The sequence below is a fragment of the Leptolyngbya iicbica LK genome, from assembly GCF_004212215.1.
GTDB lineage: Bacteria > Cyanobacteriota > Cyanobacteriia > Phormidesmidales > Phormidesmidaceae > Halomicronema > Halomicronema iicbica.
On the sequence record NZ_QVFV01000005.1, the window covers coordinates 288,357 to 346,027 of the forward strand.

Annotated in this window: 45 protein-coding genes (2 of these 45 cut by a window edge); 28 read left to right on the forward strand and 17 right to left on the reverse strand. The window is 55.0% G+C overall.

The genetic code is table 11. The annotated features are described in order from the left end of the window. Positions 1-3,385, reverse strand: partial view of a CAAX amino protease gene (locus tag DYY88_RS18445; RefSeq protein WP_039728906.1) — the 5' portion only. 311 nt of this gene lie to the left of the window's left edge; the window shows 3,385 of its 3,696 coding nt (coding positions 1-3,385); its start codon is at positions 3,383-3,385; its stop codon lies off the left edge, out of view. A 360-nt stretch (positions 3,386-3,745) separates the two neighbouring features. Between DYY88_RS18445 and DYY88_RS18450 the strand changes: the two genes are divergently transcribed. Then, positions 3,746-4,174, forward strand: a complete 429-nt coding sequence (locus tag DYY88_RS18450) for a DUF2267 domain-containing protein (RefSeq protein WP_039728905.1) — start codon at positions 3,746-3,748, stop codon at positions 4,172-4,174. 166 nt (positions 4,175-4,340) lie between these two features. Here DYY88_RS18450 and DYY88_RS18455 read toward each other — a convergent pair whose 3' ends face one another. Then, a complete protein-coding gene (locus DYY88_RS18455; RefSeq protein ID WP_039728903.1) occupies positions 4,341-4,541 on the reverse strand; it encodes a hypothetical protein in 201 nt (66 codons plus the stop codon). Positions 4,542-4,877: 336 nt separating this feature from the next. On the opposite strand from DYY88_RS18455, the gene DYY88_RS18460 reads away from it, so the two are divergent. The 6 genes from DYY88_RS18460 (at position 4,878) to DYY88_RS18485 (ending at position 11,212) form a co-directional block, all read left to right on the forward strand. After that, entirely contained in the window at positions 4,878-5,288 is a 411-nt protein-coding gene (locus DYY88_RS18460; protein ID WP_236146389.1) for a sll1863 family stress response protein, read from the forward strand. A gap of 121 nt (positions 5,289-5,409) precedes the next feature. Then, a complete protein-coding gene (locus DYY88_RS18465) occupies positions 5,410-6,147 on the forward strand; it encodes a DUF3153 domain-containing protein (RefSeq protein ID WP_039728901.1) in 738 nt (245 codons plus the stop codon). 232 nt (positions 6,148-6,379) lie between these two features. Continuing rightward, entirely contained in the window at positions 6,380-6,814 is a 435-nt protein-coding gene (gloA, locus tag DYY88_RS18470; RefSeq protein WP_039728899.1) for a lactoylglutathione lyase, read from the forward strand. Between the two features lie 402 nt (positions 6,815-7,216). Next, positions 7,217-9,895: an ATP-dependent chaperone ClpB gene (clpB, locus tag DYY88_RS18475; protein ID WP_039728898.1), complete on the forward strand. Its 2,679-nt coding sequence runs from the start codon at positions 7,217-7,219 to the stop codon at positions 9,893-9,895. A gap of 158 nt (positions 9,896-10,053) precedes the next feature. Then, positions 10,054-10,767 (forward strand): DUF433 domain-containing protein, encoded by a 714-nt coding sequence (locus DYY88_RS18480; protein ID WP_039728897.1) that lies wholly within the window; start codon positions 10,054-10,056, stop codon positions 10,765-10,767. After that, positions 10,748-11,212, forward strand: a complete 465-nt coding sequence (locus tag DYY88_RS18485; protein WP_039728896.1) for a PIN-like domain-containing protein — start codon at positions 10,748-10,750, stop codon at positions 11,210-11,212. The genes DYY88_RS18480 and DYY88_RS18485 overlap by 20 nt, the downstream gene beginning before the upstream one ends. A 175-nt stretch (positions 11,213-11,387) precedes the next feature. Here the strand turns inward: DYY88_RS18485 and DYY88_RS24940 are convergent, their stop codons facing one another. Next, positions 11,388-13,484 carry an NACHT domain-containing protein gene (locus DYY88_RS24940; RefSeq protein ID WP_052288637.1) on the reverse strand — a complete coding sequence of 699 codons (2,097 nt, stop codon included), beginning with the start codon at positions 13,482-13,484 and terminating at the stop codon, positions 11,388-11,390. A gap of 220 nt (positions 13,485-13,704) precedes the next feature. Next, positions 13,705-14,955 carry an IS4 family transposase gene (locus DYY88_RS18495; RefSeq protein ID WP_052288151.1) on the reverse strand — a complete coding sequence of 417 codons (1,251 nt, stop codon included), beginning with the start codon at positions 14,953-14,955 and terminating at the stop codon, positions 13,705-13,707. A gap of 373 nt (positions 14,956-15,328) precedes the next feature. On the opposite strand from DYY88_RS18495, the gene DYY88_RS18500 reads away from it, so the two are divergent. The 4 genes from DYY88_RS18500 to DYY88_RS18515 all read left to right on the forward strand — a co-directional run bounded on the left by DYY88_RS18500 (position 15,329) and on the right by DYY88_RS18515 (position 19,634). Next, complete coding sequence (locus DYY88_RS18500; protein WP_039728894.1) at positions 15,329-16,168, forward strand: endonuclease/exonuclease/phosphatase family protein; 840 nt, start codon at positions 15,329-15,331, stop codon at positions 16,166-16,168. Positions 16,169-16,213: 45 nt separating this feature from the next. Then, positions 16,214-17,644 carry a cardiolipin synthase gene (gene cls / locus DYY88_RS18505; RefSeq protein ID WP_039728892.1) on the forward strand — a complete coding sequence of 477 codons (1,431 nt, stop codon included), beginning with the start codon at positions 16,214-16,216 and terminating at the stop codon, positions 17,642-17,644. Positions 17,645-17,671: 27 nt separating this feature from the next. Next, on the forward strand, positions 17,672-18,367 hold the full coding sequence (locus DYY88_RS18510) for an HAD hydrolase-like protein (protein ID WP_201279077.1): 696 nt from the start codon (positions 17,672-17,674) through the stop codon (positions 18,365-18,367). A 580-nt stretch (positions 18,368-18,947) separates the two neighbouring features. After that, positions 18,948-19,634 (forward strand): hypothetical protein, encoded by a 687-nt coding sequence (locus DYY88_RS18515; RefSeq protein WP_039728890.1) that lies wholly within the window; start codon positions 18,948-18,950, stop codon positions 19,632-19,634. A gap of 301 nt (positions 19,635-19,935) precedes the next feature. Here DYY88_RS18515 and DYY88_RS18520 read toward each other — a convergent pair whose 3' ends face one another. The 6 genes from DYY88_RS18520 to DYY88_RS18545 all read right to left on the reverse strand — a co-directional run bounded on the left by DYY88_RS18520 (position 19,936) and on the right by DYY88_RS18545 (position 26,378). Continuing rightward, positions 19,936-20,433, reverse strand: a complete 498-nt coding sequence (locus DYY88_RS18520; protein ID WP_130199512.1) for a hypothetical protein — start codon at positions 20,431-20,433, stop codon at positions 19,936-19,938. 593 nt (positions 20,434-21,026) lie between these two features. Further along, positions 21,027-22,409 carry a YfaZ family protein gene (locus DYY88_RS18525; RefSeq protein WP_130199513.1) on the reverse strand — a complete coding sequence of 461 codons (1,383 nt, stop codon included), beginning with the start codon at positions 22,407-22,409 and terminating at the stop codon, positions 21,027-21,029. 106 nt (positions 22,410-22,515) lie between these two features. After that, complete coding sequence (locus DYY88_RS18530; protein WP_039728886.1) at positions 22,516-23,010, reverse strand: hypothetical protein; 495 nt, start codon at positions 23,008-23,010, stop codon at positions 22,516-22,518. 209 nt (positions 23,011-23,219) lie between these two features. Then, on the reverse strand, positions 23,220-23,651 hold the full coding sequence (locus DYY88_RS18535) for a hypothetical protein (protein ID WP_152624703.1): 432 nt from the start codon (positions 23,649-23,651) through the stop codon (positions 23,220-23,222). Positions 23,652-23,914: 263 nt separating this feature from the next. Further along, complete coding sequence (locus DYY88_RS18540) at positions 23,915-24,907, reverse strand: helix-turn-helix domain-containing protein (protein WP_052288635.1); 993 nt, start codon at positions 24,905-24,907, stop codon at positions 23,915-23,917. 259 nt (positions 24,908-25,166) lie between these two features. After that, a complete protein-coding gene (locus DYY88_RS18545) occupies positions 25,167-26,378 on the reverse strand; it encodes a DUF3747 domain-containing protein (RefSeq protein WP_160299607.1) in 1,212 nt (403 codons plus the stop codon). A gap of 405 nt (positions 26,379-26,783) precedes the next feature. Here DYY88_RS18545 and DYY88_RS18550 point away from each other — a divergent pair, with 405 nt between their 5' ends. From DYY88_RS18550 to DYY88_RS18565, 4 genes are all read left to right on the forward strand, one after another. After that, positions 26,784-28,466, forward strand: a complete 1,683-nt coding sequence (locus tag DYY88_RS18550; RefSeq protein WP_044151725.1) for an arylsulfatase — start codon at positions 26,784-26,786, stop codon at positions 28,464-28,466. A gap of 190 nt (positions 28,467-28,656) precedes the next feature. Next, on the forward strand, positions 28,657-29,286 hold the full coding sequence (locus DYY88_RS18555; RefSeq protein ID WP_201279076.1) for an LURP-one-related/scramblase family protein: 630 nt from the start codon (positions 28,657-28,659) through the stop codon (positions 29,284-29,286). Between the two features lie 69 nt (positions 29,287-29,355). Further along, complete coding sequence (locus DYY88_RS18560) at positions 29,356-30,156, forward strand: hypothetical protein (RefSeq protein WP_052288633.1); 801 nt, start codon at positions 29,356-29,358, stop codon at positions 30,154-30,156. A gap of 123 nt (positions 30,157-30,279) precedes the next feature. Then, complete coding sequence (locus DYY88_RS18565) at positions 30,280-32,649, forward strand: arylsulfatase (RefSeq protein ID WP_084607163.1); 2,370 nt, start codon at positions 30,280-30,282, stop codon at positions 32,647-32,649. Between the two features lie 9 nt (positions 32,650-32,658). Here DYY88_RS18565 and DYY88_RS18570 read toward each other — a convergent pair whose 3' ends face one another. The 3 genes from DYY88_RS18570 to DYY88_RS18580 form a co-directional block, all read right to left on the reverse strand. Continuing rightward, positions 32,659-33,006 (reverse strand): type II toxin-antitoxin system PemK/MazF family toxin, encoded by a 348-nt coding sequence (locus tag DYY88_RS18570; protein WP_039728885.1) that lies wholly within the window; start codon positions 33,004-33,006, stop codon positions 32,659-32,661. After that, positions 33,003-33,239, reverse strand: coding sequence for a hypothetical protein (locus tag DYY88_RS18575; protein WP_039728883.1), 237 nt, complete (start codon positions 33,237-33,239; stop codon positions 33,003-33,005). The genes DYY88_RS18570 and DYY88_RS18575 overlap by 4 nt, the downstream gene beginning before the upstream one ends. Before the next feature lie 87 nt (positions 33,240-33,326). Next, a complete protein-coding gene (locus DYY88_RS18580) occupies positions 33,327-33,959 on the reverse strand; it encodes a Uma2 family endonuclease (protein WP_039728881.1) in 633 nt (210 codons plus the stop codon). Between the two features lie 69 nt (positions 33,960-34,028). Between DYY88_RS18580 and DYY88_RS18585 the strand changes: the two genes are divergently transcribed. The 5 genes from DYY88_RS18585 (at position 34,029) to DYY88_RS18605 (ending at position 41,255) form a co-directional block, all read left to right on the forward strand. After that, positions 34,029-36,392 carry an arylsulfatase gene (locus tag DYY88_RS18585; protein ID WP_039728880.1) on the forward strand — a complete coding sequence of 788 codons (2,364 nt, stop codon included), beginning with the start codon at positions 34,029-34,031 and terminating at the stop codon, positions 36,390-36,392. Positions 36,393-36,793: 401 nt separating this feature from the next. Then, positions 36,794-38,713 carry a bifunctional metallophosphatase/5'-nucleotidase gene (locus tag DYY88_RS18590; protein WP_084607162.1) on the forward strand — a complete coding sequence of 640 codons (1,920 nt, stop codon included), beginning with the start codon at positions 36,794-36,796 and terminating at the stop codon, positions 38,711-38,713. 44 nt (positions 38,714-38,757) lie between these two features. Continuing rightward, positions 38,758-39,336, forward strand: a complete 579-nt coding sequence (locus DYY88_RS18595) for a YqhA family protein (protein ID WP_201279075.1) — start codon at positions 38,758-38,760, stop codon at positions 39,334-39,336. After that, positions 39,333-40,793, forward strand: coding sequence for an MFS transporter (locus tag DYY88_RS18600; RefSeq protein ID WP_039728879.1), 1,461 nt, complete (start codon positions 39,333-39,335; stop codon positions 40,791-40,793). The genes DYY88_RS18595 and DYY88_RS18600 overlap by 4 nt, the downstream gene beginning before the upstream one ends. A 75-nt stretch (positions 40,794-40,868) precedes the next feature. Continuing rightward, entirely contained in the window at positions 40,869-41,255 is a 387-nt protein-coding gene (locus tag DYY88_RS18605; protein WP_201279074.1) for a YidH family protein, read from the forward strand. A 76-nt stretch (positions 41,256-41,331) separates the two neighbouring features. On the opposite strand, the gene DYY88_RS18610 is transcribed toward DYY88_RS18605, so the two are convergent. Then, entirely contained in the window at positions 41,332-41,736 is a 405-nt protein-coding gene (locus DYY88_RS18610) for a YidH family protein (protein WP_044151396.1), read from the reverse strand. 98 nt (positions 41,737-41,834) lie between these two features. Between DYY88_RS18610 and DYY88_RS18615 the strand changes: the two genes are divergently transcribed. The 4 genes from DYY88_RS18615 to DYY88_RS18630 all read left to right on the forward strand — a co-directional run bounded on the left by DYY88_RS18615 (position 41,835) and on the right by DYY88_RS18630 (position 46,736). Next, positions 41,835-42,254 (forward strand): YidH family protein, encoded by a 420-nt coding sequence (locus DYY88_RS18615; protein ID WP_039730403.1) that lies wholly within the window; start codon positions 41,835-41,837, stop codon positions 42,252-42,254. A 107-nt stretch (positions 42,255-42,361) separates the two neighbouring features. After that, the gene (locus DYY88_RS18620) at positions 42,362-43,831 is read left to right on the forward strand and encodes a DUF202 domain-containing protein (RefSeq protein ID WP_052288632.1); all 1,470 of its coding nucleotides are present in this window, start codon (positions 42,362-42,364) and stop codon (positions 43,829-43,831) included. A gap of 181 nt (positions 43,832-44,012) precedes the next feature. Further along, a complete protein-coding gene (locus DYY88_RS18625; RefSeq protein ID WP_039728877.1) occupies positions 44,013-45,017 on the forward strand; it encodes a formylglycine-generating enzyme family protein in 1,005 nt (334 codons plus the stop codon). A gap of 801 nt (positions 45,018-45,818) precedes the next feature. Continuing rightward, positions 45,819-46,736: a branched-chain amino acid transaminase gene (locus tag DYY88_RS18630; protein ID WP_039728874.1), complete on the forward strand. Its 918-nt coding sequence runs from the start codon at positions 45,819-45,821 to the stop codon at positions 46,734-46,736. Between the two features lie 10 nt (positions 46,737-46,746). Here DYY88_RS18630 and DYY88_RS18635 read toward each other — a convergent pair whose 3' ends face one another. Both DYY88_RS18635 and DYY88_RS18640 read right to left on the reverse strand, forming a co-directional pair. Beyond that, positions 46,747-47,283 carry a hypothetical protein gene (locus DYY88_RS18635; RefSeq protein ID WP_039728871.1) on the reverse strand — a complete coding sequence of 179 codons (537 nt, stop codon included), beginning with the start codon at positions 47,281-47,283 and terminating at the stop codon, positions 46,747-46,749. 582 nt (positions 47,284-47,865) lie between these two features. After that, positions 47,866-48,474, reverse strand: a complete 609-nt coding sequence (locus DYY88_RS18640) for an LppP/LprE family lipoprotein (protein WP_201279073.1) — start codon at positions 48,472-48,474, stop codon at positions 47,866-47,868. Between the two features lie 306 nt (positions 48,475-48,780). On the opposite strand from DYY88_RS18640, the gene DYY88_RS18645 reads away from it, so the two are divergent. Beyond that, positions 48,781-50,184 carry an IctB family putative bicarbonate transporter gene (locus tag DYY88_RS18645; protein WP_039728866.1) on the forward strand — a complete coding sequence of 468 codons (1,404 nt, stop codon included), beginning with the start codon at positions 48,781-48,783 and terminating at the stop codon, positions 50,182-50,184. 460 nt (positions 50,185-50,644) lie between these two features. Next, positions 50,645-52,444, forward strand: a complete 1,800-nt coding sequence (locus DYY88_RS18650) for a serine/threonine-protein kinase (protein WP_052288631.1) — start codon at positions 50,645-50,647, stop codon at positions 52,442-52,444. Between the two features lie 50 nt (positions 52,445-52,494). Here the strand turns inward: DYY88_RS18650 and glgP are convergent, their stop codons facing one another. Then, positions 52,495-55,131 (reverse strand): alpha-glucan family phosphorylase, encoded by a 2,637-nt coding sequence (glgP, locus tag DYY88_RS18655; protein ID WP_044151395.1) that lies wholly within the window; start codon positions 55,129-55,131, stop codon positions 52,495-52,497. A 509-nt stretch (positions 55,132-55,640) separates the two neighbouring features. Here glgP and DYY88_RS18660 point away from each other — a divergent pair. Both DYY88_RS18660 and pstC read left to right on the forward strand, forming a co-directional pair. Beyond that, the gene (locus tag DYY88_RS18660; protein WP_039728864.1) at positions 55,641-56,660 is read left to right on the forward strand and encodes a PstS family phosphate ABC transporter substrate-binding protein; all 1,020 of its coding nucleotides are present in this window, start codon (positions 55,641-55,643) and stop codon (positions 56,658-56,660) included. Between the two features lie 193 nt (positions 56,661-56,853). Beyond that, positions 56,854-57,671: the 5' portion of a phosphate ABC transporter permease subunit PstC gene (gene pstC / locus DYY88_RS18665; protein ID WP_072041360.1), read on the forward strand. It continues 127 nt past the right edge of the window; 818 of the gene's 945 nt are visible here — the first part of the coding sequence; it begins with the start codon at positions 56,854-56,856; its stop codon lies beyond the right edge, outside the window.

Below are 57,671 nucleotides of genomic sequence, written 5' to 3' on the forward strand. Positions count from 1 at the left end.
GGTGGCTTTGCTCCCAACGACGTCGTTGGGCTTCGTTGTCGCCCATGACTTCCACAATCTGCTGAATGGCGGCAAACAGAGCTTGGTTGGAATCTTGGGAACAGTTATTGGCGGGGCCAACGTAGGTGGCCCCCGTACCGTCACCGATGCGATAGCGGGCCGTCATGGAAACTAAAAACCTCTCCATGCGTTGTAGGGGCGATCGCACTTCATCGGCCACGCCGTAACCTTCGGTAAAGCAGGACAGCTTGAGGACGATGTCACAGGTGGGGCGATTGCCCAGCCAGCCCAGTTGGCGATGGCCCAGGTAGCGCGACCAGTGCAGGGTGCCTGCCACGAGCCCGTCAGTGTTTTGGGTGTAGACCTGGTAATAGCGAATATCGAACCGCAGTTCATCGGCCAATGGGTCGCGGATGACCTCAGCGACGCCAAAGGCAAAGTGACCAAAGAAAATCGGGGTGGCGGCGGCGGGTTCTTTTTTCGCGCCGCCGATGCCGCCATAGGTATGCAGCACCAGGGCGCGATCGCCCTCTCGCCAATCGTCAATCGCTGACTGGATAGCCGCCGAGGAGCCGTTGTCTCGCGGGGTGCCCAACACGGAGGAAATCTGCCCTTTTTTCGCCGCGACGTGAGCCCACGTTTCTTGCCGAATGTGTCGATAGGTGGCTTTGCTGCCGAAGATGACGCGATCGGGTTGCAAGCGCATGAGGGCTCGTGGCATCCACGCCTGCACGACAAATTGCCCCGCTGCATCCTGCGTGCCGTAGACGTACCACCCCTGTTCATTGCAGGGCGATCGTTCGATTTGGCGGGTGGTGGAAGGGTAACTGCCGTAGTCTTTGGCGATCAGCACAGCGGGGTTGCTCATCACGGTTTCAGGGCCATCAAAGCGGCGCGTGGCCCGGTTAAAATGGCGCACTCGATAATGGTCGGCGCCCACGGGCGCGATGAACTGCACCAGGGCGTAATAGCGACCGCTGACTTCGACGGGTTGCTCGGGTGTGTAGAGAGCTATCTGCCCGGCGGAGTCAGGGCGCACGGCGATCGCTGCCAGCATGACGGTAATATCGTCGATCGGATGGCCCGCCGCGAGGGATTCTAGCGGATCGACCTGTCGCCAGCGATTGATGCGATCAGGCAACACCAGGCCGCCAAATTTGCTGTTGTATTCCGCATCGGCGCTAAAGTTCACATCCCGCGTGACGGCTTTGACAAAGTCCTGCACGTCGGGCTGGGCCACATCCCATCGTAGGGGCAAGGTTTGACCCACTAAATGGGCATATTCCGGCGGCGCATGGTGCAGTTCGATGAGGGTGCCTTTGACCTGCGATCGCGCCTCTTTTTTCGGCAAAATTAAGCGCCCTAGCCACGGGCCAATCGGTTGGAATAATGCTGGATCGAGGGACTGGGCAAGGGGAAAGTAGCCAAGCTGACACAAGGGCGATTCCATATACAGGGTGTAGTTGCTCGGTTTGGCCGGGGCGATCGCCTGCTCACTCGCCAATTCGCCTTTCAGGATGGTGTTGATGGTGTCAATTGTTTGCTGGAGTGAGCTGCGGCCATCGGCCAGCATCACCTTGGGGTCGAGAATGCCGCCAGGGACGTTATGCCCCACAGGCCCCATGGAAATCAGCGTAACCTTGCCCAGCCGTTTGGCCCGATTCCAAAACGAGAGCCAAAAGACCTGCCACCGACCGGGAAACATGATGGCTCCTAGCGGTTCCACCACGTCTTTGTCGCCCTTGAGGTGATGGCAATGCTCCAGCTTTAAAAAATTGTTGTTGGCACTCATCACACCACCGAGGGAAATGACGTCAATGGGAGCGGCGATCGCCCGCTTGAGAAAGGGCGCACTGGCGCAAGACATTTGGCCGCCGCCGCTATAGCCGATAAAGGTGACCGGAGTGCCGCTGCCCAGTTGATAGCCATTTTTCAGCAGACCGCTGAAGACAATTTGCGCGATGCCCTGGTTATACAACGGGCCGTAGCGCTTATCGGCGGAGACTCCGACAATCAAGATATTGCGGATATTCACAATTAGGCCGAGGATGCTGGCGGGGTTGGCGAACCGCAACTTGTCCGCATAGCGCCAAAAAAAGGATAAGGTGCGATCTTCATCCAGCGGCCGATTCATCACCGAATAGGGCATGATGCCGCGCACCAGCGCCACATCCTCAGGTAGTTGCGGGGCTAACGCATCTAAAAAGGTTTCGACATCGGGTAAATATTCAAAACTGGAAATGCCAATGCCGTCTAAATAGACCACATAGCGCTGAATCTGCTGGGCATCTGCTATAGGTCGCGCCAAATCTCCCGTATTCTCAGTGGTATTGACCTCGTCGTCAAACCAACCCGCCCACCAGCCGAGGGTTTCTAACGGGGCCAATAGTCCCGCCACAATTACGGCGACTACGCCAATCCACGTGAGTTGCAGCACAAATCGGAGCAGGGTCGGCAGTTGCCCAAACCAGCCAAACCACCAGACCCGAATCGGTTTTAAGAGCGCCAAAACCACCAGGGTCAGAATCAACATCAGCGCCACCCCGAGGATGGTGCGCAAGAGTTGTCGATGGCTGCGTTCGGCCCCTTTGGTCACGGTGGGTTGCGCTGTGGCCGTCGTGACAACTTCGCCCAGTCCGGCTGGCTTGGGCAATACTGACGCCGCTGAATCACTTAGAGATACGGGTACCGCCGCTTGCAGTTCTTGTTTGACGGTGTTGAGACGCGATGTGACTTCGGTTTTGAGTTCATTGGTCGAGCTGTCCACGCGATCGCGAAAATGCTCCATCAGCTCGTCACGATCCGTTTTCAGATCAACCCCCGCCACCGTATCCGCTAGCCAGCGTGCCCAGGCGGCGATGGGACGGCCAATCGTTTGCTCAATAATTTGCAGCAGCACCCAGCCAAAGCCAACGTAGCCAAACGATTCGGGCAGATTTAACCCCGTGACGGCGCCAAATCCCACGACCATCGCCAACAGGTTCCAAACTGAGAGCAGGTTGAGAATGGGTTGCCCGGCGTAGGGTAAGGCTCCTAAAAAGCTGAACAGCAAGGGCGCATAAGCCGCCCCCAGCACAATCACCAACGTGCTAAAGGACAACGACACCGACCAGGGCAGCAGCGTGATCAACCAGGTGGAGCCGACCAGCGCCAAAAAACCGCCCACAAATAACACCGCACTGATCAGCAAACTGAGGAAAAATCGCAGCGGCTTGACCTGGTTAAAAAAGAGAATGGCGCACTGACCAATGCTGCGCGATAACCCGGCAAACAAGACGATGAGCAAGGCTAACTGCACGCCCTGCGGTAATGACGCAGCTATCCGAAAGGCTTCGCTATTGAGGGCAAACACATAGCCGATGACATACCAAAAGCGATCGATCATAGACGAGTCCTTTGGCAACGCTGGCGATCGCCATATTCGCCCCTAGTTGCCCCATACGCTGGAATCCGATAAAGCAAAAATAGCGTGTTGCGGTGAAAAACCGATTCGCCTTAGCGCTTTTTTTGATAAGTCGTATCAGGAAGATTGGTCAGCTCTGACCTTGGGCCTCAACGGGATCGGATAGGGGGACGGTAGGCCGCCAGCATTCCACCGACGAAATCGCACCATTTCGGGGCTTTACCCAATTCCGTAGCGGCAATTACAAAAGTTAGGCAACCTGCAGGTAACGACGTGATAGCATCGCCACAAGCCCTAGAGGCTGATCTAATCGTCTGTGAGTAAACGGAGGTTTTAAGCGTCATGGCCGAAAGTTTTAGTGCAAACCAGCGGGCCTTTTACGAAAAAGTCATGCAGCGAGCCAGCCTGCCCGATATTTATGACGCCAAGGATCTCACCACGGTGGTCTTTCGGACGATGCGCGACTTGATGACCACCGACACCGACCAAGCGACTGAAGCGGCCTTTAAAGATGCCGACATGGCCGAAATTTGGCGGGACGATAACCCCATCGTGTCGTTTTTAAGTCGGTTTCGTCCGCCGTTAGAAATTGATTCGGAATTGTTTCTCCGGCGCATCAAGCAAGAAGGGGGAGTCCCCAAAAATGTCACCCCTGAAGCGGTGGTGATTGCGGTCTTTTCAACCGCGCGAGAATCTATTTCGGAGGAGCAGGCTGCGGCCATTGGCAAAACTTTGCCCGATGGCCTACGGGTGATGTGGGAGCAGATTTAGACTCCCCCGTTGAATTGAATGGCTGAGGCGATCGCGTTACTCTGTTGAGGCATAGGAATTTAAGTAAGTGTGGACAGCCGTCTCGGCTGTTCCAGGAAAACTTGGATACTATTTAATCTTCATTCCTTAGAGAAAAGGGAGCGATCGCTTTTCATTTTCAGCAGAATTAACCATCCGGAAATTGCCAGCAAGAAATCGTCTCCACATCGGTGCTACCACAACTGCACTTCACCGCATGGGCCGATGCCACCCACTCGCGATCGCACTTGCGGCAATGACAAAACACGTTATTATCATCCGCCTGCCGTAGCCCAAACTGCCATTGACGCAACTCTTCAGGGCTGAAATGCGAAGATGATTGCTGCATTTGCCATCCTCAAAATGCCTCCGTCAACATTTTATCCGGTGACTCAAATTCATGACGTATCGGCATCCTCATTCCAGAGCAGGGTTGAATTTCTAAGTTGGTTTAGAGGGATATAGATCTGTGAATTTACCAGCTAATTTGACCAGGGCAATCCCAGCGGATTTGATAAGTTTTGTATGGGAGCAAGAGGCTGCCTGACCACAAATCTTGACTTGTAAATTTTAGATAATGGCCTAAATCCATCTGAGGACAGATGGTGCAGTCAGCTGATTTCCACCGATTAGTGGACGTCCAGAATAGCTATTTATTTGACAATAAAGGTAGTAAATCTTTTGTTTGAATGACGACTTGCTTGCATTAGGTGAGTCAACCAGTAAAAAGATTCGCAATTACAGTAACGGAGCAAGCATATCTATGGCTACTCAAACCCCTGAACAACTTCCTAAATTGCCGAGTGCTGATCAGCGCGATGCCTATGAGGCAAAGGTGAATGCTGAGCTCGATAAGCTGAATGCTCGCATCGAAGAGTTCAAAGCTAAGGCCGATCAAGCTAAGGCTGATGCTGAGATCAACTATCACAGCACAGTAGAAGAGCTCACCAGCCGCCGCGATGCTTTGCTCGCAAAGTGGGAAGAAATGAACAATGCCGGTGAAGCTGCCTGGCAAGACCTACAAACCGGATTTGAAACCGCTTGGAACGAGCTGGCAAAATCCTTTGAAACAGCGGCTCAGCACTTCAACAAGTAGTATCTCATCTTCGGCAAACATAGCTTCGCGCCAGTTTTGCTCAAGGCTCAGTTTGCGGGACGTGCTTGACACGTTATCCCAAGCTGAGCCTTTGTTGTGTTGCTAGCCCGCATCGCCGATAATGCCTGTGACCATTGCGGGGCTGGATAGATTGATGATGCGCGGCTTCAAACTCCTTGGGCGGCTAGCCATATTTGGCTGCCTGTTGCTGCTGACAGGATGTCTGCAATACGACCTCAATATTCAGTTTGACAGTCAAACCCACGGCCAATTGGTGCAGCAACTCCACTGGCGCGGGGCTGAGGTGCTCACCAATCCTGACTGGTCGCAGCGATTGACTGAATTGCGCGATCGCACCGCCGCCGTTGATGGCACAATTCGATTTGTGGATGAACAAACCCTCACCATCACCATTCCCTTCAACAATGGTGCCGAGCTAGAGCAAAAATTCAACGACTTCTTCAACCCCGAAACGATTACCAGCGGATTATTCAACTTGCCTAGTGGCGAAGCCATCACTGCGCACTTGGCGTTGCGACAAAACAACTGGTTTGGGGTGATTTTCAACCATGTGGATATTCAATTTGACCTCACCAGCGTGCCTGACCTGACGGCGACGCGGCTGCCGCTATTGCAGCAACAGCAATTACTCATCGGCAACGTGATGTTGACGGCCCCTTGGGTGCGGCTCCCGACTGGCGAGCTGACCGCTGCCGAACAGTGGGCGCTAGTTCCCGGCCAAGTCAACACCCTCACCGCCGACTTTTGGGTACCTAGTTACATTGGCATCGGCGCGGCCGCGATCGCGCTCTTCGTGCTCATTGGCTACGGCCTCAAATACTGGCTCCGCCTTGGCTAAGGGAACGGTTTCCGGTGGGGCAAGGGGACGGGTCCCTGTCGGACTCACCGATGTGGTTCAGGTCAGTCGAGGGACCCGTCCCCTGATTGGCTGTCATTTCAATCAAGGGACTGCTTGCCAAAAAATAGACAGCCAGGAAGACTCTGCCACCCTCACACCCAACTACCCTGCCACTCCCCCAGCCATCTCCCTATACTTTTAAACAGCCGTTGAAATATAGAGAGGTGAACCTATGAGAATGCTGCATACGATGCTCCGCGTTGGCAATCTCGACGAATCGCTCAAGTTTTACTGCGACATTTTAGGCATGAAGCTCCTGCGGAAAAAAGACTATCCCGGCGGTGAATTCACCCTGGCCTTTGTCGGCTACGGCGACGAATCTGACCACACCGTGATCGAATTGACCTATAACTGGGGCACCGACAAATATGACCTGGGCGACGGGTACGGCCACATCGCCCTCGGCGTCGATGACATTTACGGCACCTGCGACGCTATCAAAGCTCAAGGCGGCAACGTGGTGCGCGAACCTGGCCCGATGAAGCACGGTTCCACCGTGATCGCGTTTGTGCAAGACCCTGATGGCTACAAAATTGAATTGATTCAACTGGGTACTCAGGGTGCCGCGCAAAAAGAAGCTCAACCCGCAGCCCAAGCAGTGGGGTAGCAGTGTGGCTGGGTAGCAGGGTGATTGGGGCAATTGTCGGGATTTCGGGTAGCCAGCCTGTTGCTCAAGGGCGGCGATCGCTCAGGAATGGGAATTGAATTAAGGAATTGGACTTAAATTAAGTGTGAACAGCCGTCTCGGCTGTTCAAGAGCAGGCAAGATGCCTGCGCGACAAGACTTGAATTTTATAAAGTCCTGATTCCTAAACATGGGAGCGCTTTAGTGGTTGGGGATAGCAGACTGCCAGTCGCCAACACCCAGCGACCCTCATACCCCGTTACCCTGCCACCCTCACCCCCAACTCCCCTCACACTCTTCGACCCTGCCCCCCTTTCAAAATGACTGATACACTGAAGTACTTAGGGATTTCTACCTATCTTTGCCCGCCATATTTAACCTGTTATGCAGCCCACCGATCCGGATAAATTTACGACCAAAGCTTGGGATGCGATCGTCGAAGCCCAAACGGTGGCTCGCCGCTACAACCATCAATATCTCGAAGCCGAACACGTCATCATTGCGCTGCTAGAGCAAAAAGATGGCTTGGGCAATACGGTATTGCAAAAGGCCAGCCTCGATCCGGAACTGCTGCTGAAAGAGTTGGACACCTTTGCCAAGCGGCAGGCACGGGTGCGGGTCTCTGCCGATAGCAATTTGTACCTGGGCAAAAGTCTCGATCGCATGCTCGATCAATCCGAAGCGGCGCGACTCGACATGAGCGACAAGTTCATCTCGGTGGAGCACCTGCTGTTGGGCTTTGCGGAGGATGAGCGTATTGGTCGCCGCCTGCTGCGCGGGTTTGAGGTCGGCACTGCTGAGTTGACCACCGCGATTAAAACCATTCGCGGCGGTCAAAAAGTGACCGATCAAGATCCTGAGAATCGGTATCAAGCGCTGGAGAAGTTTGGCCGTGACCTGACTGAGTTAGCGCGGGAGGGGCATCTCGATCCGGTGATTGGGCGAGATGAAGAAATTCGCCGGGTGATCCAAGTGCTGTCGCGCCGCACCAAAAATAATCCCGTGCTGATTGGTGAACCGGGGGTGGGGAAGACGGCGATCGCCGAAGGACTGGCCCAGCGCATTCTCAATGGTGACGTGCCGGAATCGCTGAAAAACCGCCAGCTCATCTCCCTCGACATCGGGGCGCTGATTGCCGGGGCCAAATATCGCGGCGAATTTGAAGATCGCCTGCGATCGGTGCTGCGGGAAGTGACCGAGTCCGATGGGCAAATTGTGCTGTTTATCGACGAACTGCACACCGTCGTCGGGGCCGGAGCCGGACAGGGCACGATGGATGCGGGCAATCTGCTGAAGCCGATGCTAGCGCGGGGCGAACTCCGCTGCATTGGCGCGACGACCCTGGATGAGTATCGCAAGCACATCGAAAAAGATGCGGCTTTGGAACGGCGGTTCCAACAAGTGTATGTGGAACAGCCCACCGCCGACGACACCATTTCTATCCTGCGGGGACTGAAGGAACGCTACGAAGTCCACCACGGGGTGAAAATTGCGGACTCCGCGCTGGTGGCCGCAGCGGTGATGTCCGATCGCTACATCAGCGATCGCTTTTTGCCGGATAAAGCGATCGACCTGGTGGATGAAGCCGCCGCCAAGCTCAAGATGGAAATCACCTCCAAGCCGGAAGAGTTGGAAGTGATCGATCGCCGCCTCATGCAGCTCCAAATGGAGCAACTGTCCCTGGAAAGCGAAGACGCCTCTTCCGGCGCGGCCTATCGCACTGCCCAGGAACGACTGGCCCGCATTAAAGAAGAAATCACCGACCTATCCGAGCGGCAAGCGCAATTCAGCGGTCAGTGGCAAACGGAAAAGCAAACCCTGGAAGCCATCAACGCCCTGAAGGAAGAAGAAGAACATCTGCGCCTCCAGGTGGATCAGGCCGAGCGCGCCTACGACCTGAACAAAGCGGCTCAGCTCAAGTACGGCAAGCTGGAAGCGGTGCAGCGGGAACTGGAGGCGAAGGAAGCCCACCTGCTGGAAATTCAGGCCCAGGGCAAAACGTTGCTGCGGGAACAAGTGCTGGAAGCGGACATTGCCGAAATTGTCGCCAAGTGGACGGGCATTCCCGTTAACCGTTTGATGGAGTCGGAGCGGCAAAAGCTACTGCGGCTCGAAGGCCACCTGCATGAGCGGGTGATCGGTCAAGAAGAAGCTGTGGCTGCCGTCGCCGCCGCCATTCGGCGGGCGCGGGCGGGCATGAATGACCCCGGTCGGCCCCTCGGCTCCTTCCTCTTTATGGGACCAACGGGCGTCGGCAAAACGGAACTGGCCCGCGCCCTCGCTGCCTTCATGTTCGACATGGAAGAGGCGCTGATCCGCATCGACATGTCGGAGTATATGGAAAAGCATGCCGTGGCGCGGCTCGTCGGGGCTCCTCCCGGCTATGTCGGCTACGAAGAGGGCGGTCAACTTTCCGAGGCCGTGCGGCGTCACCCCTATTCCGTCGTGTTGCTCGACGAAGTGGAAAAAGCGCACCCCGATGTGTTCAATATTTTGCTGCAAGTGCTGGATGATGGCCGCATCACCGATGCCCAGGGCCATCATGTCGATTTCAGCAACACCATTGTGATCATGACCAGCAACATCGGCAGCGATCACATTCTCGAAGTGGCGGGCGATGACAACCGCTATGACGAAATGCGAGAGCTGGTGCTGAAGGCGCTGCGCAGTCATTTCCGCCCGGAGTTCCTGAACCGGGTGGACGATCTGATCCTGTTCCATCCCCTCTTGCAAGAGCAACTGCGCTCCATCGTGTCGATTCAGGTGCGGCGCATCGAAAAGCGGTTGGTGGATCAAAAGCTGTCGCTGTCGCTGTCTAAACCCGCGATCGACCACATTGCCAAGGTCGGCTACGACCCGGTGTACGGGGCTCGTCCTCTGAAGCGGGCGATCCAAAAAGAGCTGGAAAATCCCATTGCTACCAAGATTTTGGAAGAAGCGTTCCCGGAAGGCAGCACGATTCAGGTGGCGCTCCAGAGCGGCAAGCTGGCCTTTAGTTGCAAGCAAGACAAGGCGGCGATCGCCCCCGAACCCGAAGACGAACCTCTGCCCGTGGAAGCCTGATTCAACTGAGGCCAGACTTCCACGGGCTTAATACCTTGCAAGGGCAAAGACGGCTTCATTTTCATAGAGGGGGCGTGAGTGCGTTGGGCAAATCGGTGGAGTTGTCAGAATAGATATGCAGTACACTCACAGCAAGTTTGCTGCTGTGATTTGACGACATGCCCACGGTCAAGCGTTTAGATACTCGCAACTTACCGGCCTATTCGTATAAGGATGCTGAGAAGTATCTGCATATTCCCCATGACACGTTGCGATCTTGGGTGAGGGGACGATATTACCAAACGAAGCAGGGTAAGCGATTCTCAGAACCTGTGATCGAGCTGCCCGATCCCGACAGCAGTGCTTTATCGTTCACAAATTTGATTGAGGCGCATGTGCTTCGAGCCATTCGTATTGTTCACAACGTAGAGCTCAAGCAGATCCGTATTGCTTTGAGTTACATCAGTGATGAACTGGACTATGCCCATCCTTTAACGAGACAGGACTTTTTGAGTACGGATGGCAAGTCGATTTATGTGAAACATTTGGGTCGCATGTTGGATGCCTCTAAGCAAGGTCAGATCGCGATTAGTGAAACCCTGGAAGTCTACTTAACGCGAATTGAAGTCGATGAGCAGGGCATTGCCAATAAGTTATTTCCGTTTCCCCATGCTCAAGGTCATAAGAATGACCCCAAAGTTGTGATGATTGACCCCAATATCTCATTTGGTCGTCCGGTCATTGTGGGAACGGGTATTCCCATTGAGGTTTTGGCCGATCGCTATAAAGCGGGTGAGTCGGTGGATTTGTTGGCGGAAGATTATCGGTGCGATCGCCACCTCATTCAGTCGGCCCTAGCCTTTGAGCTTGAGGATGACGACAACGCCGCCTAACGTACCAGAAACGCCCACATTTTTTACCGATGAATGTTTAGGTCGGTTGGTGCCGCATGCGTTGAAAGCTGCCGGGCTATCGGTGGAAATGTATGCCGATTGGTTTGATCCGGGGGTTCCTGATACTGAGTGGATTCCGTTTGCCCATGAGCGGGGGTGGGTGATTTTGACCAAAGACGCCATGATTGGCCGTCGTCCTAATGGGCAAGCGGCGATCGCTCAGGTTGAGGCTAGGGTTTTTATCTTTGCTTCTAGCGGGGTTGCTCACACATTCATCTCAGCCGCGTTTATCCAGGCTCATCCAAAAATGGTGGAGCTTGCCACCGCCACCGCCCCTCCGTTTATTGCCAAGGTGTATAAGTCGGGTGAGGTAAAGCTGTGGAAGGATAGTTCAGCCCTGAGGGATATTGTTAGCAAGTATGCCGATGACCAGGAAACGTCGTAGGCGATCTCTGCCCCCATCCCCGAAGACGAACCGACGCCCGTCGAAGCCTGATCTGCCGATTCGAGGAGAATCACCCTCATCAAGGCAGGGCGATCCGCCCCGACCCGCTTTAATCTCGACGAGCAGACCCCTGGCTTCTTCAAGAAGCCGGGGGGCTCGGTAACGGACAAGACGGCTAGGGGGCTGGGGGTGGCGACTGGGCAAAGTGCTCACGCAGCAGGTCATGGAAAAAGCGAAACTCGCCCCCGGTTTGCCGGGTCAGGCGCAGCTCGGAGGTGTATTTGAGGAAGTCGGCATAGTTGGGGGGAATGGTCCCACTGCGCCAGAGGACTAGGCGCAGAGCTAGATGCTGCATACAGGCTTGTCCACCACTTTCATTCAACGGCGTCCAGATCGCGGCGGCAATACCAGCACCTGTAATGCGACGAATTAGATCGGTATCGTTCAGCAGCATGGGCAAAACCGCGTTTAACCCAATCGCCAACGCCCCCGCAAAAACCGCGCCTAAGCCTGTCAGGATCAGTGCATTTTTAGCCGAAGCAAGAATGCCCTGGTTCGGCTCAGTGCGAACAGTAATGTCGCTTTTCAGCCCGCCAATCAGTCCGCCAATCAGCCCTCCAATCAGCCCGAAAATCAGCCCGAAAATCAGCCCGACAATCAGCCCGACAATCAGCCCGAAAATCAGCCCTCCAATCAGCCCGCCAATCAGCCCGACAATCAGCTGCTTAAAGCATTCCTGAAAAAATTTCTTTCGCGCGAAGCGCGCCAGGGAAAAATCTAAGATCTCAATCGGTTCAATTCGATCGAACCCTCCAATCAGCCCGACAATCAGCCCGAAAATCAGCCCTCCAATCAGCCCGACAATCAGCCCTCCAATCAGCCCGAAAATCAGCCCGACAATCAGCCCGAAAATCAGCCCGAAAATCAGCGAATAAGTCCATTTCTGAGCCGCAGTTTGCAGCCAGTCGCGGGGCTGCATCGTCTCAATCAAAAAGGCCGTTTGGCTTTGTGCTTTCAGTTGGTGGGCCAGCCGCCGCAGATACTGTTCTGTGTCGCGACGGCTATAGGGCAAGGGGCCGTGTTGGGCCTCATACCGGGCAAAGCGCTCATCAATATAGGCATCAAAGATGTCGGCCGGGTTTGTCGCCGGGCGGTTCGCCAGGGCCACTGCCATCACCGTCAACATCAGCGGCGTCCGGGCCAAATCTGTCAGGTCTGCCGAGGGTTTGATGGTGTCGGCCCACAGGCGGGGTTGGTTGACCGAGGACAGATAATCCTGAATTTGGGTATCGCTCAGGGGTTGCAGCTCCACCGCCCCATTCAGCCCCGTCAGCCTCACTTCCCCCTGACGAAATTCTTTCGTGCGGCAGCACACCACCGTCCGCCGATCCGGTTCACTGTCGGGTAACCAGGTGTTGAGCTGATGCACACATTTCGGCAGGCGCACGCCCCCCAACTCATCCAACCCATCCAGGAGTGGCAAAATCTGATGCGTGGCAATCCAGTGCTGAGCAATTTTGGGGGCGACGTTATATTCCTCCTTCAGTTGCGCCACCAGCCATTGGCCGATCGCTTGGCTATCCTGCGTCCAGTTCGACAATTCAAAGATGATCGGCACCGGAGCGCTATCATCCGTTTCCGCCCGCGCCACCAGTTCTTGCGCCAGTTCCAGCAGGGTCGTCGTCTTACCCGCCCCCGGCTCGCCCAAAATCAACAGCCGCCCCGCCACATCCTTGCGGTCAAACACCGCCATCATGGTTTCTGCGTCGGTCAGGGCTACCGGAGCCTGCTCTGGTCGGCGCAGCAGTCGCATGGGGTTCAGGCTTTGCAGTCGGGTTTGCCAGGTGGGGGAGTCGTCGGGTGGGGCAGCGGGGGCCGGAGCCGCGCGCTGATATCGGCCCACTTCACCGGGGCGATCTTCGTAGCTGAGGGCAATCAGTTGGTCGGTGCCCAGCACATCGGTCAGCCGCTTTTCGAGCTTGATGCGAAAGGCTTTCAGCAGCTTGGCACGATCGGCTTGAGTGTCAATATCGGCAGCCGTCGGGGCCGTACCGAGTTCGGTCAGTTGGCCCCGAATTTGCACCAAGTTGCCCAAAAAGGTCGATAGCGACTGCGACTGCTTTTCTAAAAAGAACAGAATCGCTCCGAGGATGACGCCCACCGTGATCACCTTGGCAACCAGCGGCGCTTCTTGCACGGTCAGCAACGTGTCTTGAATCTGCTGGGAAATGGGAATTTGAAGAAGGGGAGCGAGGCGCAGCAACGCAGGCATCAAATTACACTGATGGCAAATTTTGCTGCCATTGTACTCGCTGCGCTGGGGGCTGTCAGGGCAGTCGTAGATTGACAACCCCGGCTTCTTAAAGAAGGTATGTGTTTAGCGTTAGTTCGGCAACGGCTGATCCCCTCCACTGGAGGGGTGCCCGAAGGGCGGGGTGGGTCAAATATCGGCCATCGACTTCACCAACCCACCCCATCGCCCCTCCCAGGAGCTAATCTTGTAGGGGTTTAGAAACAGCTGCAGCGCCCTGTTTGACAAAGAAGAAACGTTCAATGGCAGTGGCCAATACGTTGACACCTGGCAAGGGCTGCTTCTTAGACGGGGCAAAGCCGACCAACCTGGTTAATGCCAGAGTTGCCTGACGCAGCGAGGCAACCGGTTTACCTGACAGTTGCTGCAACAACGTCAGTTCATCTGGCTCAAACAGTGTCTCAGCGGGTTGTTCTGGGTCCTGGCGCAAGGCATAGGTGAGCCCCAACAATTGCCAAGCGACCACAGAATAGAAGCTTAAGGCATTGGTCAAGGTATGGACATCGTCAAACTGTAGCTTCTCAACATCCAGTGCCCCTGACTTGAGGGTGAAATGCAGGCGCTCAATGCGCCAGCGCAAGGCATAGAAGCGAACAATGCGTTGCACCTCGTCGGCCTGTGTAATCGGTAAACTGGTGAGCAGAAACCAAGACAGGGAGTTGTCGGTCTCGAAGCAGTCCGCTTGAGATTTGACATCGCAACAAGCGACTTCAGTCGCCACCACTAGCGAGAGGGCTTGCGTCTTGTGGCGCGCTGAGCTCAGAGTCTGGTTGGGATGGATATGAACGATGGCGGCTTGCAGGTGTAGCGTCAGCTCGACCGTGCGGCGCTTACCGTCATACAGACGCTCAATTTGGACTGACTCATTCCCATAGTCGTCGAGGTGGGCGCAGACTGTCGGCAATGGGCAGACGACCCCAGCGGTGACGACTTCGACCCGACGCGGTTGAAACACCCGCACCAGCAAGTCGACATTCGACTCGCACTCTGCCTTAAAGAAGTCGAAGATGTCGCTCTCGCGGTCACCCGTGACCACCCAGCGTTTGTCGCTGCCCTGCGCTTGCTGGTTGACCGCAGCTAGACCGTTGAACCACTTCTGAGACTCTTTCTGCGACGTGGGCCAGTCCATCGCACCGCCTCGCGTCCAGTACTGTTGGTCGACGATACCCAGCGGCAGCCCGCCTTCATCCATAAGCAACACGTTATGCTGCATCAGCCCCCGTACCTGGCCCTGAATTACACCGAGTCCCGACATCTGCGCCTGCCCTGAGTAGTTGTAGTACGTCGTGTCTTGGGCCGCTATCAGATACTCGCTCTCACTGGCTTGCGCCCGCGCTCGCGTCGCTGCGACGTGACCTGACAACATCGTTGAACTGTTCATCTCGTCTTTCGCAAACAACCCGGCCACAGTTTGCCGGAAGCTATTGCCCATGCAGCTAGAAAAGGACAGGCTCGGTTGCTCACAGGCCAGTTCATAAGCTCTGTTTAGGCTTTTTTTACCTGCGGGCGGAAGGCACTCAATTGGCTAAATTCTGACATTTGGAGGCGCTGACACTCACTCAACTTTTAACGTCAACTTAGTCTATACAATCACCGCTAGCTTCTGCTAAACGAGGTGTCTGCGATTCTCTGATAGGCTCGTACAAAACCCCTACAGGATTAGCCCAGGAGGGGATGCAATCCCGGGCTAAAGCGGCACGCTAAACCAGCACTAAAGAAGCCGGGAGCTGATAGCGTCGCAGCGTGATCGATCGCGAATCGTGACCCAAGTGACACAATCATGGATGTGAGTATCCTCAGCGACTATGTCATCCTTCAGCGATTTGTGTTCTCAGTTATGGCCCTTTGATGCCGCCGCCCGGCTCAATCCCTTTAGTCCCTCTTTTGAGGCGGTGATCGAAGGACACCAGTTTTCGCGCACGGTGCTCGATCCGGCATCCATCGCCATTGCCAACTGGAACATCGCGAAAAATAACCACCTGGATGAATGGTTAACCGAGGCCGAAGCGATCGCTCAGCGCTACGACCCCGATCTATTTTTTCTGCAAGAGGTGCGCATTGCCTCGCCGGAGCAGGCCCCGGTGCCCTTTGCCGAGCACGGCTGGCACTTTGCGCCCAACTTGCGCGATGCCCGCACCCGTCATGCCTTCGGCGTGTTGACCGCCGCCAAAGTGCAGCATCTCGATCACCAACATCTGCACACCCAACATTACGAGCCGGTTTTCAATACGCCGAAGGTGGCCCTCATTACCGAATATCCGCTCATGACTCGCGGGCAAAGCCTGGTGACGGTGAATGTGCACGGCCTCAACTTTGTGGACAACGGCAAATTTCAGGCCCAGTTGCAACAATTGGCTGACCACATTCAGCACCATGCGGGGCCGATGATTGTGGCGGGCGACTTCAACACCTGGAATGGCGAACGGATGAGGTTGCTGCGATCGCGCATGACCAGTCTAGGCCTGACCCAGGTGCAGTTTGCCCGAGAACATGATCGTCGCCTCAAGCGCTTTCTCTGGTCCGACCCGCTAGACCATGTGTTTTATCGCGGGTTGGCGGTGCGGTCTGGCAGTGCCCGGGTCCTGCACACGCTAAAATCTTCAGACCATGTGCCCATGGTGGTGGAATTTTATGTGCTTGCCTAGCGATTAATCCCAGACGAATTTTGTCCCCACGATTTGCCGAGCCCCATGCAACTTACTGCCCTCATCAGCCTGTTGGTCCTTTTTGTGCAACTGCTGGGGGTGCTGAATGCGGCCCATGCGGTGATGAATGTGCGATCGTCCCAGAGTGCGATCGCCTGGAGCATTGCCCTGATTACCTTTCCGTGGGTAGCCATGCCGCTGTATTGGATTTTGGGGCGAACTCGATTTCGCGGTTATCCCGAAGCGATTCGTCGCGCCAGTGCCGAATATCAGGCCAAGCTCCCCTATATCCGGCAAAATCTGGAACCCTATATTCAGCCTTTGCCCCCGTCGGTCAAAAGCCTGAAACGCCTCATCAGCAACCTCGCCCGAGTCCCGTTCACTTCGCATAATCAGGCGCAATTACTGGTGAATGGTGAGGCCACCTTTGCGGCCCTGTTGGCAGCCATTGAGACCGCTCAGACCTACATTTTGTTTCAGTTCTACATCATCAAAGATGACGACATTGGTCGTGAGTTGATGGCGGCCCTCATCGCCAAGGCGCAGCAGGGCGTTCGGGTGTATCTCAGTTATGACGAAATCGGCTCCCATCAACTCAAACGCTCGACCCTGCAACGGCTCCGGCAAAGTGGCATCGAGGTCACCGCCTTTCGCAGTACCCGAGGCATCCGCAATCGCTTTCAACTCAACTTTCGCAACCACCGCAAAATCGTCGTGGTGGATGGTCGCATCGGCTTTGTTGGTGGCCTCAACGTGGGGGATGAATATTTGGGCCGCGATCGCCGCTTCGGCTATTGGCGCGATACCCATTTAAGCCTGCAAGGCCCCGCCGTCCAGTGTCTGCAAATTTCCTTTTTGCAAGATTGGTACTGGGCGACGCGCACCATTCCCGAGGTTAACTGGCAAGTGACCCCCGCGCCCGACGCCGCCGAATCGTTGCTGGTCTTGCCCTCTGGTCCTGCCGACCCGTTTCAAACCTGCACCTTGTTTTTTAACAGTGCGTTCCAGCTGGCTCAGCGCCGTTTGTGGATTGCCAGTCCCTACTTCGTGCCTGATGAGACGACCCTAGCCACGCTCAAAATGGCCGCCCTGCGCGGGGTGGATGTGCGGATCATGCTACCCGCCCATCCCGATCACCAAATCGTTTATCTCTGCTCCTTTTCCTACTACAAAGAACTGAAGCAAGCGGGCATTCAAATTTATCGCTTTCGCAAAGGCTTCATGCATCAAAAAGTCGTGCTCGTTGATGACCTCCTGGCTGGGGTCGGCACGACTAATCTCGACAATCGCTCCTTTCATCTGAATTTTGAGGTGATGGCATTTGCGCTCCAGGGGCCTTTGTTGGCAGAAGTCGAAGCCATGCTGTTGAACGATTTCGAAAATTCGGATCAGGTCGATCTGGGGGAATACGATCGCCGTTCCCTGGGTTTCCGGTTAGCGGTCCGCGCCGCCCGGCTTATGGCCCCTTTGCAATAGCCTGCACCGCATCATTAGCTGCCTAACATGCCCCTTTTTGAAGGCTTACCGCTGCCTATGCATCTGCTGTTTGACCTCGACGGTACCCTCACGAATCCCTACCAGGGCATCACTGCCTGCATTCTTGATGCCTTGCAGCAATTAGGGCAGCCGCTCCCGGATGAGCGCACCCTCACTGAGTGGATCGGCCCTCCCTTACAGGATTCCTTTGTCGCCGTGTTGGGGGATGAGGCCCTGGCGAGCGAGGCCGTCCGGCTCTATCGCGATCGCTTTGCCACGGTCGGGCTGTATGAAAACGAGGTGTACGAAGGCATTGCGGCAATGCTGTCAGAGGTGGCGCGATCGCCCCACATGGCTTGGGTTTGCACCTCCAAACCACGAGTCTTTGCCGAAAAAATTGTGGCGCACTTTCAGCTGGCACCCTTTTTTCACGGCGTCTATGGCAGTGAGTTGAATGGCGATCGCGCCCATAAAGCCGACCTGATTGCCCATTTATTGACCACTGAGGGCATTGCTGCCAAAGATGCGGTCATGATTGGCGATCGCCACCATGATATCAACGGGGCCAAACATAACGGCTTGCGGGCGATCGGGGTGACCTGGGGGTTTGGCACAGCCCACGAACTCACTCAGGCGGGGGCCGATGGCCTTTGTCATGCACCCGGTGAGCTGATGGGGCAATTCCAAAAACTTGCGAGTCTTAAATTCCCTGGCTCCAGGTGAGCTTTTATGTTGTGGGATGTCAACGCAAGGATGTCAATAACTGGGGCTTGGCACTGGTCGGTTGCGGCCTATTCTCGTTAGGGTTTTACCCATAATATGGGGAATCCCTCTACTGTCAGCCTAGATGCTTTTGGGGTGATTTCGGGTGGTCGTGATGGGAGCCTCCATCAGGCAGTGGCGTGCCCCTTGCTCTGCCAAAATCTGAGTTTTTTTACTGAATGTCAAAGGCTGAATATTTGCTGAATTTTTTAGGTGATAATAGGGCAATCATTCTCCGCTGTCATAAGGAAATTTCACTCGTTCGAAATCATACGAATCACTGCTGTCAACCTGATGGAGTAGATTAATTCCTTAGAGGATGTTTGAGAATTCATCCGAGGTATCAAATTAGGCTAAGCGTCGCACCATAATCCGAATCATAGCGAGGTAGATGAATGCCTCACTGGTNNNCTCAAGGGCTGATGGTTCGTATCTTCAGCTTATGGCGAGTGAGCTTTTTTACTGACTGAGCGATTTATCAAACATCCTCTTAGCTCTGACGGACAGACTCGCTAATTCATATATTTCTACAGGTAAATAAATGAATCAAGAAAAAACCGCTGCCTTTCGAGCCCGAGCGACAGCCCCTAAAGCTGCTGCAATCGCCGGAATTATCTTTTCCCTGATGCTGTTTACCAGCTTGGTCTTATTGTTGGATGTCTTCTCGAAAGGGACTGATATTAATGCTGCTCAATATGCAACGAGTAAGCGCGAGATCCAGTTTGCCTTAAATCTCGTTCCATTTGCCAGCATTGCCTTTCTATGGTTCGTGGGGGTGATCCGCGATCGCTTTGGTGATCAAGAAGACCAGTTTTTCAGCACGGTATTTCTGGGTAGTGGCCTATTATTTATCGCCATGCTGTTTGTGAGTTCTGCGGTCACAGGCAGCTTCTTTCTCCTGTCAGAAAATAGGGCTCAGGAGATCGTAGTTTTTGGGTATTACGACATTGAGCGGGTCGTTGCTCGTGAAATTTTAACCAACTATGGAGTCCGGATGGCCGGGGTCTTCATGATATCGACTTCATCGCTTTTTCTGCGTACTCGGGTGATTCCCCGCTGGTTTGCCTGGCTGGGTGTTAGCTTGGCCGCAATCATGATTTTAAGAATTGGGTACATCAACCGATTAGGGTGGATCTTTCTATCTTTTCCCCTCTGGGTACTTCTGGTCAGTATTTATATCCTGATTGACAACTATCGGAAGAAGAAAGAAATACAGGCACCACAATAATCAAAAACCTGCTTATCGGCAAAAATTAGGGCATAGATTCCCCTGAGATAACGACATCAGTTCTTCTTCAAAAAGAGCCAGTGTAGGCAGGCTTTCACATTGTGATTGATAGATAGCTTAATCAGCTCTGGCTAAGTAGGTGGGCACAATTAAACCGAAGACCCTCATCTCCTTCGTCCATTTTGGGAGAGGGACTGGGGAGAGGGCAAATGTTTGGCATTGTCAGCTTAATTCCGTTTAGCTACTTAAATGCCTGCCTGCACTGGCGATATTTTGAGGCTCTATCCTGTAGAGCTAACCGTTAATTGAGTTGTACCCGCGTCACTTGCTGGTCAATCTCGTTGTAGAAACAATCGGCAGTGCGACCCGTGCGAGTATTGCGCATGGAAAACATACGAACTCCGTTTTCTGGATCGACTGGTCCAGTGGCCACAATTGCAATATCGGCAGTGCTAACCACCATTTCTTCGGCTGTACGCTGAACACAAGCATCTTCTGGAGACAAAGAAGACGAGTTCCCAGTTAATTCCACGCGCGTCACTTGCTGATCAATCTCGTTGTAGAAACAATCGGCTGTATTGCCAGTGACTGTATTACGCATAGAAAGAACTCGGACTCCGCTTTCTGCATCGACTGGCCCAGTTTCTACGACGGCAATATCCTCGGTACTGACGACCATTTCTTCGGCTGTACGTTGAGTGCAAGCGGTTTCTGGCGAGGGAGGTGCCGAAGGCGTTGTGCAGGCCGTGGTTCCCACAATTACAGTCAGCAAACAGAGACTTTTAGAGATTGAGTTCATTTTTCCTCCACAAAAAAAGGGATTATTCGCATGTTTATCTTGCAAACATTGATTTAGCAAAAGAAAAGTATCAGTGTCCGATTTTCATGAAGACACTTGAGCTTTTAACTCCTTTAGATATCTATTATGCACGAAGAACTTACAGCAATAATGCCTGGAATTCCTAACTTATTGTGAAGCTGTTAAATTTGATTTGAAAAATTCTATTGAGGATTCAGGAAATTATTTCTCTTGTCAGAAAATTCAGCCGAAAAGCTATTTTAATTTTTCATTATGATATTCACCTTGCCGTTGCCTGAGAGGTTCTGAAAACTATGGTATCCGCATAGCTGGGTGTATATGGTATTAAACTTTCTCTATTTTTTTACTCAGATGATTCTCTACTAGTTTGCTCAACTCGGTGTTGGCTTGGCCGTAATTATGATTTCGAGAATTGGGGATATCAACCGATGGGGAGAGATCTTTCTACTTTTTCTGGGTGTTCCTGGTTTGTCTTTATATTCTGGTTGGTAACTTATCGTAAGAAAAAAGAATCCCAAACTGCTTAAAGCGTCAGGGATTCGAAAATCTCTATTTCCTGCTGAGAGGGTTCGTCAAAATCTGAACTTTACCCCCACATGAGGCCCGTGGGTAAACAGATCCAGTCCAGAACTGCTACTGCTGTATTCCAAGTAGGTAAATCGGTATAGTGCCGTCAGTGAAGTATTTCCTGAAAATAGCCAATCGACGCCACCATAGCCCGCGACCGAAAAGGTTAAATCGCCCAGGCTAAAGCCGGACATGCTGCCGCCTGCTAACGCGGCTAAATTTTCAGAGATGTTCCATCGGGCTCGGCCACCAATCAGCGGTTCAGCGATCGTCCGCGATTGATCCAGCTCCAAACGATTACCAAACTGGCCGGTCAGTTCCAAGCTGTTGTTGAAGGTGTAAATTCGCATGCCCGCAAAGGCGTCGAAGATAAAGGGACCCAGATCAAACTCCGTGTCGGCAGTTCGGAGGGCTGTGGGCAAATTGCCATCGCCAAATCGGTAAGCTCCCCCTAGGTCGAATTGAGAAAATGAGGTGCCGACCGCAGCGTCAACGGTGACCTGAGGCGGGAATCCCGCTGCTTGAAACTGGGGCGGCACTGGGATATCGTCCGTGCGACCAGTGCCCATATTGGTGTAAGCACCGTTAAAAAAGACGCCCCAAGGCCCTTTCCAGGCTTCAATCTCACCAAAGGCGGCGAAGTTCAGATCGTTCACAATGGTGTCGAAAATATCGCCGGGACCAGCATCAATGGTGGCACTGACGCCCCGCACGGTAATATCGCCATTAATCCCAAACGGGATGTAGACAAAGGGTTCGACGGTAAATCGCCAGGGATATGCTTCGGTGGTATCAGCGGTTTGAGCGATCGCCTCAGATTCCTCAAGCTCATGATTCGTGGACGGCGCGATCGCGGTTTCGGCCTCCACCTCAGACCTGGGCCTGTCAGTAGTTAATGCCCCCTCTAATGGGTCAGCCTCAGGGGAGCCCAACGTCAGTTCTGAATTGGTCGCCGCGACGGTTGGCGTCGGGCGTTGCTGAGCAGTGCCTGCCATACCTTCGAAGCTGGCATGGGGTTCAGCTGTTTCTACAGCCAAAGTCTGGGGATGGTGGGGACTCACGGCGGATACAACGTCCGCATCGAGGGTCGCTGGCTGCTCCGGTAATTCTCCCAATGCTGCGACGCCGAAGGCTGGACCCTCTTTGGGGTTGGGAGTATCAGGCTTGATGGGGGTTCTAGCCATCATGCCGAGTTGATGCTCCGTCGCGGCATTGGCGACTGACGCACTGGTTAAGCCCAGCATGAGGGGCAGTAGCCACAAGCTGAGGCGGACCGTTGAACGCACTGCGTGGCTAACGGTTGGGGGTGGGGACGCGATCGCGTCTACCTCCGAGCGGCGGCCACTAAAAAGACGTTGAATTTGATGACCGCTAGAGCAGGATTTCATCGGGGACTAACTCCATACGCGAGCAATATAGGAAGAATGGTGCAGCAAAACAGTTGACCCTTAGACGGGAAACCCAAACATCAAATCTTGGGCAGGCTAGCCCCCATTAAAACTGTTCTAGACCGAGAAACCGGGTGGAACTATTATCAGTCAGGGTGGTGCAATTGATGTAGTTGATTCGAGCCCCAAACACAACAATTCGACAAGAACCCGTAGTGTTTGTAATCACTCTTAAAGTCTCAGAAGAATCAAAGCTCCGCACTCGAGTATTCAAGGTAAAACTGCTGGCATTATTTGGTTCATCCGTCCGGCGCGATACGACCCCTCGATACTGAATACGCGCTGGAGACCGATTTTGTGTACCAGTAGCGCCTTGAAACTGGCTCATTTCTAGCCCAAAGTTTTCACCATCCAGGGTTAACGAGACTTCGGCATTTTGCCCTCTGGAAAAAACTGCCCCCTGAGCGACTCCCCGACCCTGAAAACGTTCACCACTCAGATTGGTCAGGTTGTTTTGAGCGAATGCCTGGGGGACATAAAATAAAGCGATCGCCGCGATACAGCTGATGAAGCCAATCAGTAATTTCTGCTGTTTGAGCATTGTGCCTCACAGAAAAGTTGAGAATTTTTGTCTGGCAAAGGCATGGGGATTCAATGAAGTGAGGACAGCCTTCACGGCTATCCCAAAGCAGAAAAGATGCCTGGCCGACAAAGCTTAGATTTTATGAAAACCTGATGCTTGTAGACCACTCCGACCATCCAATCAGGGGGGGCAAAGACCAGAGTTTGCTCGGGTCACAAAGCCGATCATTAACGGCAAGTTCCCCGTCCCCACTGCCCGTCGTAGCCGACAGATACTTGGTCACCGGGTTGCGCGGCCCTAGTCGATAAATGCACCAAGGTAACGCTAGCGGCCTCGTTGACGGAACCTCGCCAAATCGACTGACCACTGGCATTTTCGGTGTCATAACTCAAAAATGCTTCGGCTATTTGATTACCGCTAGAACGTCGCCGAAACTCGATGCGGGAGAACCCAGCCTCGCGGGTAAAAAAGACCGTGAAGTCAACGTCATTCACCCCAATTGAACCGGGACAAGTCATTTGCAAACTATCTTGATTCGGTTCCTGGGCAATTAAGCTAGCTGCAAACGTTTGCGGGGCTGAAACTGCGTGACTTGGGCTGAGGCCAAGGGGGCTAAAAATCAGGGCAAGGGGCAGACCCAAAAGAATGCGGTACATCATCTTCCTCAATCTTGAATGCGGGGTAAAACATCCTGAAGTGTGTAACTGGTGGAAGCTACAAAATCGAGTGATACCGGAGCGCGATCGCGCCCATCAATGACGATATTGGTAGTAAGAGTACATTACGCAAATGAACAATCGATGGCCCCGCATTTCGCACTCAGTCATTATTTCTCGGGTAGAGTGTCGCACCCCTTTATCGGTAAGCCATTGAAGCCACTATTCAAAAATTGCAAACTTTTATTCCGCCGGACAAAGGGTGCCTAGCGGTTGAGCGTCTGAGAGGGTGACTCACCAAATAGCTGTTTATAGTCTCTGGAAAAGTGGCCCATGCTGTAAAAGCCCCAGGTACTAGCGACCTCTTTGACCTGCAAGCTCTTGGGCTCGGCACTGAGCAAGATCCGTCGAATCTCGTGGAGCCGTAATACTTTGAGAAAGGCCATCGGCCCCATGCCAAACATGTCTTGAAAGCCATAGTGGAGCGATCGCTTGCTGGCATGGACCGCTTGACAAATGTCTGCCAAGGTCAGCGGGCGTTGCAAGTTCATGGCCATAAACTCTCGGGCGACCTTGACGATGTCCGCACGGGGGTACAGTCGCAGAGAGTCCTCGCTCTCCCTGGGTTTCAGCGCATTAATCAGCAGCGGCAGCAAATCTTGCTCAATCAGTTTGGCATCCAGGTATGCGTTCACCAGTTCTGGTTGCTGCTGACTGTGCCAAAAGAGCTGTCGCAGATAGCAGACCAGAGGGGCAAACCGGGTGCCCTCTGGCACCACGACATTGCGCTTCATAAACGCCTCGTCGAGATCATCGCGTCCTGCTTGGGCGACATAGTTTTCAAACAGCGACTTTGACACGCCGATGCATCCCAGGTTGACCCCATGGGGATCGCTGATGTGGTTGACTTCGCGATGCGCATCAAACCCAAAAATACAGTCAGTCGTGAGGGACGTGTCACAAGAATAGGCAGCCTGAGGGAAGGAGACCAGGGGAAAGGCAAATAACCAACGGCTCGTGGGTTTTGCCCCCATCACCTGCACAGCTTGCTGAGTTCGGAGTTGGTAAATTTGCAGATCCCTCTGCTCAAGGAATGTCAGCATTCCTTGAAAGGGGCCTCGAGTCAGCTGAGTACAACTGACTTCCCAACCTTTGAGGGTCTCGCCCATGCGGTCAATATCTTTGAAGGAGGCGTGTTTGACCAGGGCGATGCCATCAGATCTGGTTTTATCAGCACTTTCTGCCGGATTGTTACTCATAACATCATGTCTCTATGGCCATTTTGGGTGTTTGATGCATACCGATCTTGGCGGACTCACTTTGAGCCGGTGAAAGTGACTGAGGATTGCTCTATTAGCTTGTCCCAGCGATTGATGGCCTGAGGTTATTGCTGGTGGGCATCGCTTAGGAATGAGACTTTAATCCAGTGTGGGCAGCCGTCTCGGCTGTCCCAGAGCCAGACCAGATACCGGCCCGACAAGACTTGGAAGGTTATCTAAGCCTGATGCCTGAGTGCCCCTATGGCAGCGGTGTCGCCCCGCAATCAATCATGCGAAATGTCGCCGCCGTGGTGTAATCACGCAGCGCTGATGTATCGGGGCGGAACGCGTTACCCCGCTCATTGAGGGGCGTTGCCACATTGCAGTAAGCCGACATTTGGGCGATGGTCGCTTCATTCCAGTGGCCGCTAATGTCAGAAAAGTCGAAGACTTCACCCGTGGGGGTGAGTTCGGGGGCTCGCACCCCTTCCGTCCCCAGCTGCACTTTTTGCTCAGCGGCGCGGCGCAACATTGACATCAGTTCCGCTCGGGTGATGGTGTCAGCAGGCCGAAACTGTCCGTTTTGATCGCCCGTCACAATGCCCAGATTTTTCAGTGCATTAATCCTCGCGGCACTCCAGCGGTCTGCCGCCACGTCTGGGAAGGGGGCGGTAGAGACGGTCTCTGGCAACGTGAAGCCCACTGTTTGCAAGGCTTCGGCCACAATGACTACGGCTTCTTCGCGGGTCACTGGCCGGGTGGGTGCAAACGTGCCATCGGCTCCACCTGACACCAACCCCAGGTTGAAAGCAGCGGTGATTTCGGCGGCGTAGATATTCCTGGCAATGTCGGGGAACGGAAAATCAGTCTCAGGCAGGGGATCGGGAGTGGGGTTGGGGCCAACCGCGATGCTGTCGCTTTCTAACAAGGACGCGAGGGAGGCGTCGTTGGTGTAGTAAAAGTGGCTGAGACGACTGTCCTCAAACACTCGTTGCGTGATGCGCCAGCCGGGCTCCAACTGAATTTCTAAAAAGTCATTCGGGGTGATGCCGCCCGTACGCCCAATCACCAGCGATCGCCCGCGTAAGGGCCGACCCACGAGCAGTAATTCGCCCTCTCTTTCCACAATGTCTAAGGAATATTGATTGCGCAGATTTTCGCCATCCACGCGAATAGAAAACAGATTGGAAGAGAAACCGGCACTACAACCACTGTTCGTTTGCCAGAGCGGGTCAACAATGCCGGGATTGCTGCCACTCACGGTAAAACAGGTGGCCCCAGGCTGAGTCTCCCGCACCAGCCAGAGCTTGTAAGGAATCAGACTGCCAGAGGGAATCGCCACTGAAATCACCGTGTCTTGATCCAGTTCGGCGGTCGAAAAGTCTGTGGCCGTAGCCGCTGCCACCCCCACTGTGCTGATCGTGGCAGCGATCGCAAATGGCATCAAGTTCGGAATAAATTTTAGTTTCATCAGATGGACTCTATAAGTGTGTTGTGATGTCAGGCGAAACTCAATCATCAATAGTTCACTGCCCTGGCAAATGGCCATTAAATATTGATTAACGTTCACGGTCGAGAAAACGTACTGGATTGATCAGAATTTGCACAATTTGAATAGCGTCCGCCAATGTCCCAATAGACATAGCTTTGCGCATCGGCTGTGCCCGTTTACAACCGCGCGGCAAGTGGCGAGCCTCTCAAAACTGTCTGCACTTGGCCTTATGCTTTGGGACAAACAGTCAATGTCAAAGCGTTTGACCGTTTTAGATATTTGATTGGGGACAAAACAATGTTTAAAACATTTACCCAACAAATCGAACGGCTGCACCAAACCCGTACAATCTGGCTGAATCTATTGACAACGGAGATTTTTTCCATGAGCAATCCGAGATTCTGGGGCTGCCCCAGCGTGATTGCCCATCCCCTGTTGCGCCAGTTGATGCGCCGCTGTGTGGCGGTCTTGCTGGTGGTTGGGATGGCTTTGTCCCCCATGAATTGGCTGGGACAATCGCGCAACACGGCTCTGGCCGCGACCTATTCGTCCTACGGTCAAGCCCAAGCGGCTGCCGCCACCACTTCTGAGAAGCCCAATATCGTCGTGATTTGGGGCGACGATGTCGGCCAAAGTGATGTGAGTGCCTATACCAAGGGGTTAATGGGTTTCCGGACTCCCAACATCGATCGCGTGGCCGATGAAGGGATGATCTTCACCGACTACTACGCGGAACAGAGCTGTACCGCAGGCCGTTCTGCTTTCATTACCGGGCAGAGCGTGTTTCGCACGGGTCTGAGCAAAGTCGGCTTGCCGGGCGCCGATCTAGGGTTGCGGGCAGAAGATCCCACCATTGCCGAACTGTTGAAAGAGCAGGGCTACGCCACGGCGCAGTTTGGAAAAAACCACTTGGGCGACAAGGACGAGTTTTTGCCGACTAACCACGGCTTCGACGAGTTTTACGGCAACCTCTATCACCTGAATGCGGAAGAGGAACCGGAACTCCCCGACTATCCTGACCCGGATGAGTTTCCCAATTTTGCCAAACAGTTTGGCCCCCGGGGCGTCATTCATAGCTTTGCCGATGGCCGCATTGAAGACACTGGACCGCTGACCAAAAAGCGCATGGAAACGATTGACGATGACATTGCCGATCGCTCTGTTGAGTATGTGAAAAAGCAGGCGGCGACGGGTGAGCCGTTCTTCATGTGGACGAACTTTACTCACATGCACTTCCGCACTCACACCAAGCCCGAAAGTTTGGGCCAAGCGGGGCGCTGGCAGTCGCCTTATCACGACACCATGATCGACCACGACAAAAACGTGGGTCAGGTATTGGATGCCATTGACGCAGCGGGCATTGCCGACAACACCATCGTCATCTACAGCACCGACAACGGCCCCCATATGAACACCTGGCCCGATGCGGCGATGACGCCCTTTCGCGGTGAAAAGGATACGGGTTGGGAAGGTGCGTTCCGGGTGCCCTTTATGGTGCGCTGGCCGGGGCATATCGAAGCGGGTAGGGTGACCAACGACTTTATGTCTCATTTGGACTGGATGCCGACTTTCTTGGCGGCGGCTGGGGTGCCAGATGTTAAAGAGAAGCTGCTGTCAGGCTACAAGGCTAACGGCAAACGCTTTAAGGTGCATCTGGATGGCTACAACTGGTTGCCGTACCTGACGGGGGAAACCACTGAAGCGCCCCGGGACGAGTATTTCTACTTTTCCGATGATGGTGACCTGTTGGCGATGCGCTATGACAACTGGAAGGTGCATTTTGCTCAACAGCGGACCGATGGCACCCTGGCGTTATGGGGTGAGCCGTTTGTGGCGACGCGGATTCCTTGGCTATATAACCTCCGTACCGATCCCTACGAAAAGGCCACTATTACCTCTAATACTTATTGGGATTGGTACCTGGATCACGTGTATTTGCTGCTACCTGCCCAGAAATTTGTGGCGCAGTTCTTGGGAACGTTCAAAGACTATCCGCCCCGCCAAAAAGCGGCTAGCTTCACCATTGATGAAGCGCTAGAGCAATTGCAAAAATCGCCGAGCAGCTAGTCTTAGCTGAACGCTGGACTGGACTGCCAGCGAGGCTGATGGTCGACGATCGCCCTCCTACCAATTGCAGGAGGGCGATCGCGATTCTTCTCCGTTGATGTCCCGTCTAATTTTGGGACGGGACAAACCCTGACCACAGCGATCGCCACACCTGCACAACATTTTTTGACCTAACTTTAGGAGACTTGCCATGATGAAACGACGAGCGGCCCGCAATGGTGGCCTGCTGCAAGGGGGCAATCTGGGGGCCACCCCGCAAGCGGATGGGGGAACTGGCAGCGATCGCCGGGCGGCCTTGCAAAACTTGCAGCAGGCAGCAGAACAGCGCATCGGTACGCGCTTCAAAATGCGGGAACGGTTGTTTAGCTTTGGCGATGACTTTTTCATCACCAACGAACGGAATGAAAAAGTGGTCAAAGTCGATGGCAAGCTGCTGCGGGTGCGGCAAACCCTGATTTTTGAAGACATGCAGGGCCGCGAGCTGTACACCATCAAGGCCAAACTGATCGATATCCGCGAAACGATGGTGATCAAGCGGCCCAATGGCGATCGCGCCGCCGTTGTTCACAATGCCCTGATCACCCCCCTCCGCGATCGCTGGAAAATCGACATTCCCGGCGGAGACGATCTCGTGGCTCGGGGCAACATTTTGCAGCATGAATACACCATTTGCCGCAAGGGCGAACGACGGCCAATCGCGGTGATCTCAAAGAAATGGTTCCGCCTGCGCGACACCTACGGCGTGGAGTTGGAGAGTGCCTTTGACGCGCCTTTGATCTTGGCCATCACCGTCACGATTGACCTGATGGCCCATCCCTAAGGCGGGTTTCATCGCTTCACGATCTCGCGTCATTGTCGTTTCAAAATTGCTCTACAAGCATTGAGATTTATGCATATTGGACCTTTGCAACTCGCCGCGATCGCCTTTGAGAATCCCATCTTTAAAGGCGAAATTTTAGCGGAACTGGATGCCGTTCGGGGGCGGGGCGTCATTCGCTTGATTGACTTACTGTTCATTTATCGCGAAGCCTCGGGCGACGTCACCGTCATGACCGATACCGATGTGGAAGCGGAAGACCTGGCCGCCTATGGCGATGTGCTCAGTGTGCTGCTGGGGTTGGGCGACAGCAGTGCTGCCGAGATGAATGGCACATCGGTGGATGATGGCTATGGCCTCTCACTGGAAGAAATTCGCGGCGTGGTGGATCAGATGCCGCCCGATACCGCTTTGGCGCTGGTGCTGTTTGAACATCGCTGGGCCGGGGGCTTGGCGCAGGCGATCCGAGAGGCCGGGGGCCATCTACTCGCGCAGGGCATTCTCACCCGAGAAGCCGTCCTCGTCGTGGGAAGCGAACTGGCGGCGATCGCCGAAGCCGAAGCCGTCATCGCCACCACCGAAGCCATTAAAGGGGCGGCAGTGCTCGATGCCCTGGCCTTTACCGAAGCAGCGGCAGAAGCCGAAGCCCTGATGGCGGACGAGATGGTGACCTCTGCCATTGCGGCGGAAACCCTGCGCACCTTGATGGCAGTGGGCGTGGTGGACGACACGGAAATCGAAACGGCCATCCTGTCTCTGGTCGAGGGCGGGTTGCTCTCCCCCGACTTGGTGGCCGATGCGTTGGAACAGGCCGATGCGGCGCTGGCGGCGATCGCGGAAACCCAGGCCGCCCAGCAGCAAGCCGAATCCTAGCGGTCTGCGAGTGGAAGAGGATGGGGTTGGGTTGCCAGATGCGCTGCCAACTCAACCGGGGTGCTCAAACAGGTTCAACCGACCGGTATCGCTGATGTCTTGTTGAGTTTTTGAGGTTAACGGATGTTCTCTCGGATTTGGAAATTCACTCTCGCCTGGGTGGCGATCGCCGCGATCGTGCTGCAAGCCACCGTGCCCCCCGCTCTGGCCCTCCCTGCGGCCCCAGCAACCCTGGCTGCCGCCACCCAACTGCCCCAGCCCGACCCTAAATTCACGGGCAAGATCGGCGACACCTACAAAGATTCTGTCCCCAGCTATCCCCCGCCGATCAAAGCTCCGGCAGACTCGCCCAATGTGCTGCTGATTTTGCTGGATGATGTCGGCTTTGGCATGACCTCCACCTTTGGCGGTCCCGTACCCACCCCCAATCTGGACAAGCTGGCCCAAAACGGGATTTCCTACACCCGCTTCCACACCACCGCCCTGTGCAGCCCCACGCGGGGAACCCTGCTGACCGGACGCAACCACCACAGCATCGGCACCGGGGTGATTACCGAGATGGGCACGGGCTACCCCGGCTACACGGGCATCATCCCCAAGAGCACTGCCCTGGTGTCGGAAACCCTGAAGGACAACGGCTACGCCACCGCTATGTTCGGCAAATGGCACAACACGCCAGAACAGGATATCAGCCCCGCTGGCCCCTTCGATCGCTGGCCCACGGGCCTCGGCTTCGACTATTTCTACGGCTTCAACCAGGGGGAAGCCCACCAGTATTACCCCACGCTCTATCGCAATACGGTGAACGTCGATCCGCCTGCCACCCCGGAAGAGGGCTACCACTTCACGGCAGACATGACCGATGAGGCGATCGCCTGGACTCGCAACGTCCGCGCCGCTAACTCCGACAAGCCCTGGTTTGTCTACTTCAGCACTGGGGCGGTTCATGCGCCGCACCATGTTCCTCCCGAGTGGCGCGAAAAGTTCAAGGGCCAGTTCGACTATGGCTGGGATAAACAGCGAGAACTTACCCACGCCAAACAACTAGAGCTGGGCGTCATTCCCGCCGGGACGCAACTCACCCCCCGCCCCGCAGAAATCCCTGCCTGGGACAGTCTCTCGGCTGACGAGAAGACGGTCTACACCACTCTGATGGAAAATTACGCGGCCTACATGGCCCATACCGACTACCATGTGGGTCGCCTGATCGATTCCCTGGCAGCGTCCGGCGAACTGGACAATACCCTGGTGCTCTACATCATTGGCGACAATGGCGCGAGTGCCGAGGGTGGTCTGGAAGGCACCTTCAGCGAACTGGCGAGTTTGCTGGGGATTCAGCTCGGCCTGGACAGCACCATTAACCGTCTCGATGAAATCGGTGGCCCCACTAGCGAACCCCACGTTCCCGTCGGTTGGGCCTGGGCGATGGATGCCCCCTTCCAGTGGACGAAGCAGGTGGCCAGCCACTTTGGCGGCACCCGCAACCCGATGGTGGTGCACTGGCCCAACGGCATTCAGTCCAAAGGCGAGGTGCGCACTCAGTTCCACCATGTGATTGACGTGGTGCCGACCATTCTGGAAGCGGCCCACATTGCGGCCCCCAAGGAAGTCAACGGCATTACCCAAAAGCCCATCGAAGGGGTGAGCATGGCCTACTCCTTTGACGATGCCAGCGCGCCCGATCGCCGCACCACCCAGTATTTTGAGATGTTCACCAACCGGGCCATCTACGACAACGGCTGGACGGCGGTAAGCCGCTTCGGCTTGCCCTGGGATGCCAGCAGCCGCTATGGCGATTTTGAAGATTCCCCCTGGGAGCTGTATCACATCGAGGAGGATTTCAGTCAGGCCCAGGATCTGGCGGCAGAAAACCCCGCCAAGCTGAAGCAGTTGCAGGCCAAGTTCCTGCAGGAGGCGAAAAAGTACGACGTTCTGCCCCTCGACCCCCGCTTTGCCGAGCGCCTCGACCCCAAACTGCGGATGGGCGGCGAACCGCCGACGAGCTGGACCTACTACGGCAACAATGTCTGGCTCCCCGAACCCGTCGGTCCCCAGCTCTTCCCCCGAGGCCACACCATTACCGCTCAGGTCGAGGTGCCCAAAGGCGGTGCGGAGGGCGTAATTACCTGCGCGGGTGCCTTCTCGGCGGGCTGGTCGCTGTTCGTGAAGGATGGCAAGCCCAACTTCCGCTACACGGTGTTTGATATTGGCGATGTCACCATCCCTGGCACGGTGAAACTCCCGGAAGGAGCAGTCACCCTCAAAACCGAGTTCATCCCCGATGGCGTTCCGGAAGGCGCTGGCACGTTGAAGCTGTACGTCAACGATCAGCCAGCCGGAGAAGGCAAGCTGACCCGCACCCTCTTCCGTCATGGCCTGGAACCCTTTGAAGTGGGACGCGACTCGATTACGGCGATCGCTCCCGAATACCAGGATCAGGGCAAGTTCGAGTTCACGGGTCAGATCGAGCAGGTGGCCTTTGCACTGAAGTAAGCAGTTGGACTATAAACCCAGGCAATACCGTACAGCCCTTTCAACCTCTAACAGCTTGCTGTCCGATAACCGTCCTGCTGGCTGTTGCGGAAAACGGTTGGCGTCAAGAGAGCGAATCTGAAAACACAAGAAAACGGTTTCTAGCGGTAAGCCACTCTCACCGGACGAAACCCGCACATTAGTTGGATAATCGCGCTGAATATTGCTGCCTTTAGTGCCTACGACAACCGTAACAACCAGTGGCAAACGATTAATTGCATCGGCAGACAGTACCAGTACCGGACGTTTACCTGCCTGCTCACGCCCCTTGACCGGATTCAGATCAACAAAGTAAATTTGCCCTCGCTGAATGCTCATGAATTATTCAAACCATCCATTTCGGCCACCCTGAATTCATCATCAATGTGGGCGATTTCTGCTTGAATATCGGGATCTGCTGCCATGTCCGCCAGTGCGTTATCCCAGTTTTCTTCTAGCTCAATAGGATGAGGAGTCCGCAGAAGCTGAGCAATGCGTTCTAGCAGCCAGAGCTTTTCACTGAATGAGAGGGTTGAAATCGTTTGCTCAAGGGCCTGGAGCGTCTCAGACATAGCTTGACTCATTCCTGAGAAAGACATTGGGCATCTACTTTATCTTAGGCTGCCCCAATGGTTTTCCAAGAACATCCCGAGCTTGGCTTATCCCTGTGTTTGCAATCCCTGCCGAAAAGCTTTTGCTGCTGCTAAAGGATTCGGGTTTTGCAGGCAGCTTGTCAGCAACTCCAGATCCAGATCAGGCAACACTTCGCTTTGCTGAATGGCTTCATAGCCAGCAGTCTCAGCAAACTGGTCAGGATTTTCCTCCCGCTGGTGGTACAGAGAAAGGCGATTCTTCTGCCAGAACCAGACCTCCCGCACCCCTAGCCGACGGTACAGCTCCAAGCGATTGATGCTGCCACTGGTGACGATAACCTCGATCGCCAGATCGGGAAACTCCTTATCGGTGCCGATGCAGTAGCTTTCATCCGGTTCACCCCCCGCCTTTTTTTCAGGCTTTTTCAGAGTGGTAGAACCCATCGGGAAATACTCCGTATCAGTTTCCAGGAAATAAATCAGCAACAAATCACCGATGCGAGTCTTGCCACTTTCATGATTGCGACTGGGAGCCAAGATTTCCAAAACCCCATCTAGAAAATGCACTCGATAAGCGGACGAATCCCCCAAATCTGCCAGCAGGGCTTCGTACTGCGCCCACGACACCCGGCTCAACACCCGTCGTTCTTCCGGGTCGTCCAGGGTGATTCGATTAGCCAAATCATTCAGGAGAACCATCGCCCACCATCCCATCTGCTTTCGACCATTCTAAGACCGTTATTTGTCCCTTGTTTTCGGAGGATAAGTATGTTCAATCGCATCTGGAAAGTTGCTCTGGCCTGGGTAGTGATGGTGGCTTTAGTGCTCCAATCCGCCGTCCCCCCCGCCCTGGCCCAGGAAATTCTGCCCCATCCCACCCAGCCCTTTTCCGGCAAAGTGGGGCTCACCTACAAAACCTCGGAGCCAGTCAAAACCCAGCTCAAACTGCCCAGCACCTACGGCATTGAAAACGCTCCCAATGTACTGCTGGTGCTGATTGATGACGTGGGCTTCGGTCAGTTCAGCAGCTTTGGCGGCAGCATTCCCACCCCGACGATGGATCGGGTGGTGAAAAATGGGTTGCAGTTTACCCAGTTCCACACGACGGCCCTCTGTTCCCCTACCCGTGCGGCGCTGCTCACCGGGCGCAACCACCACTCTGTGGGCAACGGCGTGATTACGGAAGCAGGCACGGGCTTCCCCGGTTATTCCGGGGTGATTCCCGATAATGCCGCCACTTTTGCCCAAATCCTTCAGGCCTACGGCTACGCCACCGCCTGGTTTGGCAAAAACCACAACGTGCCCGACTGGGAAAGCAGCATGGCTGGCCCCTTCGATCGCTGGCCGCGCGGTTTGGGCTTTGACTACTTCTATGGCTTTGTGGGCGGCGACACCGACCAGTTCCACCCCGCCCTGGTGGAGAATACCACCCGCATCGAGCCCCCTGAAACCAATGCTGACGGCTCCCCCTACCACCTCAGCACCGACCTGGCCGACCACGCCATCAGCTACATTCGCCAGGTGAATGCGGTTTCTCCCGAAAAGCCCTTCTTCGTGTACCTGTCCCCCGGTGCCACCCATGCCCCCCACCAGGCTCCCCAGGAGTGGATCGACCAATTCAAGGGCCAGTTTGACATGGGCTGGGATCAGTACCGCATCGACACCTTCGAGCGGCAGAAGAAGCTGGGGGTGATTCCCGCTGATGCTAAGCTCACCCCCCGTCCCGCCGCCCTCGCCGCCTGGGATTCCCTCTCCCCCGAGGAGCAGCGGGTCTATGCCCGGATGATGGAAGTGTTTGCCGGATTCACCGCCCAGGTGGACCATGAGGTAGGTCGCGTGGTAGACGCGATCGACCAGATCGGCGAACTGGACAACACCCTGGTCATCTACATCGCGGGTGACAATGGCTCCAGTGCTGAAGGGGGCTTCAACGGTCTGCTGAACGAGATGACCTTCTTCAACGGCCTGCCCGAAAAGCTGGAAGACAAGGTGGCCGCGATCGACGACCTGGGTGGGCCGATGTATTACAACCACTTTCCCGCTGCCTGGGCCTGGGCGATGGATTCCCCCTTCCAGTGGACCAAGCAGATTGCCTCCCACTTTGGCGGCACCCGCAACGGCATGGCGATGTCCTGGCCAGCGAGCATCAAAGATAAGGGCAGCAAGCGGTTCCAGTTCAGCCATGTGATCGACATTGCTCCCACGATTTTGGAGGCGATCGGTATCGACCAGCCCATACAGGTCAACGGCATCACCCAGAAGCCCATCGAAGGCACCAGCCTGGTCTATACCTTCGATGACGCCAAAGCTCCCACTCGTCACACCACACAGTACTTCGAGATGATTGCCAATCAGGGCATTTACAGCGACGGCTGGATGGCCAGTGCCCTCTGGAGTGAACCCTGGGACTCGGAACCGCCGCCGGATAAGGACGTTCTGAACCTGGATTGGGAGCTATACCACATCGACGAAGACTTCACCCAGGCGGTGGATCTGGCGGATCAGATGCCCGATAAGCTCCAGGAGATGAAAGACCTGTTCTACGCGGAAGCGGCGAAGTACAACGTGCTACCCCTGGATGGTCGTAAAACCGCCCGGCTCAACGTTGCCAACCGTCCCAGCCTGACGGCAGGGCGCACCCACTTTGCCTACCCCCGCGGCATCCGCATCCCGGAAGGCTCATCCCCCGACCTGAAGCACGTCAACCACACCATCACCGCCAATGTGGAAATTCCCTCCCAGGGGGCGGAAGGCATGTTGGTGACGGTCGGCGGACGGTTCGCCGGATATGGGCTGTTTGTGAAGGACGGCAAGCTCGTTTACCACTACAACCTGGCTGGAGTGGAACGGTACAACATCGAGTCCGATCAGCGCATTCCCACTGGCAAAGTCACGCTCAAAGCTGATTACAAAACCGATGCCAATCAGCCCTATGCCGGGGCGACGGTGACGCTGTACGCCAACAACAAAAAAATTGGTCAGGGGCGGGTCGAGAAAAGCATTCCTAACCGCGTCACCCTGGACGAAACGATGGATGTGGGCTTCGATACGGGCACTCCGGTGACGGAAACCTACGAGATGCCCTTTGCCTTTACCGGCAAGCTGGATGAGGTGGCGATCGCTTTGAACTAAGCCTCATCCCCCCAGCTCAGCTTGCGGGCATCGTCTGGGGGGATATCGTTAACCTGCATTTTTTGAATAGTGAGATCAAAACGTTGACCGTACAATTTTGTTGTTTTCCAACCCAGCCTGGAGGGAACGTCACTGCATTAAGGCTGGTGGGCAGTGCCTACGGCTACGGCCAATCAGGGGTTTCAGCCATGTTGAGTAGTTTATTTCAGTGCCATTCCAGCCTGGAGGGTTCATCAGCGGCTACTGTAGGCGGCAGAACCGTTGTCGATTGTTTTCTGGGACGGTTTCAAAGTAAGGTTCCGACCCTCAACTAATCGCTAACTCATCCACCCACTCACACATCTACCCACCGACAAACTTGACCGGGATGTGTTTTGTCCACCGATCCCTAAAGCCAAGCCATGCCCCGTTCTCATCCCCAGAGGTTCGAACTCAATCGCCGCACTTTCCTGAAAACTTCTCTGGCAATGACGCCTACCGTGATGCTTTCGTTTAATGCGTTAGAGGCCCTGGCGGCCACTCCTGGCAAGCAGATCTTCTCCATCCTTCACACCAACGACATGCACTCTAATGTGGTCGGGGTGGGGCCGTTTCAAGATTACACGCCGTTTAGTCTGGGAGATGACCAGACCCGGGGTGGCTATGCCCGCCTGGGAGCCTTAATTGCCCAGCGGAAAGCCGCACTGGAGCAGCTCGGCCCGGTGCTGGTGCTGGATGCGGGAGACTTCAGCATGGGCACTGCTGTTGCCGCCGCTTGTCGCGAATTGGGGGCCGAACTGCAACTGATGGCCCAAATGGGCTACGACGCCACCACTTTGGGCAACCACGAATTTGATCTGGGGCCAGATGGCCTGGGTCAAGCGATCAAGCAGGCGGCACAGGCAGGCGATATCCCGACCGTGCTGGTAACAAATACGGATGTCAGTGCGGACTCCGATCGCTTAGCCGACTTGCAAGCCATGGCCGAACGCGGAGTGCTGCAGCCTGATCAGATCATTGAGCGGGGCGGCCTGCGGTTTGGCCTGGTGGGGATTATCGGCTACGACGCCTTTAAATACGCCACGGATCCGGGGGAGGTGACCTTCAGTGATCCGATTGAAACCGCCAGGGCGGCAGTGCAACGGCTCAAGCAGGCGGAAAAGGTCGATGTGGCGATCGCCCTCAGCCACGGGGGCGTGGTTAAACGCCCCGATGGTCAATTTGGCCAGGGAGAAGACCTGAACCTGCTCAAAGCTATCCCCGAGTTGGACGTGGTGATTGGTGGCCATACCCATAGCGAGTTGCGAGAGCCGCTGTTCGTCGATCATCGCCCCGTGGTGCAGACTGGCAAGTATGGCGAGCATCTGGGTGAACTGGTGCTCAGCCTTGAGCAGGGCCAGGTGCAGGTGGAGTCCTATCGGTTAATTCCCGTTGATGACTACATCCAGGGCGATCCAGTCATTCAGACCCAGGTCGAGCGCTTTTTGCAGCAGGCGGGAGCGGTGACGTTCGCCCCCCGGGGGTATGCCACCACCCAACCTCTGGTGGTCATCGCCGAAGACTGGCCCATGGACTACGCCGACATTGAATCGGGGACGCCCCTGGCCAATGTGGTCACGGACGCCCTGCGTCAGGCCACCGGCAGCCAGATCGGCTTCACCGCTAATGGGGCGATTCGCGCTGGACTGGCAAAAGGCAAAACCGGGGTGCAAACGGTGTACGACATTTTTGCCCTGGCTCCCCTCGGTAACGGTATTGTGGACGCCACCGCCGGAAGTGCCCTGGTCAAGGGGTATTTCACGGCGGCGGAGCTGAAAAATATTCTGGAATTTCTGCTGATGGATGACCCCAATCATCCCGGCGAATATTACCCCAGAACGTCGGGCCTGCGGTTTTACTACGACCCCAGCCGCCCCCGATTTGATCAGGTCACCGCCTTAGAACTGGGCAACCTGGACGACGGTTACGCACCTCTCGATCTGGAGGCTCCGACCCTCTACAGCTTTGCCACCAGTTTGTATATGGGCTCGATTTTGGTTTACATTCCTCAGCTTACCCAAGGCGCGTTGCCCCTGCAGCCGAAACAGGCGGATGGCAGCCCCCTCACCCGCAAGGTCGAAGCCATCGTTGACCCCCGGGCCTCGACCAGTCCCTATGTTTTACCCACCACCACCCAGCTCAATGCCGACCTGGCGGCGATCGCTCCCACCAGCCGAGAAATTAAAGAGTGGCAGGCGATTATGGATTATCTCGTCAGCCTGCCCGATAAAACTGCTGACGGCATTTCCAGGCTGGTAAAAAATGACCGTGCCCGGGAAGTCCGGGGCCTGCCGATCCGCTGACCCCGTTAACCCGTTAACCCCTTATCCCCCATCCAGGTTGTGCCATGCCAGAGATGCCCTCCCGACCGGAATCAACCACCCTCATGCCCCGCATTGGGGTCGCCATCAAATGGACCCGCTTGATTAGCGTGTTAGCAGTGCTGTCTTCGCTGGTGGGGGCGGTGGTGATGTTCTGGATTGGCACCGTCAACACCTTCAAAACGGTTTTGCTGGTGGCGGGGGTGGAAGAACCGGTGATCGAGAATAGCTCGATTAAGCTGACCGAACTGGCGACCATCGAGCTTTTAGAATGCCTGGATGTGTTTCTGGTCGGGTTAGCCTTCTTGTACTTCGCTTACGGCATTTACTCGCTATTTATTCAGCTGGGGCGCAAAGATCCGGATACGCCCTCCTGGTTGCGGGTCAGCAACATCGGCGTGCTCAAAAAGACGCTGCTGGAATTGCTGGTGGTGCTGTTGACGGTGGTCTTTGTCGAAGGGTTGCTAGAGCGGCTTTCTTTTCGCAGTCTGGAGTGGACGTATCTGGTGATTCCCCTGTCGATTTTGGCGATCGCCGCCAGCACCCGCCTTTTACAATTTGCCAGCGAAGAAGAGCCCCCCACGTCATCGGAGGCTAAAGAATGACCGCCAGTTCAGCCGCCACACCATCGTTTGAAACTCAGCTCGATGAGTCACCCATCACCCGCACCATGTGGCTGCTCTGGCTGCTATCGGCGGGGCTGATTGCCCTGGATGGCTTTGACTTTTTCATCATCGGCGTGGCGATTCCCTTCCTTAAGCAAGATTTTGGGCTGGATGCAGTAGCGATCGGGGCGGTGGCGACGGCAGCCGTCGCGGGTTCTCTCGTCGGTTCCCTGACACTTGGCCCCATTACTGATCGCATCGGTCGTCAGCTCATGTTGATTGTGGACGTGGCGATTTTCGTCATTGCCACAATGGGCACAGCCCTTGCTTGGAATGCCACTTCTCTCATAGCCTTCCGCTTTTTAGTGGGCGTTGGCATCGGGGCTGACTACCCCATCAGCGTGTCTTACATCACAGAGAATATGCCTGCCCGATGGCGGGGCCGCATGGTCATCGGGGCATTTACGTTTCAGGCCGTGGGAGCCCTGTTGGGAGCGGTCACGGGGCTAGTGACGATTGCGGTATTTCGGATGCTGTACCCAGATACCAGCGCCATGGCTATTCAGTATGCGTGGCGTTGGATGCTTGGGGTCGGGGTGCTGCTGGCGATCGCGGTGGCGATCGTGCGACTCAGCTTTAGTCTGGAAAGTCCGCGCTATTACATCAGTCGGGGTGAATATGAGGAAGCTTCCATTGCGGCGACTCAACTGCTGGAAACGGATATCACCATTACCCCCGACACAGAACCGCCCATCTCGACCGAGTCCCCAACCTTCGGGGCTTTGTTCAATCAAATGCATCGCCGCAGTACCCTGTTGGCCTCGCTGCCCTGGTTTTTGCAAGACATTGCGACCTATGGGGTGGGCATTTTTACCCCAGCCATTATTGCCATGTTGGCCTTTGCCGACGAAACGGATTTCATGGTGCGAGAAATGGGCTCAGCCAAAGGTTCAGCTGTGGTTGATGTCTTTCTCATTCTGGGGTTTATCGGCGCCATCGTACTGGTCGAAAAACTGGGGCGCATTCGTTTGCAGGTGGCGGGCTTTATGGGCATGGCCGTGGGGCTCAGCATCCTCGCTGCTGCCAGTAGGTTGCCCGCTGGCAGTCAGGGCGAAATCGGACTGGTGGTGACAGGCTTTTTCGTCTTTAACCTGATGATGAATGCGGGGCCAAACGCCACCACCTTTTTGCTGTCGGGGGAGGTCTTTCCGACCTCAATCCGGGCGACGGGGGCTGGCTTTGCGGCTGCCTTTGCGAAAGCGGGAGCCGTGCTCGGTACCTTTGTGCTGCCAGTGTTGCAGCGATCGCTGGGCGCCCCGACGCTGCTACTAGGGCTGGCCGGCTGTTGTGTGTTGGCTGCCGGACTCACTCTGCTCTACCGCATCGACACCGCTGGGCAATCCTTAGAAGCCATTGGAGCCACTGAGGTTATGCCGGAACCACTGGTGCCCAAGTAAAATTGCTGCCCCCTGCTTGGCGGTATTGAATCCCGAGATGAATACGTTAATGCGGTCCTATCGCTCACCTCACTGATGCAAAACCCTTATCCTCCCAACCCTCAACCCGAGCTGGCCCGCGAGCGAAACCGGATCGCCGCCGATCGCACTTTGCTGTCTTTTGTCCGCAGCAGCGTCACCCTGATCAGCATCGGCGTGGGCATCAGCCAAGTTTCCAACATTCTGGTGCCAGTGGTGTCTTACCTCAGCTATTGGACCTACCTGCTCAGCGTGCTGATGGTGGGGGTCGGCGTCATCACGCTGATCTTTGCGGCCCACGATTATCAAGGCGAGCTGCAACGTTTGCGACAGCCAGAATACTATTTCACGCCGCGTTGGTCGCTCGGGGGTGTGACCGGGTGGATTATTTTGATTGCGGGTGGGCTGACGCTAATTCAGTTATGGCTCACGCCCGTATACTGACGCGCTGCTGCTGACGCGATCGCGACGCTCTGATTTCTGTTTACTCATCGACCAACCAGCCATGCAATTACTCTGCTCACAAAAACAAGGTGATGGTGACCAAGCCCAAGACCCCACTCAGGATGACGCCGATGACAACAAAGTGGTTCAGCCGCGATACCGATTGCAGGACATAGTCTTCGCGCTCCAGCGATTTGACCTCCAAGCGATGCTGAATCAAGGCCAACCCCAGCAGCATCGTACCCAGAGCAATGAAGGCCAGACTGATGGTGTGGGCCAGGGTTTCTCTCAGCAAGGGATCGATATCCGGGAACTGTTGGCGGACGCCCTGATAAATCTGGTCAATCGCGACCCCAAACCCAATCAGCGTCAGCGATTGACCGAGCCAGGCGTTCATCGTCCGTTCCGCAGCGGCGCGGTTGCGTTCTTTCGCCAACTCGTTAGTGGTGCCAAACAGCTTAGGCGGTCGATCAGAGGTCACGAGGCGAGTCTCTCCTATGGATAAGGGCGCAGGGGTCTGGGTGTATTCTCCGCGCTGGGTTCAGTGATACTTAATTGTTTTACAAAAATATTGTTGCCATGAGTGATGCAAATTCTACCCCCCACGTGCCCAATGCTGGCACAGAACTCGCCAAGGAGCGCAACCGCGCGGCTGAAGAGCGCACCCTGATGGCTTGGATCCGCACGGCTTTGGCGCTGATTGGTTTTGGCTTTGGTATTGACAGTATTGTGGCGGCGATTCAACAGGCGTTGGGCGATACGGTGAATCCGGTGCGATTAACGCGCATCTTGGGTCTGGCCTTTGTCGCTCTGGGCACCTTTGCGATGCTGTATGCCGCGATCGACCATCGTCACCAACTCCAGCGCATTCAGCGGAATGACTTGGTATATGTGTCGCGGCGATCGCCTGCCCTGATTGTCGCCTATAGTCTCGCCCTGATCGGCGGTTTGGCCTTTCTCAGCGTGTTGTTTAGCCCGCTATTGCGCTTAGCTCGCTAGTGGCGGTCCGCCTGCATTCTAGATTTAAGCGCAGGTCGGCAACTTTTGTTTACTCAGCTGGGGCATGATGTCTACTTCCCTTTACCCACCCACTTTTTGCGATCGCCATGACTGACTCTAATCAAACGTCTAATCCCAACGACTCCCCCCCATCCCCGCCGCCGAGCAATAACGAATTGGCCCTGCAGCGCACCGAGATGGCGAAACAACGCACCGGCCTAGCCGAGCAGCGTACCGAGATGGCGGAGAAACGTACCGGCCTGTCCATCCAGCGCACCGATCTGGCAGCAGAACGGAACGACCTGGCGATGGTGCGCACCGCGCTGGCCCGCGAACGCACCCGGGCTGCGGAGGAACGCACCCTGATGGCGTGGATTCGTACCGCCCTATCCATGATTAGCTTTGGGTTTGGCATCGATCGCCTATTCAAATATCTGGACAAAACCGAGGCCAGCACGGGTATCAACGTGCTGACCGAGGAACGGATTCTGGGGTTGAGTTTGATGTCGCTGGGGTTGTTTACCCTGGTCGCCGCCATCATCAACCACTGGCGCATTCTCAAAAATATTGAAACCGAGGAGTACGAATACACACCGGGATGGTCCCAGGGCTTAACCGTCGCGATCGTGCTGCTGTTTTTGGGACTGGCCGCATTTATTCCCCTGGTCATTAACGGCGTCACCTTAGGCGAAGTCTTCACCCTCGACAGCCAGATCCTGCAGACCCTGGCCGCTCTGGCGATTTTCCTCCTCATGCTGACCTTAGGGGTTAAAACCGAGTTGGCAGACTTGGTCATCCTCTGGCGGCAGCCACAGCTACTGATGCGGGCTTTGGTCGCCGCGTTAGTCTTATTTCCCGTCGGCGCGGGCGTGATCGGCTACGTCTTGTTGAAAGACACGTCAGTGGGAATCACGATTGGAGTCGGGCTAGTCGCCCTGGCTGCCGCGCCCGGCGCCCCGTTGTTAACCACGCGGGCCACGATGGCCGGGGGCAATGTGGCGATCGCCACCAGCCTGCAAGTCACCCTCGCGACCCTCGCAGTGGTGACCACGCCGATCACGCTGTTCATCTTCACGACAATTTTTACCAACGTAGAGGCTAATGGTGAGTTTCTCCTGATTGCTAAACAAGTCATCATGGTGCAGTTTTTGCCCTTGGGGTTGGGGCTCCTGGTGCGGCGGTTAGGCGGTGAGTCAGCGGCCAACATCGGTGAACTGTTGACCACCGTGGCGAATACGTTATTCATCGTGTTGACCGTGTTCTTAATCGGGCTCAGTTGGGTCTTGTTGCCCACCGTGCCCTGGCGGGGCTTTGCGGTCATTCCGCCAGTGGTGTTATTCGGCCTGGCCTGCGGCCATTGGCTCGGCGGCCCTGAGCTAGGCAATCGGTCTTCCATCGCGACTGGGGTGATTGCTCGGAATGCTGGCCTGGCGCTGTTTTTGGTGGCAGCCAATGGTGCGCCCAGGTCGATTCCGGTCATCATTGCTTACATGGTGGTGGGCGCGATTACCGCTCTGCCCTACAACATTTGGATTAAAAAGCAACAGCAGGCCGCGATCGCCCCCACCACTCCCTAGTGCAGCTTCCAACCTAAACTCACCGATTAGTAGCGGGGTGTCGAGTTTACGAGACCCACGGCTGAATCGGTCCCGTCGGTCGCACTGCCTTTGACCTACGCTACAGCCCACACAAATTTCTAGCCTTGACAGAGCCCTATTCGTGAGAATTCAAACCTCAAACCTGAAACCCGCCCTCACTATGAAACGTTTGCTTTGCCAGCTCATTACCGTTCTTTCAATTGTCCTTGCCAGTTGGGGCATGGGGGGGAATGCGATCGCCGCTCCGGCTAACTCCCTCTGCCCCAGCGACATGGTGTATATCCCCGGCGGCACCTTCACCATGGGGTCCGACAATCCCGATTTTGTGGAAGAGAAAATCGCTGAGGATGTCACCGTCAGCAGCTTTTGCATCGAGCCCCACGAAGTTACCAACGCCCAGTTTGCGGAGTTTGTCGAAGCCACGGGCTATGTGACAGTGGCCGAACGCCCCCTCTCCCAAGAACAGTTTCCGGAGCTGACAGAGGCGGAACGGGCACCGGGTTCCCTGGTGTTCCAGCCGCCGGAAGAGGGCATTCAGCAGGTAGCTTACCTGAGTTGGTGGCACTGGCAACCAGGGGCCGACTGGCGGCATCCCTTTGGCCCCGACAGCGATCTGCAAGGGAAGGCGGATCATCCCGTCGTCCAGATTGCCTATGAGGATGCGGTCGCGTATGCCCAGTGGCGCGATCGCCAGCTCCCCACCGAAGCCCAGTGGGAATATGCGGCTCGCGGCGGCAACGACGAATGGACCTACACCTGGGGCGAACAATACTCCGCCGAGCAGGCCAATACCTGGCAGGGCATGTTCCCCTTCTTTAACACCAAAGAGGATGGTCATTTGGGCACCGCTCCCGCGATGTCCTTTCCGCCCAATGGCTATGGCCTGTACGACATGACCGGCAACGTCTGGGAACTCACCGCGAGCTGGTTCACGGTGCAGCACGACGACCTCGCCCACCAAACCGACCCCACAGGCCCCACCCAAGCCGTCAGCTATGACCCCAAAAAGCCCATGGATGGCGCGATGCACGTGATCAAAGGCGGTTCTTATCTCTGCGCCAAAAACTACTGCAGCCGCTACCGTCCCGCCGCCCGTGAATCGCAAGCGCTGGATACCGGCACCACCCATGTTGGGTTCCGCCTGGTGCGATCGCTCGATAGCTAATCTCAAACCCTCTCAACTGGCCATTTACTCCAGACTCATTCGCAGCATTAGGGTGGCCATCTGCAGATATGTTCTAATCGATGAAAGCAGCGTCAACGACTAGTGCAGCGTCAAATCTAAAGTTAGTAGCGTGGTGTCGAGTACAGCTTCAATCGCCCTGTGGGTCGTATTGCATGACCCACTAGCCAAATTGAGATCTGGCTATAGGGGCGCATGGCGTGGCCCTTACCCAATCTTCGGGATTTGATGCAATCGTCTACCCGCAAGCTGCTTGAACAATTGCATCTCAATCGGCTCACGACCCGTTTGTAACGCTCGGAAACTGAGTGGACCGCTTCGATTTGGCTCAAAAAGTGACCTTATCTCCTACAGATAACCTGATCTGCGAGGTCCAGGACGGCAGTTCGTCCTGGTCGATGGGGGTCTGGGGGCAAAACGAAATTGCCCCCAGTCGCCACACCTCAACAAAGCCAGTATCTCTGCCTGACGACGCCTGGGCAGCTACTGTCGGAAGTGTTGCTATTCATGGCTTTCCCCGAATTATGCCTAATGAATAGCAAACTCGAGGGATGTAAGGGGCTAAGTTGCGGTCAAGTTATTAAAAACAATTTGTGTATGCTGAGTAGCTCTGTAGGCATGAGACTTGAATAAGTTGTGATAGCCATCCTAGCCGTCCCCAGTGAAGCAGCACTTTCACAGCCCTCGAGTTGAGAATTTTACGGTTTACAAACAACTGCGTTCCCTAAAGTCGGATTTTTTACGACAATACATTCACCCACTGACAGATTTTAGGAATCTCCGATGCCACAGTTCCTGCCGATTGCCTACTTTCAGCAAAAGTTTTGCCCCTTCGAAGAAGCGACGATCTCCATTGCCACCCACGGCCTGCACTACGGCACCGGAGCCTTTGGGGGGCTGCGTGGCCTGCCCGACCCTGCCAACCCTCAACAAGCGCTGCTCTTTCGGTTAGAACGGCACTGTCGCCGCCTCAGCCAAAGCGCTCAATTTTTGCAGTACGACTTGGATGCGAGTCACATCAAGTCTGTCATCATCGAGTTCGTCAAGAAAAATCACCCCACGGAACCGTTCTACATTCGCCCACTGGTCTACACGTCAGACTTGGGTATTGCCCCTCGGGTGCATGATGTGGAACATGATTTTGCAGTGTATGGTCTGCCCCTGGGCGACTACCTCTCGCCGGAGGGCATCACCTGTCGCATTAGCTCCTGGCAGCGCCCGTCGGATCTCAATCTGCCCCTGCGCGGCAAAATCACGGGCTGCTACATCAACTCGTCGCTAGCGAAAACCGAGGCGAAAAAGTCCGGCTTTGATGAGGCTATTATGCTGAATTCCCAGGGCAAGGTCAGCGAAGCGTCGGGCATGAATATCTTTTTGGTGCGGGAGGGACAGCTCATCACCCCCGGCGTGGATCAAGACATTTTGGAAGGCATCACCCGCAACAGCGTGATTCAAGTGGCCCAAGATCTGGGGATGCCGGTGCTAGAACGGTCGGTCGATCGCACCGAACTGCTCATCGCTGACGAAGTGTTTCTCTGTGGCACCGCTGCCCGCATCACCCCCGTCAAGCGCATTGAGAACTACACCCTGCCCACCGATCGCCCCATCACTACGAAGTTGCAGGATCTGTTGAAAGCGATCGTCGAAAACCGTGAACCGAAATATCGCGACTGGGTGGATGTGATTCCCCTGGGCAACTAAGACTTAGATTTCAGCACACTCGCGATGGTTCAAACTCATGGGCACTGGCAGAGGTGGCGAGTTTTTGGTCAGCGGCGGAGCTTCTAATCCTCGCTCCTAGCAGCTCCCAAAGCGCGGTCAAGTGAGGCTGGACTGAGACTTGATTATCCGCTTCGGCAACCACCAACCAGGTGCCTTGCAGTTGGGCCGCATCACAGCCGATGACCTGTTTTTGCCCTGCCAAAATTCCAGACGAATACAGCACTTGCGACCAAACGGTGTCTCCACCGTTGCGGCCATAGGCTCCCGACGCATAGACGGCGGCACCATACTCGACGCGGCCAGAGGCGATCGCTTGACGCATCGAAATCCCCGCAGCTTTGGCAGCCGTCAGAGCGGCGGCTGCTTTTTGGCGACTGCCCCACCAGGGCTGCTTTTTGAGGGTGGCTTCTAATTCTTCAAAAGATCCGGTCACAGTTGAGAAGGTCATCGTTCTCGTTTTGTGGGTGGTGCCAAATACCGCAGTGACAGCCATGAGATGGTGACTCAGCGTTTGCAGAACAGTCATGTCGTAGACTCCAGAAAATTTCAGAACAGAAGAACACGGTAAATTGCACCCAACGAACTCACTCGCCCCTGACGCATAGCCGACTGACTCACGACCGACAGATCAGTCATCCGCGAGCCCAACACTGACCGGCTTAACAATTTGCTGGTTGCCAGCGATGTCGGTGCTCTATCAACAGGTTATTGAGGCGGTGTATACGCTGATGTGTGAGCCATGTCTGCGTTCTGTATAAGAACACGCTCATCTTGCCAACTGGGGCTACTCAGATGCTTGAAAGGTAGTTTCCGGTTGAGATGTCTTAAATATTAGGATTAACGCCTGGGTTGTACCGTTCTGGCGCGGCAAATTCAAAGGCGACTCAATCAACTTCAAAGGCGACCTGGCCTCAGCGATCGGGCGGCATCGCTGTATCTAGCCAATCGTCCAAGGAGCTCCTTTACTTTCGTGCTGACTGACCACTCCCCCAAGGCTGCTAAGTGGTCAGTCAGCACGATATGAACTTGATGGGCAATGGTGACATCCCTAGCATCGACTGCACTAAGGGCGCCGGAATGGAGCCGCGAAACTATGGCGAAGTCAGCTTTAAGGCGATGGGCGATCGGTCGTGTCTGCCGGGAACTGGGGCACTAACAGCGGGCCATCGTCAGTAGACTCAATGTTGTAAAAAATGCGGCTTTCTGCTGAAGCGCAACACAACGCATCTTCCGGAGCGTAGCGGTTAAAGAAGGCATCGATCGAGCCGTCGTTATACAGCCGCACATCGTACAGGCTGCCATCGGTGCGCGAGTCCATCAAATTAGGAGACAGCGTACCTGCGAAGTCGCCATCTACAAAGACAAATGCTTGATAGCTAAAGGGGCGACACATGCCATCGGCGTTGGCCATGCCCATGACCAAGGTGGTGTCACCAAAAATATACGCCGGGCCGGTCAAGGTCCAGCCTGCAGCCTCCACTAGTGCATCTTCATACAACCGAGGCGAGCGAAAGGTGCGCTCACATTCTGACAGGTTGGAATATTCCAGTTCGGGAGCTAGCGGAATGGGGGCTCCGGGCACATTCCAATTGGTTTCCTCATCCAACCAGGTGCCGTCTTGCGTCGTTTGGGCGATCGCTCCCGGAGCCAGCAAGGATGCTCCCAGCGTCAAGGCTCCAGCCACTGCCAGCGTCGATGCCGAAAAGTTCATATCCATAATTCCCTCTCTAAAAATTGGCTGAATTATAGTCACCCTTCAGCAAATCACAATCCGCCCGTCAGCCCTGGCGGCCCGGCAAAAGATTTAATAAACGTCCAGTCAAGCTTGTGAGAATCAACGTTTTTGTCTCTAGCCAAAGGCTTCGCGGCAAACGATATCAATGCGGTTGGCGCAAAACCCCAGATTGGGTGCCCCTCTATGCTGACTGAGATCTCCAGGCCAATAACTGTGGACATCAGCCGCCGCAAACTCATCAGAATGATGCAGAATAAACCCTAGTTATTTTGGGGCGACGGATTCCCGATGTTAAGCAACGTTTGGCAGACTGTGACTCTCAATTGTTTCGCGCTATCACAGTGGCGCGAAGTCAGTGTGCTGCATCGGTTACTCAGCTTTGCCCGGACTTGGCGTCAGGGCAGTGTTTTGCTGCAATGGGGCGAGGCGATCGCCCTGGGCATCGTGGCGATTTTGTTTGCCCTGGCTCCCTACGTGCCGACTTCGTTGATTGGCGTTCTGTTGATCGCCTGCAGCGCCTTCTGGCTGTTGTTGACCCTGACCGACAACGCGGGGGAAGGGTTAACGCCGATTCATCTCGTTGTGATTACCTACTGGGGCGTGATGGTGTTGGCAACCGCCTTGTCGCCAGTACGGGGGGCGGCGATCGCTGGATTGATCAAACTCACCCTCAATGTCCTGTTATTCCTGCTGATGGCACGAGTCCTGCGACGGCCCCGACTGCGCACCACGCTAATTACGGTTTACCTGCTCACTAGTCTCATCGTGTCAGTCTTTGGACTGCGGCAATGGTTTTTTGGGGCCGATGCCCTGGCCACCTGGGTCGATCCGACCTCAAATTTGGCGGGCACCACTCGCGTCTACAGCTTTTTGGGTAACCCCAATCTGCTGGCAGGCTACCTGATTCCTGCTGTTATGTTGAGTGGGGCGGCCATCTTTGCCTGGCCCCGCTGGACACCCAAACTATTGGCGGTCTTGGCGCTGCTGGTCAACATGGCCTGTCTCGTGCTGACCTTCAGCCGGGGGGGGTGGCTCGGCTTTGTCGCCGCAGGCTTTACCCTCTTAGTCTTGCTCGTGCAGTTTTGGAGCCTGCGGTTCAACACCTTTTGGCAGCGGTGGGCCATTCCGGTGTTGCTGGGCGGGTCCGCCGCATTTTTGTTTTTTAGCATTGCTGCCCTCGATCCGCTGCGCGATCGCTTTATGAGCATTTTTGCGGGCCGCAGCGACAGCAGCAACAACTTCCGTATCAATGTTTGGATGGCGGTGATCGACATGATTAAGGCTCGCCCCATCCTCGGTATTGGGCCTGGTAATGACGCCTTTAATCAGGTGTATCCGCTGTTTCAACGCCCCCGCTACACCGCCCTCAGCGCTTATTCCATTTTTTTGGAAATCGCCGTAGAAGCCGGGTTGATTGGCTTAGCCTGCTTTATCTGGCTGCTCACTGTGACGTTTGGCCAAGGCTGGCGGCGATTACAGCAATTGCGCGAAACTCAGTCCACACAGGCTTACTGGCTCATGGCTGCGATCGCCACCATGATTGGCATGCTCGTGCATGGCCTGGTCGATACTATCTGGTTTCGTCCCCAGGTCAGCACTCTGTGGTGGTTGATGCTTGCGATCGTCGCGAGCTACTATCAAAGCCACCAGCAGTCATTTGAGCGCCATCAAGCTGCGCTCGATCAGGCCTGACAACCATGAGGCTGGGCCATCAAAATGATGAAATTTTCGCAAAGAAGCCGAGTCCGTGGGCTCATATGGTGGCTCAATCGCGACACTAGATTCAAACGTCTAACTGAGCGGGTGCAGAGTTGACTGCCGCAAGTGCTGTGACAATTGAGGAGGACGCATTCATCTAGGCGGAATTCAGCATTATCACCCTGTCCATTGTCGGTGAAAAACTGTTAGAGCATTAAACAGGTCTTTGGCGAGTGGCTTAGTCGTTAATTGACATCTTCTGACCAGTTCCTGACTGGGTAGACGTTATCAATAACATTAGGAGATGCTCTTTAAACCACGTAACAGCTAATCCTGGCAAAGCTTTCAGTACGATTAAAAACGTCTGTAGGCTGTTGCATGAATGCTTGCTCTGCACTGATTTAAAGGCTCTTTAACGTTTCTTTTGTGTAGATAGCTTTAAGGGTGCGATCGCATGTCCCTACAGATTTTGGGTAGCCGATACAGCATTATTCAACCATTGGGTGGCGGTGGCTTCGGCCAAACGTTTCTGGCCAATGATCTCCACTTGCCAGGGCATCCCTGTTGCGTCGTCAAGCGTCTACAGCCGCGCAACACCGATGGTATTTCCCTCGAGTCGGCTCGTCGTTTGTTCAACAGTGAGGCCGAAGCGCTTTACACCTTGGGCAATCACGATCAGATCCCTCGATTGCTGGCCCACTTTGAAGAAAATCGACACTTTTATCTAGCACAAGAATATATTCAAGGCGATTTGTTAACCGAAGAAGTGCATCCTGGGGCGCAACTGACGGAAACGCAAACCGTCGAACTGCTTCAAGATGTGTTGACCACCCTCTGCACTGTTCATGATCATGGGGTGATTCATCGTGATATCAAACCCTCTAATTTGATTCGCCGCGATCGCGATCGCAAGATTGTGCTGATTGACTTTGGCGCAGTCAAACAAATCAGTAGCCAATCCCTAGATGACGCTGCCAATCCCTACAGCATGACCGTCGCTGTCGGCTCCTTAGGATACATGCCCAACGAACAGCTCGCAGGCCAACCCTGTTTGAGCAGTGACATTTACGCCGTCGGCATTCTGGCATTGCAGGCCCTGACCGGACGCGATCCGAAGCGCATTCCTAAAGACCCCACCACCAGCGAACTGATGTGGCGTGACCTGGTTTCTATCCGGCCTGCACTGGCCAGCGTGCTGGATAAAATGGTGCGCTATGACTATCGTCAGCGCTATACCAATGCACAAGAAGCGTTGGCGGCGCTCAATCAAGCGACGGCACCAGCTCAGGCTTCAGCACCCTCTCAAAGTCTGCAAATTGATTTGACCTCGCAGGCACTTGAGGCCCATGTTGCCTGGCTAGAGCGTGCTGATGAACTGTTTGAGCAAAGTCGCTTTCATGAAGCGGCGCGCTGCTACGAAAAAGTGGTAAAAGTGCAGCCCAATGCCACCACGGCCTGGTTCAAATTGGGGATAGCCCTCGACAACATCGAGCAATACGCCCTGGCCGTTGAGGCCTATCAAACGGTGACCGAGCGGCAAGCGGAAGATTATTTGGCCTGGCTCAAATTAGGCAAAGTGAGGGAGCGCTTAGGGCAGTATGAAGCCGCCCTCATTGCCTACGATGAAGTGCTGAAGCTGCAGCCCAAAAACTACTGGGTGTGGGCCGATCGCGGCCAAATTTTAGAAAAAATGGGGCGCATCGAGGAGGCCCTAGCGGCCTACGATCGCGCCATTGAGCTAAAACCTGACTTTCAACTGGCGCTGGAGAGCCGGAAACAATTGCTGGTGAGGCTCAAGCGGGTGGACGAACTTTATACCTTAGAGCATTACGACGATGCGATCGCCGCCTGTGATCAAGCCCTCAAAGAAAATCCCCAAGATGCCACCCTATGGCTGATGCGGGGCATGGCCCTGGAGAACCAAAAAGACTTGGCCGCTGCCGCGATCGCCTACAACACGGTCATTCGCTTACAGCCAGAGGATCACATGGCCTGGTTTCGTCTGGGTAACGTGCTCGAAGAATTGGGGCATCCCAAACGAGCGGCGAAGGCTTACAGCAACGTCACCCGCCTTCAGCCCCACAACCATTGGGCCTGGTATCAGCGGGGGCGGATGTTAGAGCAACTCTCGGACTATCGGGCAGCGATCGCCGCTTATCAAAAAGTGCTCAAACTGCAGCCCACCTTTGATTCCGCCCAAACCGCATGTCAACGTCTTTTGGGAAAGACCCTTTCCCTGAGTAGCGTTAGGTAATCTCAGGGATACTCCTCTTCCCGACCCTGTCCCGATCACCTTCCCAAACTTTAAGCTTGGGATGCTGCCGGAGTGGGGGGCACATCGGGAATGCTGGACGTCATATTAATGGCGACTGCTTCTGGGTTGGCCCAGAGAATGAGACGCGGCTCTAGGGAACTGTGCAAATAACGATGTCTGGGCAGCAGCCGCAAAGACAGCCCTTGTAAACCGCTGGTGACGTACTGCATCTCGGCTGCATACAAGCTGTTGCCATCCGCATCTTGACCTTGATAGTCCATCGCGATGGAAATGCCGGTGTGCATCTCCCCATCCACTTGCACGGTGCCCTGATAAAGTTCGACCAAAAGGTCTTCAGGACTCAACTGGCCTAGGGCAATTTTGGCCTGCACGTTAAAGGTTTCGTTGACCTGCAGGGCTGACGGCGCAGCAATGTCAATGGCTTTAATTTTCATGTCATACCAATGCTCAGACAGATGGGTGTGCCAGGCAGCCAGTTCTTTGGCTGGGGCATACTGGTCAGCCCTCAACTGATGGAGGCGATCGCTCACCATAAAGTAGGCGCGACGAGCGTATTCTTTCACCATGCGAGACGTGTTGAAGCGAGGCGTATTGAGATAAATCGCATCCTTCATTTTGGCGACCCAGCCTCGGGGGATGTCGTTTTCATCGCGATCGTAAAAGAGTGGCACCACTTCTTTTTCAATCAGCTCATACAGCGCATTCGCTTCGACCTCATCCTGGTAATCGGGGTCGTCATATTCTTCACCAGAGCCGATCGCCCACCCCGTTCTCACGTAGTCGGCCTCATCCCACCAACCATCGAGCACGCTCAGATTCAGCAACCCATTCATCGCCGCTTTCATGCCGCTGGTGCCGGAGGCTTCGCGAGGCCGCCGGGGATTGTTGAGCCAGATATCGGCCCCCGCCACCATGGCGCGAGCGATGTGAATGTCGTAGTTAGGGACAAACACAATCGAGCTATCGAGTCCTTTATCCCGGGTGAAATGGATGATGCTGCGGATGAGCTCTTTGCCGGGAATATCTTTGGGGTGCGCCTTGCCCGCAATCACAAACTGGACGCGCTGCCGCCGCTGGCCGTCGCCAGTGATAATTTTACGAATGCGGTCTAAATCGTGGAGAAATAAGGTGGCGCGTTTATAGGTGGCAAACCGTCGCGCAAAGCCAATCGTCAAAACGGCGGGGTCTAGAATTTCGGCCGCTTTGGCCACCTCGGTAGGGGCGGCATCGCGCTCGAGCAAGCTTTTCTGTAAATGGCTCCGCGCATACTTCACCAACTGCGAGCGACAGAGTTCGTGGTTGCGCCACAGCTCTTCGTCCGGAATGGATTGAACCCGCTCCCAGAGGTCATCTTTGGCCCCTGCCTGTGACCAGTTTGGCCCGAGGTAGCGATCGTAGAGTTCTTGCGTCGACTTAGCCACGCAACTACGAGCATGGACGCCATTCGTGATGGCGGTGATCGGCACTTCTGCTTGGGGCAGGTCTTGCCATAGCCCACCAAACATCTCCCGCGAAACGGCACCGTGGAGCTGACTGACGCCGTTGACAAAGGAGGCGGTTTTAATGGCTAACACCGCCATGCTAAAGGGGGTAGAGAGATCGCCCGTATCTTCGCGACCTAACGCGAGAAATTCATCATCGGAGAGGCCAAATTTGCGGGCGTAGCGACCGAGATAGTACAGAATTTTGTCAGAACTGAACAGGTCGATGCCCGCCGGTACCGGAGTGTGGGTCGTAAAAATTTGGCTGGACGCTGCCATCTGCAAAGCTTCTGGATAGGCCAGTCCGTCACGCTCCATAAAACGGCGAATCCGCTCTAGGGCGAGGAAGGCGGAATGACCCTCATTCATGTGGTAAGCGGTGGGCTTGAGTCCCAGCGCTTCGAGCATGCGGACGCCCCCAATGCCCAGCATGATTTCTTGGTGAATCCGCATGTCGATATCGCCCCCGTAAAGGCGATCGCAGATGTCTTGGTCGTATTGATTGTTCGGCTCGATGTTGGTGTCCAACAAATAGAGCGGTACGGTGCCGACCTGCACGCGCCAGATGCGGGCATAGACCGTGCGACCAGGATATTCCACCGCGATGCGCATCTCGGAGCCCTGATCGTCGCGCTCTAGTTCCAGCGGCATATTGTAAAAGTCATTGACCGGATAGCGCTCTTGCTGCCAGCCATCGGCGTTGAAATATTGCGCAAAGTAGCCTTCTTGATAGAGCAGGCCCACACCCACCAGCGGTAAGCCTAGATCGCTGGCTGATTTGAGATGATCGCCCGCCAGTACTCCTAAACCGCCAGAGTACACCGGCATACAAGAGGTCAGCCCAAACTCCATCGAAAAGTAGGCATAGCATTCGTCTGATTGCGGCCGATTGCGGTGGTGCCAGGTGCGCTCGCTCAGATAATCATCCAGGCGCTGCACGGCTCGATCAGCTTGGGCGACAAAGCCCTCGTCATCCGCGATCGCCTGCAACCGCTGCTGATTGATCATCCCCAACATCAGCACCGGGTTGTAATGGCTGGATTCCCACAGGTCGGGGTCAAGTCGGCGAAATAGCTCGATCGTATCGACATCCCAATCCCACTGCAGGTTATAGGCCAGCTTCTTTAATCCGGCCAGGCGCGGGGGCAAGGCAGGGGTGACGTTAAAGGTGCGAATTGGGCGCATAGTTCCAGAATGTCTGATGTCTATAGAGCGTTAATGATGCGATCGCAGTCTACAGAGGATATGGATTTATCGCCTCTGACGACAGCAATAACAGTAATTGTGACGGTCAATACCAGCGCCGCTGAGACCCTTAACACTCTTTTGGGGATTGTTATCTCAAAACATTGAGTTATGTACGCAATGTTCAACTGGGTGGGTTGATCCATAACTGCACAGATTCGTCCGAGGGAACCCTCTCCTGAATCCGATATTTTCCGGTTCATCGCTGTGGCAAATTTTTGTGATGGCAGCGATCGTCGGTGTCTTCATCAGACCACATCAGGCTTTCACGGATTCAAGCCAGCGCTTCAGATGCGGTTCCAATCACAAAATTTGCCCGCTCAATTCAGCGGAGCTTCATCAAATCGACGAGAAAATCTAATTCTTTAACCTGTCCTTTACGTCGGCTCGGTAGTATCTCACAGAACAACGTGCGAAAACTGATAATCGAACGTGAGGGAGATTTTGAGATGATATCGATCAAGCAATTTGCTTATTCTTTGTCACTGGTGGCCCTGTTGGGTAGCGCCGTGGCTTGTGGTGCTCCTACTGATACAGCTGACACCACCACTGAAGAAGGTGGGGAAGAAGTTGCCGCCACCGACGGCGGTTCTGATTTAGAAGGCTCTATCACCGTTGACGGTTCCAGCACCGTTTTCCCGATTTCGGAAGCCATGGCTGAGGAATTCCAAATCGCCAACCCAGGTGTGCGGATTACAGTCGGCGCTTCGGGGACTGGCGGCGGCTTCGAGAAGTTCTGTAATGGGGAAACTCAAATTTCCAACGCTTCTCGCGGTGTCAAGCAAGAAGAGATCGACAACTGTGCTGAAAACGGCATCGAAATGATTGAGGTGCCGGTGGCCACTGACGCATTGTCAGTTGTGGTTAACAACGATAATGATTGGGCGGCCTGTATGACCATTGAGCAGCTCAACACCATGTGGGCTCCGGAAGCTGAGGGCACGGTTACTAACTGGAACCAGATTGACCCGAGCTTCCCAGATGCTGAGCTCATCCTTTACGGTCCGGGTACTGACTCGGGTACCTTTGACTACTTTACCGATGTGGTGAATGGTGAAGAGGGGGCCAGCCGCGGCGACTACACTTCCAGCGAAGACGACAACGTCTTGGTACAGGGGGTAGAAGGTGACACGAATGCGATCGCTTACTTCGGTTTTGCCTACTACTTCGAAAACCAAGATCGGATGAAATCGGTTGCGATTGACGACGGTAGTGGAAATTGCGTTTCCCCCAGCCCAGAAACCGTACTGGCAGGTGAGTATACGCCTTTCTCCCGGCCGCTCTTCATCTACGTCAATGCCGCTGCGTATGAAGAAGATCCTACTGTTCAAGCCTTTGTGGACTTTTACCTAGACCCGGCGAATGAGCAGTTTGTGGCCGATACTGGCTACGTGCCTCTGTCTGGCGAAAAGTATGAAGCCTCTTTGGCGGCTGTGAAAGGTGGCGAAGTTAAATCCACTGCTGAGTAATCTCACTTACTGAGATTCACTGACTAGGTAGGGGGGTATGATTGCGAATGCCCCCTTGCCTTTATTCAGTTCATCTTTGATTCGCTGAGCTGCCACTATAAATCTACTGACTTTTCAAGGTCAATGCTGCAGCTAGCAGTTAAGAAGATAGTCGCGTGTTTACTCGCGCTTAGACCCATATTTAAGAGTTGCTATGACTCAAAGCGTTTTCCCTGATGCAGGGGTTAACCAGAGTGATCTCTGGAAACCCAATCGTTCCGCCAGCAAGATGTCGCAGAAAGCTGTGGTGATCTTGTTCGGGGCGTTTGCCATGGTGTCGGTGCTCACCACCTTTGGCATCGTCTTTACGCTGCTATTCGAAACGATTGAATTCTTTCTCGAGGTCTCCCCACTACATTTTTTTACCGCAACTCGTTGGACTCCGCTGTTTGCCAATCCTGAGTTTGGCATCATTGTCTTACTTTGCGGCACATTCCTGACCTCTGTCATTGGTTTGTTAATTGCGATCCCACTCGGGCTGCTGTCAGCGATTTGTTTAAGTGAATATGCGCCCAGAAAGGCAAGAGCTTTCCTCAAGCCGGCCTTGGAGGTTTTGGCTGGCGTGCCGACGGTCGTTTTTGGTTACTTTGCTTTGTTGCTGGTAACCCCGGTTTTGCGATCGTTTATTCCTGATATGCAGGTCTTCAACGCGCTAAGCGCAGGCTTTGTGCTGGGATTTGCAATTTTGCCGACAATTGCCTCCCTCAGCGAAGACGCAATTTTTGCAGTGCCGAATAGTTTGCGACAAGGGTGTTATGCGCTAGGTGCCACCAAGCGCGAAACGATCACTGGAGTCGTTTTGCCAGCAGCCCTTTCAGGCATCGTGTCATCGATTATTTTGGGCGTGTCGAGAGCCGTAGGCGAGACCATGATTGTGACGTTGGCGGCCGGGCAAAGTCCAACGCTGACGCTCGACCCCCGGGTTTCCATTCAAACGATGACCGCGTTTATTGTGCAGGTGACCAAAGGGGA

Coding starts and splice junctions, on each gene's coding strand:
- DYY88_RS18450 (WP_039728905.1), top strand. CDS start 3,746: ATGGCCGAAAGTTTTAGTGCAAACCAGCGGGCCTTTTACGAAAAAGTC.
- DYY88_RS18455 (WP_039728903.1), bottom strand. CDS start 4,541: ATGCAGCAATCATCTTCGCATTTCAGCCCTGAAGAGTTGCGTCAATGG.
- DYY88_RS18465 (WP_039728901.1), top strand. CDS start 5,410: ATGCCTGTGACCATTGCGGGGCTGGATAGATTGATGATGCGCGGCTTC.
- gloA (WP_039728899.1), top strand. CDS start 6,380: ATGAGAATGCTGCATACGATGCTCCGCGTTGGCAATCTCGACGAATCG.
- clpB (WP_039728898.1), top strand. CDS start 7,217: ATGCAGCCCACCGATCCGGATAAATTTACGACCAAAGCTTGGGATGCG.
- DYY88_RS18480 (WP_039728897.1), top strand. CDS start 10,054: ATGCCCACGGTCAAGCGTTTAGATACTCGCAACTTACCGGCCTATTCG.
- DYY88_RS18485 (WP_039728896.1), top strand. CDS start 10,748: ATGACGACAACGCCGCCTAACGTACCAGAAACGCCCACATTTTTTACC.
- DYY88_RS24940 (WP_052288637.1), bottom strand. CDS start 13,484: ATGCCTGCGTTGCTGCGCCTCGCTCCCCTTCTTCAAATTCCCATTTCC.
- DYY88_RS18495 (WP_052288151.1), bottom strand. CDS start 14,955: ATGGGCAATAGCTTCCGGCAAACTGTGGCCGGGTTGTTTGCGAAAGAC.
- DYY88_RS18500 (WP_039728894.1), top strand. CDS start 15,329: ATGTCATCCTTCAGCGATTTGTGTTCTCAGTTATGGCCCTTTGATGCC.
- cls (WP_039728892.1), top strand. CDS start 16,214: ATGCAACTTACTGCCCTCATCAGCCTGTTGGTCCTTTTTGTGCAACTG.
- DYY88_RS18510 (WP_201279077.1), top strand. CDS start 17,672: ATGCCCCTTTTTGAAGGCTTACCGCTGCCTATGCATCTGCTGTTTGAC.
- DYY88_RS18515 (WP_039728890.1), top strand. CDS start 18,948: ATGAATCAAGAAAAAACCGCTGCCTTTCGAGCCCGAGCGACAGCCCCT.
- DYY88_RS18520 (WP_130199512.1), bottom strand. CDS start 20,433: ATGAACTCAATCTCTAAAAGTCTCTGTTTGCTGACTGTAATTGTGGGA.
- DYY88_RS18525 (WP_130199513.1), bottom strand. CDS start 22,409: ATGAAATCCTGCTCTAGCGGTCATCAAATTCAACGTCTTTTTAGTGGC.
- DYY88_RS18530 (WP_039728886.1), bottom strand. CDS start 23,010: ATGCTCAAACAGCAGAAATTACTGATTGGCTTCATCAGCTGTATCGCG.
- DYY88_RS18535 (WP_152624703.1), bottom strand. CDS start 23,651: ATGATGTACCGCATTCTTTTGGGTCTGCCCCTTGCCCTGATTTTTAGC.
- DYY88_RS18540 (WP_052288635.1), bottom strand. CDS start 24,907: ATGAGTAACAATCCGGCAGAAAGTGCTGATAAAACCAGATCTGATGGC.
- DYY88_RS18545 (WP_160299607.1), bottom strand. CDS start 26,378: ATGAAACTAAAATTTATTCCGAACTTGATGCCATTTGCGATCGCTGCC.
- DYY88_RS18550 (WP_044151725.1), top strand. CDS start 26,784: ATGAGCAATCCGAGATTCTGGGGCTGCCCCAGCGTGATTGCCCATCCC.
- DYY88_RS18555 (WP_201279076.1), top strand. CDS start 28,657: ATGATGAAACGACGAGCGGCCCGCAATGGTGGCCTGCTGCAAGGGGGC.
- DYY88_RS18560 (WP_052288633.1), top strand. CDS start 29,356: ATGCATATTGGACCTTTGCAACTCGCCGCGATCGCCTTTGAGAATCCC.
- DYY88_RS18565 (WP_084607163.1), top strand. CDS start 30,280: ATGTTCTCTCGGATTTGGAAATTCACTCTCGCCTGGGTGGCGATCGCC.
- DYY88_RS18570 (WP_039728885.1), bottom strand. CDS start 33,006: ATGAGCATTCAGCGAGGGCAAATTTACTTTGTTGATCTGAATCCGGTC.
- DYY88_RS18575 (WP_039728883.1), bottom strand. CDS start 33,239: ATGTCTGAGACGCTCCAGGCCCTTGAGCAAACGATTTCAACCCTCTCA.
- DYY88_RS18580 (WP_039728881.1), bottom strand. CDS start 33,959: ATGGTTCTCCTGAATGATTTGGCTAATCGAATCACCCTGGACGACCCG.
- DYY88_RS18585 (WP_039728880.1), top strand. CDS start 34,029: ATGTTCAATCGCATCTGGAAAGTTGCTCTGGCCTGGGTAGTGATGGTG.
- DYY88_RS18590 (WP_084607162.1), top strand. CDS start 36,794: ATGCCCCGTTCTCATCCCCAGAGGTTCGAACTCAATCGCCGCACTTTC.
- DYY88_RS18595 (WP_201279075.1), top strand. CDS start 38,758: ATGCCAGAGATGCCCTCCCGACCGGAATCAACCACCCTCATGCCCCGC.
- DYY88_RS18600 (WP_039728879.1), top strand. CDS start 39,333: ATGACCGCCAGTTCAGCCGCCACACCATCGTTTGAAACTCAGCTCGAT.
- DYY88_RS18605 (WP_201279074.1), top strand. CDS start 40,869: ATGCAAAACCCTTATCCTCCCAACCCTCAACCCGAGCTGGCCCGCGAG.
- DYY88_RS18615 (WP_039730403.1), top strand. CDS start 41,835: ATGAGTGATGCAAATTCTACCCCCCACGTGCCCAATGCTGGCACAGAA.
- DYY88_RS18620 (WP_052288632.1), top strand. CDS start 42,362: ATGACTGACTCTAATCAAACGTCTAATCCCAACGACTCCCCCCCATCC.
- DYY88_RS18625 (WP_039728877.1), top strand. CDS start 44,013: ATGAAACGTTTGCTTTGCCAGCTCATTACCGTTCTTTCAATTGTCCTT.
- DYY88_RS18630 (WP_039728874.1), top strand. CDS start 45,819: ATGCCACAGTTCCTGCCGATTGCCTACTTTCAGCAAAAGTTTTGCCCC.
- DYY88_RS18635 (WP_039728871.1), bottom strand. CDS start 47,283: ATGACTGTTCTGCAAACGCTGAGTCACCATCTCATGGCTGTCACTGCG.
- DYY88_RS18640 (WP_201279073.1), bottom strand. CDS start 48,474: ATGGATATGAACTTTTCGGCATCGACGCTGGCAGTGGCTGGAGCCTTG.
- DYY88_RS18645 (WP_039728866.1), top strand. CDS start 48,781: ATGTTAAGCAACGTTTGGCAGACTGTGACTCTCAATTGTTTCGCGCTA.
- DYY88_RS18650 (WP_052288631.1), top strand. CDS start 50,645: ATGTCCCTACAGATTTTGGGTAGCCGATACAGCATTATTCAACCATTG.
- glgP (WP_044151395.1), bottom strand. CDS start 55,131: ATGCGCCCAATTCGCACCTTTAACGTCACCCCTGCCTTGCCCCCGCGC.
- DYY88_RS18660 (WP_039728864.1), top strand. CDS start 55,641: ATGATATCGATCAAGCAATTTGCTTATTCTTTGTCACTGGTGGCCCTG.